Origin of the sequence: Actinacidiphila glaucinigra (genome assembly GCF_900188405.1) — a bacterium.
GTDB classification, from domain to species: Bacteria; Actinomycetota; Actinomycetes; order Streptomycetales; family Streptomycetaceae; genus Actinacidiphila; species Actinacidiphila glaucinigra.
The window spans coordinates 1-57,671 of the sequence record NZ_FZOF01000005.1 but is presented as its reverse complement, the minus strand read 5'-3'; the positions used below and the strand labels follow the sequence as shown (position 1 = coordinate 57,671).

29 protein-coding genes and 1 pseudogene (1 of these 30 running past the window's edge) are annotated in these 57,671 nt (G+C 73.6%); 10 read left to right on the top strand and 20 right to left on the bottom strand.

All coding sequences use genetic code 11. The annotated features are described in order from the left end of the window. The 3 genes in view from CHF15_RS11475 to CHF15_RS11465 are tightly spaced (at most 4 nt apart) and all read right to left on the bottom strand, a layout consistent with a single transcriptional unit that may run on beyond the window. Positions 1-639, bottom strand: the 5' portion of a protein-coding gene (locus tag CHF15_RS11475; protein WP_089223622.1) for an ABC transporter ATP-binding protein. It extends 219 nt beyond the left edge of the window; only the first 639 of its 858 coding nucleotides appear in the window; its start codon is at positions 637-639; its stop codon lies beyond the left edge, outside the window. A 4-nt stretch (positions 640-643) separates the two neighbouring features. Beyond that, positions 644-1,705, bottom strand: a complete 1,062-nt coding sequence (locus CHF15_RS11470) for a FecCD family ABC transporter permease (RefSeq protein ID WP_089223621.1) — start codon at positions 1,703-1,705, stop codon at positions 644-646. A gap of 2 nt (positions 1,706-1,707) precedes the next feature. Then, positions 1,708-2,673, bottom strand: a complete 966-nt coding sequence (locus CHF15_RS11465) for a FecCD family ABC transporter permease (RefSeq protein ID WP_179279772.1) — start codon at positions 2,671-2,673, stop codon at positions 1,708-1,710. 237 nt (positions 2,674-2,910) lie between these two features. Between CHF15_RS11465 and CHF15_RS11460 the strand changes: the two genes are divergently transcribed. From CHF15_RS11460 to CHF15_RS11450, 3 genes are all read left to right on the top strand, one after another. Then, entirely contained in the window at positions 2,911-24,780 is a 21,870-nt protein-coding gene (locus CHF15_RS11460) for a non-ribosomal peptide synthase/polyketide synthase (protein WP_410169632.1), read from the top strand. Continuing rightward, complete coding sequence (locus CHF15_RS11455) at positions 24,777-24,983, top strand: MbtH family protein (RefSeq protein WP_089223619.1); 207 nt, start codon at positions 24,777-24,779, stop codon at positions 24,981-24,983. Before CHF15_RS11460 ends, CHF15_RS11455 begins: the two co-directional genes overlap by 4 nt. A 159-nt stretch (positions 24,984-25,142) precedes the next feature. Further along, positions 25,143-26,966, top strand: a complete 1,824-nt coding sequence (locus tag CHF15_RS11450) for a hypothetical protein (protein ID WP_089223618.1) — start codon at positions 25,143-25,145, stop codon at positions 26,964-26,966. A 70-nt stretch (positions 26,967-27,036) separates the two neighbouring features. Here CHF15_RS11450 and CHF15_RS11445 read toward each other — a convergent pair whose 3' ends face one another. Genes CHF15_RS11445 through CHF15_RS11435 form a run of 3 tightly spaced genes read right to left on the bottom strand, consistent with a single transcriptional unit; the run spans position 27,037 to position 31,553 of the window. Further along, a complete protein-coding gene (locus CHF15_RS11445) occupies positions 27,037-28,110 on the bottom strand; it encodes an iron-siderophore ABC transporter substrate-binding protein (protein ID WP_089223617.1) in 1,074 nt (357 codons plus the stop codon). A gap of 57 nt (positions 28,111-28,167) precedes the next feature. Next, a complete protein-coding gene (locus CHF15_RS11440) occupies positions 28,168-29,946 on the bottom strand; it encodes an ABC transporter ATP-binding protein (protein ID WP_089223616.1) in 1,779 nt (592 codons plus the stop codon). Then, positions 29,943-31,553 carry an ABC transporter ATP-binding protein gene (locus CHF15_RS11435; protein ID WP_410169631.1) on the bottom strand — a complete coding sequence of 537 codons (1,611 nt, stop codon included), beginning with the start codon at positions 31,551-31,553 and terminating at the stop codon, positions 29,943-29,945. The genes CHF15_RS11440 and CHF15_RS11435 overlap by 4 nt, the downstream gene beginning before the upstream one ends. A 290-nt stretch (positions 31,554-31,843) precedes the next feature. On the opposite strand from CHF15_RS11435, the gene CHF15_RS11430 reads away from it, so the two are divergent. Both CHF15_RS11430 and CHF15_RS11425 read left to right on the top strand, forming a co-directional pair. Then, a complete protein-coding gene (locus tag CHF15_RS11430) occupies positions 31,844-32,290 on the top strand; it encodes a MerR family transcriptional regulator (RefSeq protein ID WP_089223614.1) in 447 nt (148 codons plus the stop codon). Positions 32,291-32,303: 13 nt separating this feature from the next. Then, entirely contained in the window at positions 32,304-33,353 is a 1,050-nt protein-coding gene (locus CHF15_RS11425; RefSeq protein ID WP_089223613.1) for an NAD-dependent epimerase/dehydratase family protein, read from the top strand. A gap of 14 nt (positions 33,354-33,367) precedes the next feature. Here CHF15_RS11425 and CHF15_RS11420 read toward each other — a convergent pair whose 3' ends face one another. The 6 genes from CHF15_RS11420 to CHF15_RS11395 form a co-directional block, all read right to left on the bottom strand. Continuing rightward, on the bottom strand, positions 33,368-33,952 hold the full coding sequence (locus tag CHF15_RS11420) for a hypothetical protein (RefSeq protein ID WP_220093281.1): 585 nt from the start codon (positions 33,950-33,952) through the stop codon (positions 33,368-33,370). A 116-nt stretch (positions 33,953-34,068) separates the two neighbouring features. Then, a complete protein-coding gene (locus CHF15_RS11415) occupies positions 34,069-35,103 on the bottom strand; it encodes a LacI family DNA-binding transcriptional regulator (RefSeq protein ID WP_089223612.1) in 1,035 nt (344 codons plus the stop codon). A 154-nt stretch (positions 35,104-35,257) separates the two neighbouring features. After that, the gene (locus CHF15_RS11410) at positions 35,258-36,958 is read right to left on the bottom strand and encodes a glycoside hydrolase family 43 protein (RefSeq protein ID WP_089223611.1); all 1,701 of its coding nucleotides are present in this window, start codon (positions 36,956-36,958) and stop codon (positions 35,258-35,260) included. A gap of 84 nt (positions 36,959-37,042) precedes the next feature. After that, entirely contained in the window at positions 37,043-37,981 is a 939-nt protein-coding gene (locus CHF15_RS11405; protein WP_089223610.1) for a carbohydrate ABC transporter permease, read from the bottom strand. A gap of 28 nt (positions 37,982-38,009) precedes the next feature. Then, positions 38,010-38,984, bottom strand: a complete 975-nt coding sequence (locus CHF15_RS11400) for a carbohydrate ABC transporter permease (RefSeq protein ID WP_089223609.1) — start codon at positions 38,982-38,984, stop codon at positions 38,010-38,012. 57 nt (positions 38,985-39,041) lie between these two features. Next, positions 39,042-40,325, bottom strand: a complete 1,284-nt coding sequence (locus CHF15_RS11395; RefSeq protein ID WP_089223608.1) for an extracellular solute-binding protein — start codon at positions 40,323-40,325, stop codon at positions 39,042-39,044. Positions 40,326-40,683: 358 nt separating this feature from the next. On the opposite strand from CHF15_RS11395, the gene CHF15_RS11390 reads away from it, so the two are divergent. Then, complete coding sequence (locus CHF15_RS11390; protein WP_089223607.1) at positions 40,684-42,252, top strand: glycoside hydrolase family 26 protein; 1,569 nt, start codon at positions 40,684-40,686, stop codon at positions 42,250-42,252. A 209-nt stretch (positions 42,253-42,461) separates the two neighbouring features. Beyond that, positions 42,462-43,304 carry an aminoglycoside phosphotransferase family protein gene (locus CHF15_RS11385; protein ID WP_089223606.1) on the top strand — a complete coding sequence of 281 codons (843 nt, stop codon included), beginning with the start codon at positions 42,462-42,464 and terminating at the stop codon, positions 43,302-43,304. 18 nt (positions 43,305-43,322) lie between these two features. Here CHF15_RS11385 and CHF15_RS11380 read toward each other — a convergent pair whose 3' ends face one another. From CHF15_RS11380 to CHF15_RS11345, 8 genes are all read right to left on the bottom strand, one after another. Continuing rightward, on the bottom strand, positions 43,323-43,718 hold the full coding sequence (locus CHF15_RS11380) for a YciI family protein (protein ID WP_089223605.1): 396 nt from the start codon (positions 43,716-43,718) through the stop codon (positions 43,323-43,325). Between the two features lie 50 nt (positions 43,719-43,768). Beyond that, positions 43,769-46,774 (bottom strand): glycoside hydrolase family 2 TIM barrel-domain containing protein, encoded by a 3,006-nt coding sequence (locus CHF15_RS11375; protein WP_089223604.1) that lies wholly within the window; start codon positions 46,772-46,774, stop codon positions 43,769-43,771. A 68-nt stretch (positions 46,775-46,842) separates the two neighbouring features. Beyond that, a complete protein-coding gene (locus CHF15_RS11370) occupies positions 46,843-49,572 on the bottom strand; it encodes a glycoside hydrolase family 38 N-terminal domain-containing protein (RefSeq protein WP_089223603.1) in 2,730 nt (909 codons plus the stop codon). Positions 49,573-49,640: 68 nt separating this feature from the next. After that, positions 49,641-50,447, bottom strand: a complete 807-nt coding sequence (locus tag CHF15_RS11365; protein ID WP_089223976.1) for a carbohydrate ABC transporter permease — start codon at positions 50,445-50,447, stop codon at positions 49,641-49,643. A gap of 62 nt (positions 50,448-50,509) precedes the next feature. After that, complete coding sequence (locus CHF15_RS11360; RefSeq protein WP_089223602.1) at positions 50,510-51,460, bottom strand: carbohydrate ABC transporter permease; 951 nt, start codon at positions 51,458-51,460, stop codon at positions 50,510-50,512. Positions 51,461-51,467: 7 nt separating this feature from the next. Beyond that, entirely contained in the window at positions 51,468-52,805 is a 1,338-nt protein-coding gene (locus tag CHF15_RS11355; protein ID WP_089223601.1) for an ABC transporter substrate-binding protein, read from the bottom strand. A 278-nt stretch (positions 52,806-53,083) separates the two neighbouring features. After that, the gene (locus CHF15_RS11350) at positions 53,084-54,088 is read right to left on the bottom strand and encodes a LacI family DNA-binding transcriptional regulator (RefSeq protein ID WP_089223600.1); all 1,005 of its coding nucleotides are present in this window, start codon (positions 54,086-54,088) and stop codon (positions 53,084-53,086) included. Positions 54,089-54,239: 151 nt separating this feature from the next. Next, the gene (locus CHF15_RS11345; protein ID WP_089223599.1) at positions 54,240-54,641 is read right to left on the bottom strand and encodes a MarR family winged helix-turn-helix transcriptional regulator; all 402 of its coding nucleotides are present in this window, start codon (positions 54,639-54,641) and stop codon (positions 54,240-54,242) included. A 208-nt stretch (positions 54,642-54,849) separates the two neighbouring features. Between CHF15_RS11345 and CHF15_RS11340 the strand changes: the two genes are divergently transcribed. From CHF15_RS11340 to CHF15_RS11330, 3 genes and pseudogenes are all read left to right on the top strand, one after another. Beyond that, positions 54,850-55,620, top strand: a complete 771-nt coding sequence (locus CHF15_RS11340) for a sigma factor-like helix-turn-helix DNA-binding protein (protein ID WP_179279744.1) — start codon at positions 54,850-54,852, stop codon at positions 55,618-55,620. 202 nt (positions 55,621-55,822) lie between these two features. Next, the gene (tal, locus tag CHF15_RS11335; protein WP_089223597.1) at positions 55,823-56,971 is read left to right on the top strand and encodes a transaldolase; all 1,149 of its coding nucleotides are present in this window, start codon (positions 55,823-55,825) and stop codon (positions 56,969-56,971) included. Beyond that, a pseudogene (locus tag CHF15_RS11330) lies at positions 56,968-57,671 on the top strand (glucose-6-phosphate dehydrogenase); the annotation flags it as partial. The gene tal and the pseudogene CHF15_RS11330, both read left to right, overlap by 4 nt.

Sequence of the window (57,671 nt, the reverse complement as noted above, 5' to 3'; positions counted from 1 at the left end):
CAGGACCATCACCACCGTGCGGCGCTCACGGCGGTTGAGGTCGGTGACGAGGTCGAGGACGTCGATCTGGTGGGCCAGGTCGAGATAGGTGGTCGGCTCGTCCAGCAGGAGGACGGGGGTGCCCTGGGCGACGGCCATGGCGATCCACGCCCGCTGGCGCTGGCCGCCGGACAGCTCGTCCACGGGCCGGTCGGCGAGGTCGGCCATGCCGGTCGCCGCCAGTGCCTCGTGGACGGCCAGCTCGTCGGCCTTGGACCACTGCCGCCACCACGTCTGGTGCGGCGAACGGCCGCGGCTGACCAGGTCGATCACCGTCAGGCCCTCCGGGGCCACCGGGGTCTGCGGCAGGATGCCCAGCTGCTGGGCGAGTTCCCGGGTCGGCACCGACCGCAGGGCGCGGCCGTCCAGCTCGACGACACCTTCGCGGGGCGCGAGCAGCCGGGCCAGGGCCCGCAGGAGGGTGGACTTGCCGCAGGCGTTGGCCCCGACGATGGCGGTGATGCGGCCGGTGGGTATGACGAGGTCGAGGTCCTCGACGACCAGCCGGTTGTCGTACGCCAGGTGGAGTCCGCGCGCCCGCAGGTCGGGGCCGGTGGCGGTGGGGGCCGCGGTGGTGGGGGCGGGGTCGGTGGTCGCCATGGGTTCAGCCTCCTGAGCCCGCGCGGTTGGCGCGGATGAGCAGCCAGAGCAGGACCGGCGCGCCGATGACGCCGGTGACGATCCCGACGGGCAGTTCCGTGCCGGGGATCGCTTCACGTGCGATGAGGTCGGACCCCAGGACGACCAAAGCGCCGGTCAGTCCCGAGGCGGCCAGGGGCGGCCACGCCGTGCCGGCCATCCGCTGGGCGATCTGCGGGGCGGCCAGCGCCACGAAGGCGACCGGGCCCGCCGCGGCCGTGCCGAAGGCGATCAGCCCGACGCCGAGGAGCAGCAGGGCCAGCCGCACCGGCTGCACGGGGGTGCCGAGACCGGCCGCCACGTCGTCGCCGAGCTGCAGGATCCGCAGCCGGCGGCCCATGCCGAGGGCGAGCGGCACGAGCACGGCCATGGCGACGGCGAGCTGCGTGACCTGGTCCCAGGTACGGCCGTTGAGGTTGCCGACCAGCCAGCCCAGGGCGGCCTGCGCCTCGAAGCGCTCGCCGCGTGCGACCAGGTAGTCCGTGGCACTGGTGCACATCCAGGACACGCCGATGCCGACCAGGATGATGCGGTAGCCGGTGGCGCCGCCCTTCCAGGCCAGCGCGTAGACGAGCAGCGCCGTGACCAGCGCCCCGAGCAGGCCGAGTCCCTGGGTGCCCAGGCCGCCGTCCCAGCCGAGCACGATGCCCGCGACGACGGCGGTCCCCGCGCCCTCGGTCAGCCCGATCATGTCGGGGCTGGCCAGCGGGTTGCGGGTCATCGTCTGGTAGAGGGCGCCGGAGATGCCGAAGGCGATGCCGACGAGGAGTCCCACGAGTGCGCGCGGCAGCCGCAACTCCCGTACGACGAGCACCGTTCCGGGGTCGCCGGCGCCGGTCAGGGCCTTGACCACGTCGGTGAAACCGATGGGGTAGTCGCCGAGGGTCACTCCCCAGCAGAAGAGCAGGAACACCGCGGCGACGAGGGCGGCGCACAGCGCGACCAGTCGCGGCCGGAGCACTCCGGAGACCGGCGGGGCCGCCAGCCGGAAGGGCCGGCGGCCGCGGAGGGGGGCGAGGGCGGTCACGGTCAGACCTCCGCGAGTTTGCGCCTGCGGACCAGGGCGATGAAGAACGGGCCGCCGATGAAGGCGACGAGCACCCCGGCCTGCACCTCGGTGGGCCGCGCGACCACCCGGCCGAGGATGTCGGCGGTGAGCAGCAGGCACGGTGCGAGCACCGCCGACAGCGGCAGCAGCCAGCGGTGGTCGGGGCCGATGCCCGCGTACTGGGCGAGCACCCGGGCGACGTGCGGCACCACCAGGCCGAGGAAGACCACCGGTCCGATCACGGCGACCGACGCGCCGGTCAGCAGCATCACGGCGACGACCCCCTGCAGGCGTACGAGGCCGAGCCGGCGGCCGAGCGAGGCGGCCACGTCGTCGCCCAGGGCCAGGCTGTTGAGCGCGGGGGCGGTGGCGAGCGCGAGCACCGCGCCGACCGCCAGGAACGGCAGGATGCTCCGGACCACGGCGGCGTCCTGGTCGGCGAGGGTGCCCGCGGACCAGAAGCGGTAGCGGTCCAGGGCGTCGGGATCGGTCAGGACGATCGCGTTGGTCAGCGAGAACAGCAGGAAGGTGACGGCGATTCCGGCCAGCGCGAGCTTCACCGGCGTCGCGCCCGAGCGGCCCGTCCGGCCGAGCAGGAAGACCAGCACGCTGGTGCCGAGGGCGCCGGCGAAGGCGAACCAGATCGTGCCGTACAGCGAGCCGATCCCGAACAGGGCGATGGCGAGGACGATCCCGAAGGACGCGCCCGCGCTGACCCCGAGGATGCCGGGGTCGGCGAGCGGGTTCCGGGTGAGGGCCTGCATGAGCGCGCCGGACAACCCCAGGGCCGCGCCCGCGGTGAGACCGAGGACGGTACGGGGTACGCGGACGGTCCAGACGATGTTGTCGACGAGATCGCTGGAGGGGTGGCCGAAAAGCGCCCGGACGACCTGGTCCGGGGGGATGTCGACGGCACCCAGCCCGATCGAGAGCACGCACAGCGCCATGAGGGCGGTGACGGGCAACACGACGAGCAGGGCTGGGCGCAGGCTTCTGCGCGCGGTCACCGGCCTGGCTCCACGGCCACCATCCTTAGGTTAGGCACACCTTAACCCTACCGCCGTGAGCTGTGCGGTCGCGCCCAGCGGGCAGGGCTATCAAGTTAGGTAATGCTTACCTTAATATGGCGAGCGGTCGCGGCTCGTCCGAGTCGGATCCGCACGTCTGGGGAGGCACGGGCACCTGTGTCGGGTAACGAAGAACTGGTGACGACGGCAAAGGACTTCTGGCGCGAGCGGCTGATTCCGCTCGCACAGGAGACCGTCCTCCCCATCGACCTCCCGTATCCGCAAGAACCCGCGGGACCCACCGCGGTCCGCTCCCGCGCGCTGCCCGGCACGCACGCGGGGGAGGAAGCGCACCTGGCGGCGTACGTCGCCCTGCTCCACCACTACGGCGGCGGCGCCACCGACCTCGTCCTCGCCCACGACGGGCTGCCGCTGCGCGTCGCCCTCACCGCGGACACCACCTTCGCCGGGCTCACCGCGGGGGTCCGCGAGGCCGCGGAGCAGGCCCGAGCCCACCGCGTCCCCGCCGACGCACTCGCCGCCGAACTGGGCGCCGCGCAGACCCGCGGCGGCGGCCTCCTCTGCAACACCGGCTTCGCCGCGGGCGACTGGGCCGGCGGCCCGCTCGACCTCGCACTGCGGGTGACACCCGGCGAGGTCCACGCGTCGTACCGCCCCGGCCTCTTCGAGACGCCGACCGTCGACCGGATCCTCGGCCACTACGCCACCCTGCTCGCCGACGCCACCGCGCACCCGGGCCGCGCCGTCGGGGACCTCGTGCTGCTGGACGGACCGGAACGGCACCGCGTCCTCCACGAGTGGAACGACACCGGGCACGACGTCCCGCTCGCCACCTGGCCCGCCATGTTCGCCGAGCAGGTCCGCACCCGGCCCGACGAGACCGCCCTGGTCTTCGAGGACGTCCGCCTCACCTACGCCGAACTCGACGCCCGCGCCAACCGGCTGGCCCACGCCCTGGCCGCCCGGGGCGCCGGTCCCGAGACGGTGGTGGCGCTGGCCGTGCCGCGCTCGGCCGAACTCATCGTCGCCGAGGTCGCCGTGCTCAAGTCCGGCGCCGCCTACCTGCCGGTCGACACCGACTACCCCGCCGACCGCGTCGCCTACATGCTCACCGACGCCGCCCCCGTCTGCCTCCTCACCACCGCCGAGGTCGCCGCCGAGCTGCCCGGCGAGGTGCCCACGCTGATCGTCGACGCCCCGGACACCGTCGCCGAACTCGCCGGGCTGCCGGACCACGCCCCCGACCTCGACGGCCGGCTGACCGTCGCCAACGCCGCCTACGTCATCTACACCTCGGGCTCCACCGGCCGGCCCAAGGGCGTGGTCCTCTCCCACGCGGGTGTCGCCAAGCTCGTCGCCACCCAGAGCGAGCGCTTCGGCATCGGCCCGCACAGCAGGGTGCTCCAGTTCGCCTCCCCGAGCTTCGACGTCGCCTTCTGGGACCTGTGCCTCGGCCTGCTCTCCGGCGGACGACTCGTCGTCGTGCCCTCGGAGCGGCGCGTCCCGGGGCCGGCGCTCGCCGACTACGCGAACGCCAACGGCATCACCTTCATGATCCTGCCGCCCGCGCTGCTCGCCGCCATGCCCGACGACGTGCACCTGCCCGCGGAGGCGACGCTGCTCGCCGGCACCGAGCGGGTCTCGCCCGAACTCGTCGGCCGCTACGCGCGCGGCCGCATGATGTTCAACGCCTACGGCCCGACCGAGGCGACCACCAACTCCACCCTCGGCCTGTGCGACCCCGACACCCCGGCCGGCACCATTGTCCCCATCGGCGTGCCCGACCCCGGCACCCGCGCCTACGTGCTCGACGCCCGGCTGCGACCGGTCCCCGCGGGCGTCGCGGGAGAGCTCTACCTCGGCGGCGCCGGACTCGCCCGCGGCTACCTCGGGCGGCCCGACCTGACGGCCGAGCGCTTCGTCGCCGACCCCTTCGGCGAGCCGGGGGAGCGGCTGTACCGCACCGGCGACCTCGTGCGCTGGAAGGTCGACGGACGCCTGGAGTTCCTCGGCCGCGTCGACAGCCAGGTCAAGATCCGCGGCTTCCGCATCGAGCCCGGCGAGATCGAGTCCGTGCTGCGCGCCCACCCCGCCGTCGCCCAGGCCGCCGTCGTCGTCCGCGAGGACCGGCCCGGCGACCGGCGGCTGGCCGCGTACGTCGTGCCGTCGCTCGACGGCGAGGCCGAGGTCGCCGAGTGGAAGGACCTGCACGAACTCCTGTACTCCGCGGCGGGTTCCGAGGGTTTCCGGGAGAACTTCGCCGGCTGGAACAGCATGTACGACGGGCTGCCCATCCCGCTCGCCGACATGCGCGAGTGGCGCACGGCCACCGTCGAGCGCATCGCCGCGCTCGCGCCGCGCCGCGTCCTGGAGATCGGCGTCGGCAGCGGCCTGCTGCTGTCCCGCCTGGCCCCCGGCTGCGAGGCGTACTGGGGCACCGACGTCTCCGAGGAGGCCGTCGCCGCGCTGCGCGCCCAGATCCGCGACGTGCCGGAACTCGCCGGGCGCGTCGAGCTGTCGGCCCGCCCCGCGCACGACATGGCGGGCTTGCCCGAGGGGCACTTCGACGTCGTCGTCATCAACTCCGTCGCCCAGTACTTCCCCGGCGCGGACTACCTCGAGGACGTGCTGCGCAAGGCCGCCGCGCTGCTCGCGCCCGGCGGCGCCCTCTTCGTCGGCGACGTCCGCAACCTGCGGCTGCTGCGCACCCTGCGCGCCGCCGTGGAGGGCCGCCGCGGTGCGGGCGGCGGGGCCGACGCCGGCGCCGCCGGCGACAAGGAGGCGCTGCGCGCCGCCGTCGACCGCTCGGTGGCCTGGGAGGGCGAACTCCTCGTCGACCCGGACTGGTTCGCGGGCCTCGACGGCTTCGCCGCGCAGGTGCGCGTCAAGCGCGGCACCCACCACAACGAGCTGACCCGCTACCGCTACGACGTCGAACTGCGCCCGGCGACGGAAGCCGCCCCCGACACGGCCGAGGAGATCGCCTGGGCCGCCCTCGGCGGCCTGGACGCCCTGGACACCCGGCTCGCCGCGCGCCCGGAGCGGCTGCGCGTCACCGCCGTGCCCAACGCCCGCCTCGCCGAGGACCTCGACGCCCTCGCCGTCCTCGACGACAGCAGCCGCCCCGGCGCCGACGGCGCCGGCAGCGTCGATCCCGAAGCGCTGCACGAACTCGCCGCGCGCTACGGCCTGTCCGCCGCCCTCACCTGGACCGGCGACGCGGACGACGGCAGCGTCGACGCCGTCTTCGTCCCCGAGGGCGCCGACCCCGGACCGCTCTACCGGCCCGGCGGCGGCCGCCCCCTCGCCAACCGGCCCGCCCCCTTCCGGGACGTCACCGCGCTGATGCGGACGCTGCGCGCGCACGCCGCGGAATTCCTGCCGGAGTACATGGTTCCCGCGGCCCTCGTGCCCCTGGACCGCCTCCCGGTCACGCCCAGCGGCAAGCTCGACGGCGCCGCCCTGCCCGTCCCCGACTACGCCGCCCTCAGCTCGGGCCGCACCCCGCGCGACGCCCGCGAGGAACTGCTGTGCGCCCTGTACGCACGGGCCCTCGGCGTGCGGACCGTCACGATCGACGACGACTTCTTCGCCCTCGGCGGCGACAGCATCGTCGCGATCCAGCTGCTGGTGCTCGCCCGCCGCGCCGGGCTGCGCCTCACCCCGCGCGACGTGTTCCGCCACCGCACCGTCGCCGCGCTCGCCGAGGTCGCCCGGGAGGGCGGCCCGGACGACGACGCCGCCGGGGACGAGGACGCGCCCCTGGTGTCGCTGGCGGACGCCGAACTGGCCGCCGTACGCGGCGACCTGACGGTCGGCGTCGACGAGGTGCTGCCGCTCGGCCCGCTGCAGGAGGGCTTCTTCTTCCACGCCCTCGTCGACGGCGCCGAGCACGACACCTACGTCGTCCAGCAGGCCGTCGAGCTGTCCGGCCCCGTCGACGGCGCCGCGCTGCGCCGCGCCATGGAACGGCTCCTGGAGCGGCACGCGCCGCTGCGCGCCTGCTTCCGCCAGCTCCCCGACGGCCGGCCCGTCCAGCTCGTCACCGCCGGCGCCGTGCTGCCCTGGCGCGAGGTCGACCTGTCCGCGCAGGACGGCGACGTGCGCCGGGGCCTCGCGGACGCCGTCGCCGCCGACGAGCGGTCCCGCCCCTTCGACCTGGCCCGGCCGCCCCTGCTGCGCTGCGCGCTCGTCCGCCTGGGCGCGGACCGCAGCCGCCTGCTGCTGACGTTCCATCACATCGTCGCGGACGGCTGGTCGCTGCCCGTCCTGCACCGCGAGCTGATGGCCCTGTACGCCCCCGACCCGGCGCCCCTGCCCGAGGTGCCCGCCTACGCCGGCTACCTGCGCCGCGTCGCCGCCGCCGACCAGGACGCCGCCCGCGCCGCGTGGCGTACCGCGCTCGCCGGGCTGGAGGGCCCGACACGCCTTGTGGACGCGCCCGCCGACGGCGGCCCGGTGGAGCCCGCGCAGATCCGCGTCGAGCTCTCCGAGCGTGCCACGGCCCGCCTCGCGGCCCGCGCCCGGGAACTCGGCGTCACCCTCGGCACCGTCGTGCAGGGCGCCTGGGGCCTGCTGCTGGGCCGGCTGACCGGACAGCAGGACGTCGTCTTCGGCACCACCGTCTCCGGTCGCGACGTCGCCGTCGACGGCATCGACTCCATGGTCGGCCTGTTCATCAACACCCTGCCGACCCGGTTCGCCTGGGACCCGGCCACCGCTCTCGGCGCGCTGCTGCGCCGCCTGCAGGACGAGCAGAGCGCCCTGCTGGACCACCAGCACCTCGGCCTCGCCGAGATCCAGCGTGCCGCCGGGCACGCGGGTGGCGGCGAACTCTTCGACACGCTCGTCGTCTTCGAGAACTACCCCGCCGAGACCGGACTCGCCGACCCCTCGGGCACCGTGCGCGTCACCGGCCACGCCTTCCACGACACCGTGCACTACCCGCTCGCGCTCATCGTCAAGCCCGGCCGCCGCATGGACCTGCGGCTCAAGCACCACGCGCGCAGGATCGACGCCGACGCCGTCCGCGCCCTCGGCGCCCGGCTCACGCTGCTGCTGGAGGCGATCGCCGACGACCCCGGCCGCCCGGTGGCCGCCGTCGACCTGCTCACCCCGCGCGAGCACGACACCGCCCACCTGGAAGGCGCCGTCCGCGCCGTCCCCGGCACCACGCTGCCCGCCGCCATCGCCGAGCAGACCGCCCGTACACCCGGCGCGACCGCCGTCGTGTACGGCGACACCACCCTCACGTACGCCGAACTCGACGCGCGCGCAGAGGCACTGGCCGCGCGGCTGCGCGCCCGCGGCGCGGGCCCCGGGCGCTTCGTGGCCGTCGCGGTCCCGCGCTCGGCGGAGCTGATGGTGGCGCTGCTCGGCGTCCTCAAGTCCGGCGCGGCCTATCTGCCCGTCGACCTGGACTACCCGGCGGAGCGCGTCGCCTACATGCTCGCCGACTCCGGTGCGGCCACCGTCGTCACCACGGCGGCCGACATCCCGCGGCTGCCCGCCGTGGAGGGTCTGACGCCGCTGCTGGTCGACGCCCCTGCCGGGGACGACGCCGACACCGTCGCGGGCGACGCGGCCGGCCCCGACGACCCTGCGTACCTCATCTACACCTCCGGCTCCACCGGCCGTCCCAAGGGCGTCGTCGTCACCCACCGCGCCATCGTCAACCGCCTCGCGTGGACGCAGGCTGAGTACGGCCTGACGGCCGGCGACCGCGTCCTGCAGAAGACCCCCTCCAGCTTCGACGTCAGCGTGTGGGAGTTCTTCTGGCCGCTGTGCGAGGGCGCCGCCGTCGTCCTCGCCCGGCCGGACGGGCACCGCGACCCGGCCTACCTCGCCGGACTCGTCCGCGAACAGCGGATCACCACCATGCACTTCGTGCCCTCCATGCTGGAGGCTTTCCTCAGCACCCCGGAGGTGACCGCCGACGCGTCGTGGGCGGCGAGCCTGCGCCGCGTCCTGAGCAGCGGCGAGGCCCTGCCCGGCGGTGCCGCCGAGCGCTGGCGGGCGCTCACCGGAGTGCCGCTGCACAACCTCTACGGCCCCACCGAGGCCGCCGTCGACGTCACCCACCACCCCTTCGACGGCGCCCCGGACACCACCGTGCCCATCGGGCGCCCCGTGTGGAACACCGGACTGCGGGTGCTGGACGCCTGCCTGCACCCGGTGCCGGAGGGTGTGCCCGGCGAGCTCTACCTGACGGGTGTGCAGCTCGCCCGCGGCTACCACGGCCGCTCCGCGCTCACCGCCGAGCGATTCGTCGCCGACCCCTACGGCGCGCCGGGCGCCCGCATGTACCGCACCGGCGACCTCGTGCGTCGCCGTGCCGATGGAATCGTGGAGTACCTGGGCCGCACCGACCGCCAGGTCAAGCTGCGCGGCAACCGCATCGAGCCCGGCGAGACCGAGGCAGCGCTCGTACGGCTCCCGGAGGTCGCCCAGGCCGCGGTGACGGTGCGCGAGCAGCGCCTCGTCGCGTACGTCGTCCCGACGCGCGACTCCCGGCCGGACACCGCCGCCCTGCGCACCGCCGTGGCCGACGTGCTGCCCGCGCCGCTCGTCCCTGACGCCTTCGTGGTGCTGGACGCACTTCCGCTGACCCCCAGCGGCAAGCTCGATCGCGCCGCGCTCCCCGCGCCCGAGGCCGAACGCGCCGCCGCCCGCGCCCCGCGCACCGACCGCGAGCGGACGCTGACGGAGGTCTTCGCCGCCGTCCTCGGCCTGCCGGACGCAGGGCCCGACGACGACTTCTTCCTCCTCGGCGGCGACAGCATCAGCTCCATCGGTGTGGCCAGCCGCGCCCGCGCCGCCGGTCTCGAACTGACCCCGCGCGACGTCTTCGAGCACCGCACCCCCGCCGCCCTCGCCCTGGCCGCCCGCACCGGCGCCGCCGCCGCGGACCGCACCGGGCCCGTCCGCCCGGAGCTGACGCCGGAGGAGACCGGGCGCGTCCACCGCGCCGCCGGGGGAGCGGTCACCGAGGTCTGGCCGCTCGCGCCCCTCCAGGAAGGCCTGTTCTTCCACTCTGCCTACGACGACGGCGCCCTGGACGTCTACACCGTCCACGAGACCTTCGACTTCGCCGAGCGCCTGGACGAGGACCGGCTGCGCGCCGCCGCCCGCACCCTGCTCGCCCGCAACCCGGGCCTGCGCGCCGGGTTCACCAGCGACGGGCTGCGCCAGCCCGTGCAGTTCATCGTCGCCGAGCCCGAGGTGCCGCTGGAGACGGCCGACCTGTCGGCCCTGCCCGCCGCCGAGCAGGAGGCGCGGCTGCGCGCCCTGATGGACGAGGAGCGCACCCGCCGCTTCGACCTGTCGGCGCCGCCCCTGTTCCGCATGCTGCTCGTACGCCGCGGCGCGGAGCACGGCGACCGCCTCGTCATCGGCCGCCACCTGATCCTGTGGGACGGCTGGTCCGCCTGGCTCTTCCTCGACCAGCTCTTCGCCCTCTACGCGGCGGGCGGCGACGACGCGGGACTGCCGCGCCCCGGCTCCTACGGGGACTACCTGGCCTGGCTCGGCACCCAGGACGACGCCGCCGCGACCGCGGCCTGGCGCACCGCCCTGGCGGGCCTGGAGGAGCCCACCCTGCTCGTCCCGGCCGTCGCCGACGCGGGCCTGGAACCCGTCATCCCCGAGCAGCTGGACGCGCTGCTCCCCGCGGAACTCGGCGACTCGCTGCGCGAACGGGCCCGCGCCCACGGCCTCACCCTCAACACGGTGCTCAACGCCGCCTGGGGCCTGACCCTGGCCTCCGCGACCGGCCGCACCGACGTCGTCTTCGGCACGACCGTCGCGGGCCGGCCCACCGAAGTGCCGGACGTCGAGCACGTCATCGGCATGTTCCTCAACACCGTCCCCGCACGCGTCGCCCTCGACCCGGCGGAGACCGTCCTCGACCTGCTGCGGCGCATCCAGGGCGAACGGCTGGAACTCATGCCGTACGAGTACCTGGGCCTCGGCGTGCTGCAGGCCGAGACCGGCCACCGGCGGCTGTTCGACACCCTCTTCGTCCTGCGCAACAACGACACCGAGGACCGGCTGGAGCGGCTGCGCACCGAGCACGGCGCCACCGCCGTCGCCAACGTGGACGCCACGCACTACCCCGTCAACCTGATCGTGACGCCGGGACAGCGCGTCCTCGTCACCCTCGCGCACCGGCCCGACGTCGTCCCGCACGAGTCCGCCCGCGCGCTGCTGGACCGCTTCACGCTGCTGCTGGAACGCATGGCGGAGGACCTGACGGCCCCCGTCGGCCGTCTCGACCCGCTGCTGCCCGCCGAACACGCCGCCCTGGAGAGGGAGTGGGCCGGCAGCCGCGTTCCCGACCCCACCGAGACCGTCGCCGACCTGCTCGCCGCACAGGCCGCCCGGACCCCGGACGCCACGGCGCTCGTCTTCGGCGAGCGCACCCTGACCTACGCCGAGCTGGACGCCGCCGTGAACCGCACGGCCCGGCTGCTGCTCGCCCGCGGCGCGGGACCGGAGAAGGTCGTCGCGCTGGGCCTGCCGCGGTCCCTGGACATGGTCGTGGCCCTCTTCGCCGTACTGCGCACCGGCGCCGCCTACCTGCCACTGGAACTGGACCACCCCGCCGACCGGCTCTCCCTGATGCTGGAGGACGCCCGCCCGCTGCTGCTTCTGACGAACGCCGCCGTCTCCGCCACCCTGGACGCCGGCACCCCGCGCGTTCTCCTTGACGACCCGGCCGTCGCCGGCGAGCTGGCCAGGCTGTCCGACGCCCCGGTCCTCGCGGACTTCAGCCTGGAGCACCCCGCGTACGTCATCTACACCTCGGGCTCCACCGGCCGCCCCAAGGGCGTCGTCACCCCCTACCGGGGCCTGACGAACATGCAGCTCAACCACCAGAAGGAGATCTTCGAACCGGCCATCGCGTCCGCGGGCGGGCGGCGGCTGCGCGTCGCGCACACCGTCTCCTTCGCCTTCGACATGTCGTGGGAGGAACTGCTGTGGCTCGTCGAGGGCCACGAGGTGCACGTCTGCGACGAGGAGTTGCGCCGCGACGCCCACGCCCTGACCGCCTACTGCGAGCGGCACCGCATCGACGTCGTCAACGTCACCCCGACCTACGCCCGGCTGCTCATCGAGGAGGGGCTGCTCGAAGGGCACGTCCCGCCGCTGGTGCTGCTCGGCGGCGAGGCCGTCCCCGAGACGGTCTGGACACGGCTGCGCGACACCGAGGGCACTTACGGCTACAACCTGTACGGCCCGACCGAGTACACCATCAACACCCTCGGCGGCGGCACCCACGACAGCGCCACCCCGACCGTCGGCCGCCCGATCCGCGGCACCCGCGCCCACATCCTCGACGCCTGGCTGCGCCCGGTACCGGACGGTGTGCCCGGCGAGCTGTACATCGCGGGCATCGGCCTGGCCCGGGGCTACCTGGACCGGCCGGCGCTGACCTCCGAGCGGTTCGTCGCCGACCCCTTCGGCGAGCCCGGCGAGCGGATGTACCGCACCGGCGACCTGGTGCGGCGCGGCCCGGAAGGGAACCTGGACTTCCTCGGGCGCACCGACGACCAGGTGAAGATCCGCGGCTACCGCGTCGAGCCCGGCGAGATCGAGAGCGCCCTCAGCCGCCATCCGCGCGTCTCCCAGGCCGCCGTCGTCGTCCGCGACGACCGGCTGGTGGGCTACGTCGTCCCGGCCCCCGCCGACGCCGCCGAGCGCGAGTCCACCGAGCGCGCCCAGGTCGGCGAGTGGCAGGAGATCTACTCCGACGAGTACGAGGAAATCTCCACCGCCGTCTTCACCGAGGAGTACGCGGGCTGGGACAGCTCCTACGACGGGCAGCCCATCCCCTTCGACGACATGCACGAGTGGCGCGAGGCCACCCTCGCCCGCATCCGCGAACTGCGCCCGCGCCGCGTCCTGGAGATCGGCGTCGGCTCCGGCCTGCTGCTGTCCCGGCTGGCCCCGGAGGCCGAGGCGTACTGGGCCACCGACTTCGCCGCCCCCGTCATCCGCAAGATCGGCGAGGAGCTGCGGCGCGACCCGGAGCTGGCGGCGAAGGTCGAGCTGCGCTGCCGGCCCGCCGACGACCTGGAGGGGCTGCCCACCGGGTACTTCGACACGGTCGTCGTCAACTCCGTCATCCAGTACTTCCCGAGCGCGGCCTACCTGGAGTCGGTCGTGCGCGGCGCCATGGAGCTGCTCGCCCCCGGTGGCGCGCTCTTCGTCGGCGACGTCCGCAACCTTCGGCTCGCCCGCACCTTCCACTCCGAGATCCAGCGCGCCCGGGGCACCGGCGGCGCGGAGTTCGAGCGGGCCGTGGAGCGCGGCCTGCGCCTGGAGAAGGAACTCCTGGTCGACCCCGACTTCTTCGCGAACCTCGGGTACGGACTCGACCTGCGCACCAAGCGCGGACACCACCACAACGAGCTGACCCGGCACCGCTACGACGCCGTGCTCTACCGCGCGGAGCCCTCCCTCCGGCTCGGCGACGAGCCCGAGGCGGCCTGGTCGCCAGGGCTTCCCGAGCGGTTGCGCGAGGAGCGCCCCGAGCGGCTGCGCGTCACCGGCGTGCCGGACGGCCGCGTCCGGCCGGACGGCGTGGACCCGGAGGCCCTGCACGACCTGGGCGCCGGTCTCGGATACCGCGTGCTCACCACGTGGGGTGCCGAGACGGGCACCTACGAGGCCGTGTTCGTCCCCGCCGGCGTCACCGGCACGACCGCCGGGCTGTACCGGGCGGGCGGCGGCAGCGCACCGTACGCCAACGAACCCGCGGCGGCCCGCGACGCGAGCGCCCTCGTGCGCGTGCTGCGCGAGGACCTCAAGCGCGAACTGCCCGAGTACATGGTCCCGGCGGCCTTCGTCACCCTCGACCGGCTGCCGATGAACGCCAACGGCAAGCTCGACGTCCGGGCGCTCCCCGACGCGGAACCGGCCGTCGCCCTCGGCGGCGGACGAGGACCGCGCACCCCGCAGGAAGAGGTGCTGTGCCGCCTGTTCGCCGAGGTGCTGGGGCTGCCGTCGGTGGGCGCCGAGGACGGCTTCTTCGACCTGGGCGGCCACTCGCTGCTCGCCACCCGCCTGGTCAGCCGGGCCCGCACCGAACTCGGTGCCGAGCTCGCCATCCGCGACCTCTTCGAGGCCCCGACGCCCGCCCTGCTCGCGGTCCGCGCCGACGCCGGACGTCCCGCGCGCCCCGCGCTCACCGCGGCCGCCGAACGGCCCGGCCTCGTTCCGCTGTCCGCCGCGCAGCGCCGACTGTGGCTGGTGGAACGCCTCACCGGCGGCGGCGCGGCGTACAACTTCCCGCTGGTCTTCCGGCTGCGCGGTGCCCTCGACACCGACGCCCTGCGCCTGGCCCTGGGCGACGTCGCGGGCCGCCACGAGGCGCTGCGCACCCTCGTCGGCGAACAGGACGGCGAGCCGTACCAGCGGATCGTCCCCGCCGCCGAGGCCGTGCCGGAGTTCTCCGTCGCCGAGTGCGCCGAGGCCGACCTCCCCCGGCTCGTCGCAGGAGCCCAGCGCCGCCCCTTCGACCTGTCGGAGCAACTGCCGCTGCGCTGCGAGGTGTTCCGGGTCGGTGCGGACGACCACGTAGTGGCCGTCGTGCTGCACCACATCACCACCGACGAGTGGTCCGACCGCCCCTTCATGGCGGACTTGACGGCCGCCTACGCCGCCCGCGCCGCGGGCTCCGCCCCGGCCTGGCAGCCGCCGCCCGTCCAGTACGCGGACTACACCCTCTGGCAGGAGCGTCTCCTCGGCACGGTCGGCGGCACACAACTCGCCTACTGGACCGAGCGGCTGCGCGACCTGCCCGAGGAACTGAGGCTGCCGCTCGACCGGCCGCGTCCCGCCGCACCCACCGGCGCGGGGGCGATCGTGCGCGGCGAGGTCCCGGCGGACCTCGGCCGGGAGCTGCGGGAGCTGTCCACCGCGACCGGCACCAGCATGTTCATGCTCTTCCAGGCCGCGACCGCCGCTCTGCTGCACCGCCTCGGCGCGGGCGAGGACGTCCCTCTGGGCGCGCCCATCGCCGGCCGCACCGACAGCGGTCTGGACGACCTCGTCGGCTTCTTCGTCAACACCCTCGTGCTGCGCACCGACCTGTCCGGCGAGGCACTGACGTTCCGTCAGCTGCTGGGCCGTGTCCGGGAGTCCGCGCTGGCGGCCTTCGAGCACCAGGACATGCCCTTCGACCGGGTCGTGGAAGCGGTGAACCCGCCGCGTGCGGCGGGCCGCAACCCGCTGTTCCAGGTCATGCTCGGCTACCACCACCGCCCGGACGGCGACCCCGACGTCTTCGGGCTGCCCACCGAGTGGTTCGACATGGACACCGGCACGGCCAAGTTCGACCTCGACTTCACCTTCGTCGACCACGGCGAGGCGCACCCGCTGGCGCTGCTGCTGGAGTACGCCACCGACCTGGCCGACGAGGCCACCGCCGCGCTGCTCGTCGCCCGGCTGGTCCTGCTGCTGCGGCAGGCCGCGGCCCACCCCGACCTCCCGCTGGCCGGGTTCGACCTGCTCACGCCCGCCGAGCACGAGGCCGCCGCCGTCGCATGGAACGACACGGCACGGCACCCCGCCGAGACCCGCGCGGTGCCGGAGATCCTCGCCGACACCGTCCGGTCCCACCCGGAGCGGACGGCGCTGGTCACCGCCGAGGGCGCCCTGACCTTCGCCGAACTGGGCGCCCGCGTCGACGCCATCGCCGCGCTGCTGCGCGGACACGGCGCCGCCGAGGACGCCGTCGTCGGCCTCGCGCTGCCGCGGCACGCCATGGTCCCCGCGATCCTCGGCGTGCTCGCCTCGGGCGCCGGCTACCTGCCGCTGGATCCCGCACTGCCCACCGAGCGCCTGGAGTTCATGCTCCGCGACGCGGGCCCGGTCTGCCTGCTGACCACCGCCGAACTCGCCGAACGCCTCCCGGCCGTGCCGGGTGCCGTGCGTCTGCTGCACGACGGCCCGCCCGCCGAGGGCGAGTTCACGCGCCCGGCCGGGTACCCGGCGCTGAGCGCCGCGTACACGATCTACACCTCCGGCTCCACCGGCACCCCCAAGGGGGTCGTCGGTACCCACCGGGGCCTGTCCAACCTCTTCGGCGCGCACCTGCGCGACATGATCGAACCGGCCGTCCGCGCCACCGGCCGCGAGGTCCTGAAGGCCGCGCACACCGCCTCGTTCAGCTTCGACGCCTCCTGGGACCCGCTGCTGTGGCTGCTCGCGGGCCACGAGCTCCACGTCGTCGACGAGACGACGATGACGGAGCCCGCCGCGCTCCTGGCGCACCTGGAGGCACAGGCCGCCGACTACGTCGACCTCACCCCGACCTACCTGGGTGAGCTCATGCACCACGGCTTCCTCGCCCCCGGCGGCCACGCCCCCGCCGTCCTGACCGTCGGCGGCGAGGCCACCCCGCCCGCCCTGTGGCAGCGGCTGGCGGCGCTCCCCGGCACCGAGGTGCACGACCTGTACGGGCCCACCGAGTCGTCCGTCGACGCCTACGGACGCCACAGCGGTCCCCCCGAGTGGGCGGCGCCGCTGGACAACACACGCGCGTACGTCCTCGACGAGCGGCTGCGCCCGGCACCGCTCGGCGTGCCCGGCGAGCTCTACCTCGCCGGTGCGGGCCTGGCCCGCGGCTACCTCGGCCGGCCGGACCTGACGGCCGAGCGGTTCGTCGCCGACCCGTACGGCCTCCCCGGCGAGCGCATGTACCGCACGGGCGACCTGGCGCGCCGCAGGGCCGACGGTTTCCTGGAGTACCTTGGCCGCACCGACGACCAGGTCAAGATCCGCGGCTTCCGCGTGGAGCCCGGCGAGATCGATTCCGTGCTCACCGCCGGTCCCGGTGTGTCGGCGGCCGCCGTCCTCGTCCGCGAGGACACCCCCGGCGTGCCGCGCCTGGTCGCGTACGTCGTCCCCGCCCCCGGCCACGAGCCCGACCCGGCCGCGCTGCGCGCCCGCGTCGCCGCCGCGCTGCCCGAGCACATGGTCCCCGCGGCGTTCGTCGCCCTCGCGGCCCTGCCGCGCACCGTCAACGGCAAGCTGGACCGCGCGGCGCTGCCCGCGCCCGACCTCTCCTCGGCCGTCGGCGGCCGCCTGCCGCGTACCCCGCGCGAGGAGCTGCTGGCCGGGCAGTTCGCCGCCGTGCTGGGCCTGGAACGGGTCGGTATCGACGACGACTTCTTCGCCCTCGGCGGGCACTCGCTGCTCGCGATGCGCCTGATCAGCCGCGTCCGCACCGTGCTCGGCGCGGAGGTGACGCTGCGGGCCGTCTTCGACGCGCCCACGGTCGCCCGGCTCGCCGCCCTCCTGGAGGGCCCCGGCGCCGGGGAGCGCCCGGCCCTGACCACCGGCCGCGCCCTGCCCGAGCGGCTGCCGCTGTCCTCCGCCCAGCACCGGCTGTGGCTGCTGCACCAGGTCGACGGCGCCGACCCCTCCTACAACCTCCCCGCCGCCTGGCGTCTCACCGGGGCCCTCGACCGTGCCGCGCTCGAGGAGGCGCTGAACGACCTCGTCGCCCGCCACACCACCCTGCGCACGGTCTTCCCGGCCGTGGACGGTGTGCCCCACCAGCACGTCCTGGCCCCGGAGCGGGCGCGCGTGACGCTCGGCGGCGCATCGCCGGACGAACTGCCCGCGATCGCCGCCCGGCCGTTCGACCTGGAGCGCGAACTCCCGTTGCGCGCGGCCCTGTCCGCGACCGGGCAGGACGAGCACGTACTGCTGCTGGTGCTGCACCACATCGCCACCGACGAGTGGTCCGACCGGGCCCTGCTCGCCGGCCTCGGCACCGCCTACGCCGCGCGCGCCGCCGGCCGCGCCCCCGACTGGGCGCCGCTTCCGGTGAGTTACGCCGACTACACGCTCTGGCAGCGCGAACTGCTGGAGCACTCCGGCGACGACCTGCTCGCCTACTGGACCGAGACCCTGCGCGGCCTCCCCGAGGAACTGGCGCTGCCCACCGACCGGCCGCGCCGCCTGGAGTCCTCCCACACCGGCGGCACCGTGGGCTTCACGATCCGGCCCGAACAGGAACGCGCCCTGCGCGCGCTCGCCCGCCGCGAGGGCGCCAGCATGTTCATGGTGTCCCAGGCCGCCGTCGCCGCCCTGCTCCACCGGCTCGGCGCGGGCGACGACATCCCGCTCGGCGCGCCCGTCTCCGGACGCGCGGACGAGCGACTGGAGGACCTGGTCGGCTTCTTCGTCAACTCCCTCGTGCTGCGCACCGACCTGTCCGGCGACCCGGGCTTCGCCGAGCTGCTGCGTCGCGTCCGGGCGGCCGACCTGGCCGCGTACGAGCACCAGGAACTGCCCTTCGAGCGCCTGGTCGAGGCACTCAACCCGGGCCGCTCGCTGGCCCGCCACCCGCTGTTCCAGGTGATGGTCGTCCACCTCGCCGAGCGCGCCGGGGCGCCCGTGCTGCCGGGCCTCACGGCGCGGCCGGAGCCGCTCGCCCAGGACACCGCCAAGTTCGACCTCAGCTTCGACTTCGTCGAGCAGGGCGAGGGCAACGGCGTCCAGGGCTGGATCGAGTACAGCGCCGACCTCTTCGACCGGTCGACCGCCGAACTCCTCGCCCGCCGCATGGAACGGCTGCTGGAGCAGGCCGCCGCCGAACCGGAGCGGCCGATCGGGCACCTCGACGTACTGGACGACGGCGAACGCGCCCGCGTCCTGGAGGAGTGGAACGCCACCGGCCACCCCGTGTCCGCCCTCACCCTCCCCGAGCTGTTCCGCGCCCAGGCCGCGGCGAGCCCGTCCGCGCCCGCGCTGCTGGTGGAGGACACCGCCGTCGGGTACGCGGAGCTGGACGCCCGCGTCGAACGCCTCGCCCACGTCCTCGCGGGCGCCGGCGTCGGCCCGGAGACCACGGTGGCGGTCGCGCTGCCCCGCACCGCGGCCCTGGTCGTCACCCTGCTCGCCGTCCACCGCGCCGGCGGCGCCTACCTGCCGCTGGACACCGGCTACCCCGCGGAGCGGCTGGCGTTCATGCTCGCCGACGCCCGCCCGGCGTGCGTCGTCACCACCGACGGCGTGGCCCTGCCGGACACCGGCGCGCCGCGCCTGCTGGTCGACGCCGACGGCACACCGGCGGCGGACGCCCCCACCGGCCCGCTCCCGCAGGCCTACGACCCGCGCCGGCCCGCCTACGTCATCTACACCTCCGGCTCGACCGGCCGCCCCAAGGGCGTCGTCGTACCGCAGGAGGGCATCGTCAACCGCCTGCTGTGGATGCAGGACACCTACGGCCTGACCGCCGAGGACCGCGTGCTGCAGAAGACGCCGGCCGGCTTCGACGTGTCGGTCTGGGAGTTCTTCTGGCCGCTGATCACCGGTGCGACGCTCGTCGTCGCCCGCCCCGAGGGCCACAAGGACCCCGCCTACCTGGCGCGGCTGATCCAGCGGTCCGGCGTCACCACGGCGCACTTCGTGCCGTCGATGCTGCGCGCCTTCCTCGACGAGCCCGCCGCGGCCGGCTGCACGGGCCTGCGCCGCGTCATCTGCAGCGGCGAGGCGCTCCCCGCCCCGCTCGCCGCCCGTTTCCACGAGGTGCTGGGCGCAGCCGGGCTGCACAACCTGTACGGCCCCACGGAGGCGTCCGTCGACGTCACCGCCCACCAGGTCACGCCGGGGGCGGCCACCGTCCCGATCGGCCGCCCGGTGTGGAACACCCGCGCCCGTGTGCTGGACGCCTCGCTGCGCCCGGTTCCCCCGGGCGTACCGGGTGAGCTGTACCTCGCCGGCGTCCAGCTGGCGCGCGGCTACCTCGGGCGGTCCGCGCTGACCGCCGAGCGCTTCGTCGCCGACCCGTACGGGGAACCGGGGAGCCGCATGTACCGCACCGGCGACCTGGCCCGCTGGACCCGCGACGGCGAGCTGGAGTACCTGGGGCGCGCCGACGACCAGGTCAAGCTGCGCGGCTTCCGCGTGGAACCGGGCGAGATCGAGGCCGCGGTGACCCGGCGTCCCGAGGTCGCCTCGGCCACCGTCCTGCTCCGCGACGAGCGCCTGGTGGCCTACGTCGTCCCCGCCGCCGGGCAGGAGCCCGACCCGGCGGCCCTGCGCGCCGACGCCGCCGCCGCGCTCCCGGAGCACATGGTGCCCGCCGCCTTCGTCGTCCTGGACACCCTCCCGCTGACGCCGAACGGCAAGCTCGACCGCGCGGCACTGCCCGCGCCGGACTTCGCCGCCCAGGTCACCGCGACCGCGCCGCGCACCCCGCGCGAGGAGCGCATGTGCGAACTCGTCGCGGCCGTCCTCGGCCTCGAACGCGTCGGCGCGGACGACGACTTCTTCACCCTCGGCGGGGACAGCATCGTCGCCATGCAGCTCGTCGTCCGGGCCCGCGCCGCCGGGCTGACGATCACGCCGCGCGACGTCTTCCGCCACAAGACCCCCGCGGGCCTGGCGGCCGTCGCCGCCGACACCGTCCGCCGGGACGCGGCAGCCGGCACCGATCTGCTGCCCGGCCTCACCGACGCCGAACGCGCCGAACTCCCCGGCACCGGAACGGCCGAGCCGCTCCCGCTCTCCCCGCTCCAGGCCGGCCTGCTCTTCCACGCCTCCTTCGACTCCGGCGACCAGGGCCCCGACGTCTACACCGTCCAGGTGTCGTACGACATCGAGGGCGCGCTCGACCCCGAGCGGCTGCGCGCCGCCGGGCAGGCCCTGCTCGACCGGCACGAGAGCCTGCGCGCGGGGTTCCGCTACCTCTCCTCCGGCCGCCCCGTGGCCGTCGTGCCGCGCTCGGTGCCGCTGCCGTGGCGCCACGTCGACCTCACGGCCGTCCCGGACGCCGAGGCGGAGTGGGAACGCCTCCTCCTGCAGGAACGCCGCCGCTTCGACCCCGCGGAACCGCCGCTGCTGCGGCTGCTGCTGGCCCGGACCGGCGACGGCGGCCACCGCCTCGTCCTGTCCCACCAGCACCTGCTGCTCGACGGCTGGTCGGTGCCCCGCCTGATGGCGGAGCTGACCGCCCTCCACGACGGGACCACCCCGCCCGCCACCGCCCCCTACCGCGACTACCTGCGCTGGCTCGCCGAGCAGGACACGGCGGCCTCCGCGGCCGCCTGGGCCGCGGCCCTGGACGGACTGGAGGAGCCCACCCACCTGGTGCCCGCCGACGCCAACCGGGCGCCGGTCGTGCCGCGCACCCACACGGTGGAGGCGGACGAGGAGCTGACGCTTGCGCTCGGCGCGCTCGCCCGGCGCCGCGGCCTCACCGTCAACACCCTCGTACAGGCCGCCTGGGGGGTCGTGCTGTCCCGGCTGACCGGCCGTGACGACGTGGTGTTCGGCGCCACCGTGGCCGGACGCCCGCCGGAGCTGGACGGCGTCGAGTCCATGATCGGCCTGTTCATCAACACCGTGCCGGTCCGTGTCCGGCTGCGTCCGCAGGAACCGGTCGGCGCCCTGCTGGACCGCCTCCAGGACGAGCAGTCACGCCTGCTGCCGCACCAGCACCTGGGCCTCGCCGACATCCAGCGCGGCGCCGGGCTCGGCGACCTCTTCGACACGCTGATGGTCTTCGAGTCCTACCCGGTCGCGGAGGATCCGGAGGAGCCGGGGCTGCGCCTGTCCGTGCGCGAGCACGAGGACTCCACGCACTACCCGTTCGCCTGGGCCGTCGAGCCCGACGAACGCCTGGGCCTCACAGCCGAGTTCCGCCCCGACCTGTTCACCCCGGCCGCCGCCGGCCGCATCGCCTCGGCCATGCTCCGCGTCCTGACGGCCATGGCCGCCGACCCGGACACCGCCGTCGGCCGCATCGACATCCTCAGCGACGCCGACCGGCGCCTGCTGCTGGAGACCTGGAACGACACGGCCACGCTCCCGCGGGCCGCCGACGCCACCGTCCCCGCCCTGTTCGCCGCGCAGGCCGCGGCGTCCCCGGACGCGGTCGCCGTCACCGACGCCTCCGTGACCCGGACCTTCGCCGAACTCGCCGCGCACACCGGACGGCTCGCCCGCGTGCTGGCCGGCGCGGGCGCGGGCCCCGAGGGGATCGTGGCGCTGGCCCTGCCGCGCACCGCCGACCACATCACGGCGATCCTCGCCGTCATGACGGCCGGCGCCGCCTACCTGCCCATCGACCCCGACCTGCCCGCCGACCGCGTCCTCGACATGCTCGCCGACGCCAGGCCGAGGCTGATCCTGACCACCCGGGAACTCGCCGGTTCCCTCCCCGCGACCGACGTCCCGGTGCTGTACCTGGACGCCCTCGACGGGCTGCCCGAGGCGGACCCGCAGGCCCCGGCGCCCGACCACCCGGCGTACGTCATCTACACCTCCGGCTCGACGGGCCGCCCCAAGGGCGTCGTCGTGACCCAGCGCAGCCTCGCCAACCTCTTCCACAGCCACCGCCACGACCTCCACGACCGCGCCAGGGAACTGACCGGCCGCCGCCACCTGCGGGTCGGCCACGCATGGTCGTTCTCCTTCGACGCCTCCTGGCAGCCGCAGCTGTGGCTGCTGGACGGGCACGCGCTGCACATCGTGGACGACGAGACACGCCGCGACGCGGAGCGCCTCGCCGCCCTCATCCGCGCCGAGGGGCTGGACTTCATCGAGGTCACCCCGTCGCTGCTCGCACAGATGGCCGACGCGGGCCTGATCCAGGGCGGGCACTGCCCGCTGGCCGTGGTCGGGGTCGGCGGCGAGGCCGTACCCGACGCCCTCTGGTCGCGCCTGGCGGCGCTGGAGTCCACCGAGGCCTTCAACCTGTACGGGCCGACCGAGGCCACCGTCGACGCCCTCGTCGGACGGGTCGCCGACAGCGACAAGCCCGTCGTGGGCCGCCCGGTCCGGTGCACGCGGGCCCACGTCCTCGACGCCTCGCTGCGCCTGGTCCCGCCCGGCGTCACCGGCGAGCTGTACCTGTCCGGCGCCGGGCTCGCCCGCGGCTACCTGGGCCGCCCCGACCTGACGGCCGAACGCTTCGTCGCCGACCCGTACGGGCCGCCCGGCGCGCGCATGTACCGCACCGGCGACCTCGCCCGGTGGACCGAGGAGGGGCAGCTGGAGTACGCCGGCCGCTCCGACGACCAGGTCAAGATCCGCGGCTACCGGGTCGAGCTCGCCGAGGTCGAGACCGCCCTCGCCGCGCACGACACGGTGGCCCGGGTCGTCGTCGCCGCCCGCGAGGACCGGCCCCGCGTACGGCAGCTCGTCGGCTACGTCGTCCCCGCCGAGGGCCGCACCGCCGACCCCGCCGCCCTGCGCGCCCACGTCGCGGCGAGCCTGCCGGAGTACATGGTCCCGGCCGCCGTGGTCGTCCTGGAGCGGCTGCCGCTGCTGTCCAACGGCAAGCTGGACCGCAAGGCGCTGCCCGCCCCCGACTTCACCGCGGGCACCGGCGGGCGCAGGCCCGGCAACGACACCGAACGCACCCTGTGCGGCATCGTCGCCGAGGTGCTGGGCCTGCCCGCGGAGGCCGTCGGCACCGACGACGACTTCTTCGCCCTCGGCGGCGACAGCATCGTCGCCATGCAGTTCGTCAGCCGGGCCCGCGCGGCCGGACTGCGGATCACCCCCCGGCAGGTCTTCCAGCACCGCGACGTGGCCTCGCTCGCCGAGGCCGCCGTCCCGCTCGCCGGCGACGAACTGGTCCGCACCCACGACGACGGCACCGGCCTCGTCCCGCTCACCCCGATCATGCACGCTCTGCGCGAGCGCGGCGGTCCCGTCTGGGGCTACCACCAGGCCGCGCTCCTGCAGACCCCGGCCGGCATGGACGAGGACGGCCTGCTGGCGGTTTTGCGCGCCGTCGCCGACCGGCACGACATGCTCCGCGCCCGCCTGGAACGCACACGCACCCAGCCCTGCCACAAGGGCGACGGCGGCGAGCAGTGGGCGCTGCGCGTGCCCGCCCCGGGCACCGTCGACGTGGCGTCCTGGCTCGCCCGCGCCGACGTGACCGGTGCGGACGACACCGCGCTGCGCGAGGCGATCGCCGCCCACGCGGTCACCGCGCGGGCCGGACTCGACCCGGACACCGGCAACATGGTGCGCGCCGTGTGGTTCGACGCCGGCCCCGGGCGGCCGGGTCGGCTGCTGCTGCTCCTGCACCACCTCGTCGTCGACGGCGTGACTTGGCGCATCCTGCTGCCCGACCTGGAGGCCGCCTGGGCGGCCGTCGCGGCGGGCCGCGCCCCGGAACTGCCCCCGGTGGACGTCTCCTTCCGCCGCTGGTCCGAACTGCTCACCGCCCGCGCGCAGGACCCCTCCCGCGAGGACGAACTGCCCCGCTGGACCTCGGTCCTCGCGGACGGCGCCGGGCTGCCGCTGGCCCGCCCGCTGGACACGGAACGCGACACCGTGGAGAGCACCCGCTACCTGTCGCTGACCCTGCCCGCCGACGTCACCGGGCCGCTGCTCGGGCGGGTGCCCGCCGCGTACGGCGCGAGCGTCAACGACGTGCTGCTGACCGCCTTCGCGCGGGCCGTCGCCGACTGGCGGACCAGGGTGCTCGGCGCCGAGCCCGGCAGCGCCGTCCTCGTCGACCTCGAAGGCCACGGCCGCGAGGAGGAACTCGCGGGCAACGCCGACCTGTCCCGCACCATCGGCTGGTTCACCAGCGTCGTGCCGGTCCGTCTCGACCCGGGCCCCGCGGGCCTCGACCCCGACGAGGCCGTCGCCCGCGTCCGCGAGCACCTGACCGCCGCGCCCACCGGCGGCGTCGGACACGGCCTGCTGCGCCACCTCAACCCGGTCACCGGGTCCGAACTGGCCCGGCTCGCCGAACCGCAGATCGAGTTCAACTACATGGGCCGCTTCGACGTCCCAGAGGCCGCCGACTGGTCGTACGCGCCGGAGGGCGACGCCGCCGACCTCGACGCCGACCCCGGGATGCCCATGTCCCACGCCCTCACCCTCAACGCCCTCACCGAGGACCGCCCCGGCGGCCCCGAACTGAGCGCCCACTGGGCCTACGCCGGCGAACTCCTCACCGAGGAGGCCGTCCGGGATCTGGCGCAGACCTGGTTCCGGGCCCTTGCGGCCCTGGTCACACGGAAGGAAACCACCCGATGAGCAGCAACCCCTTCGAGAACCCCGACGGCGTCTACTCCGTCCTGGTCAACGCCGAGGGCCAGCACAGCCTGTGGCCGGACTTCGTCACCGTCCCCGCCGGCTGGACGGTCGCCCACGGCCCGGCCGGCCGCCAGGAGTGCCTGGAGTACGTGGAGACCCACTGGACGGACCTCCGCCCGAAGAGCCTCGCCGAGGGTCGGTAACCGCGACGCCGAAGGGGCCGCCCCGCACCGTGCGGGGCGGCCCCTTGCGTGCCCCGGCCGGCGGATCCGGCCGACCACGGCCGTAATTCCGTCGACGAAGTGTGAGCAGGCCTGGCAGGCTGCGCACATGACCTACCGAATCGAGTCCCACCCCGCCCGGTGAGCGCCCGGGAAGAGCGCGACGCGCTCACCCTTCCGCCCGCCCTGTACGACCGCGCCCTGCACCTGCTGCGCGAATCCCCGGACGGGCTGCCGCCCCGGCGTGGGCACTCCCTCCCGGGGAAGGCCGCGTCAGCCGGTCCGCACCTGACCCGGGACGAGGTCAGGGCCGCCGTCCGCGCGGCCCTCGACCCACTGCCGGACGACTCACTCACCCTCCACCACCGCTTCGCCCGGCTCGGCATCGGGGACCGCCACAGGCACCTGATCGGCTCCGCCGTCGAGGAGTTGCCGCTGCCGGAGGAGCAGCGGGATGCGGCCCGGGCACTGGCCCGGCAGCTGACCAGGACCGGTACCACCGCGCCCGCCGTCATGGCGGGCATTGCCCTCCTCATCCGCCTCGGCGAGCCCGAGGACGTTCCGCACCTCGCCGCACTCGGGGTGTTCCGGCAGCTCACCGGCTTGGCCGTGAACGCCCTCGACCGACTGGACCGCAGGTCCGCGGCCGTCGTCCACCTCGCCACCTTCGCGGCCGACGAGCTGCGGCCGCTCGTCCGCGCCCTCCGGACGGGAGACGAGCACGCGGTCCTCGCGGAGGTGACCGCCCTTCCCGACCCGCTCCACCGAGCCGGCGCCGGGGACGCTCGCCGGATCGCGGAGGCGGCCCGGCTGCCCGAGCTGCTCGATCGGCATCCCCGCGACACGGCACTTCTCGCCCGGGCGGTCAGCCTGCTCGTGCGGATGGGGTGCTCGTACGACGACCCGAGCCACCTCCTCGCCTACCGGGAGGCACTCGCCCTGTACGAGAGGGTCGTCACACGCGCCGGCCTCCTGCCGCCGACCCTCGACCACCACGCCACCCTGCTCTCGCTCGCCCTCGACATGAGCAGTGGCTCCGCGGCGCTCCTGGACTGGCCAGAGGACCGGCGTGCGGCGCTGCTCGACACACTCGGGCGGCTGCTGGCCGAACCACGATGGACCTCGCAGACGGAGATCCCCGAAGGCACCGCGGAGCAGCGGCGGCGGGCGGGCTGGATCCGGCGCACCGGGCGGGGGCTGTTCACCCTCCCGGCCACGGCCGGCCGGCTGCGCATCGAGGTGGTGGCGGGTGACCCGGTGGACCGGGACCGGGTCGAGACCCGCATCCTCGTCGACGGCCGCCCCGTCGTCCCGGCGCTCTTCTCCCGCGGTCCCGCAAACAGCCCCGAACTCCTCCTGGAGGAGGGGCGACTGCGCGCCGGTCCTGAGCCTCGCGAGGTGCAACTCGCGGAGGCGGGCTGTACGGAGGGCTGCTGCGGGGCGCTCCACGTCACGATCCGGCGCGACGGGGACCAGGTGGTGTGGTCGAACTGGCGCCGGGCGCTGCCCGGTTCCGAGGAGCCCGCGCCCCAGCAGGCGCCGTACCGCTTCGACGCCGCGGCCTACGACGCGGAGGTCGCCCGCGCGGAGACCGACCGCGGGTGGTCCTGGCGGGTTCGCACGGTGGCCCGCCTCATCAAAGCGGGTCTCGTGGCGGATCCCGATCTGCTGGGCAGGTGGGATGCGAGCCGGGGCTGGATCAGCAGCAGCTTCGACGACCGGGCGGACACCACCGTGGTGACCTTCTGGTACGTGCCCGGACTCGCCTCGGGGAACCCCGACCGGCCCGACAGCCCGCTCCAGTTCCGGTGGGACATCGCCGACGACGGCACACCGCCCGAGGCACAGGCCGCGGCCGCGTTGCTGCGCCTCGCCGGGGAGGACCCGAAGACCTACGCACGGGTGTGCGGCGGTACCCGGGAGCGCGCTCGGGAACTCGGGTACCCGTGGCCGGACACCTGGTGACCGGCACCGGGCCGACACGAAGCCGCCCGGTGGTGTGCGCACCCGCACACACCACCGGGCAGGCGGGCAATCAGGACGCGGGCTGCTCCACCTTCGTCGCCGGGTCGCCGTCCACCGCGGCGGCCAGCTGCGGGACGAGGCGGTCCAGGACGTAGGGGATGCTCAGCACGGTCGACAGGGAGACCGCGTTGCCGTAGTCGCCGCTCTCCTTGACGAAGACCTCGCGGCCCTCCTTCACGACCTTCAGGTCGGCGTACAGCTTGTCCTTGTGCAGCTTGGCGACGGCCCCGGTGGTGTCCGGCACGATCCACACGGCGACGCCCTGGTCGAGCAGGTCGGTGCGCTCCTTGCTGATGTTGGCGCCGAACTGGTCGCCGATCACCTTGTCCAGGTCCGCCGGGAGCTTCAGCCCGAGGTCGGACAGCAGCCGCGAACGCGCGTCCTGGCTGCCGTAGACGAAGGTGCCCTCGTACGGGGTGGCCATCACCGCGGTGGAGGCGGCGAAGTCGGGGTGCGCCTTCTTGGCCTCGGCGAACTTCGCCTCGACGCCCTCGACGAGTTTGGCGGCCTCCTCGGACCTGCCGAGCGCCTTGCCGATCGTCTCCGTCTGCTGCTGCCACGGGATGCCGTAGTCGTTGAACTCCTCGGGCTGCGCCACGACCGGGGCGAACTTCGACAGCGTGTCGTACTGCGCCTTGGTCAGGCCCGAGTACAGGGCGAGGATCAGATCGGGCTTGAGCGCGGCTATCTTCTCAACCTGCGGCCCGGTGCCGGTGTCCTTCAGGACGGTCGGCGCGGCGGCGGAGCCCAGCTTGTCCTGGGCCCAGGGGCCGACGGCGCCCTTGTAGCCGCCGATCCACTCCGTCGTGCCGACCGGGACGGTGCCGAGCGCGAGGACGGCGTCCTGGTCGGTGAGGCCCACGGTGACCACGCGCTTGGGCTCGGACTCGATCGTGGTGCTGCCGTACTTGTTGGCGATCGTGACGGGGAAGGCGCTGCTCGCCGGCGCCTTGGTAGAGCCGGAGCCCGGCTTGGCCTCGTCGGAGGGGGAGTCGGAGGAGCCGCAGGCGGCTACCGCGCCGACAAGCATCAGTACGGAGGCGAGCAGTCCGGTGATCCGGGTGGCTCTGTTGGCGCGGGGCATCGCGTGATCCTTCTGTTCGTTTCGGTTGTGGACGGGTTCGTAGGGGGCGGCGGCCGGTTACGGCCTGGGGGTGCTGCGGTGCTCCGCCCACGCCTGCCACAGGGCGGCGTACGGCCCCCCTGCGGCGCGCAGTTCGTCGTGGGTGCCGCTCTCGGCGATGCGGCCCTCCTCCATCACCACCACCCGGTCGGCGGCGGCGGCCTGGCTGAGCCGGTGCGCGACGACCAGCGCGGTACGGCCCTCCAGCGCGCGTTCGGCGGCCTCCTCCAGGCGCCCGGCGCCGGAACTGCCGGCCTCCGCGGTCGCCTCGTCGAGGACGGCGACCGGCGGGTCGGCCAGCACCAGGCGGGCGAGGGCGAGTTGCTGCGAGCGGTCCGCGGTCAGCCGGTGACCGCCGTCGCCGACGACGGTGTCCAGGCCCTCGGGCAGCGCCTGCGCCCAGCCGAGCGCGCCCACCCGTTCCAGGGCCTCGCGCAGTTCCTCGTCGGTGGCGTCCGGGCGGGCCAGGCGCAGGTCGTCGGCGAGCGGGCCGGAGAAGACGTGCACCTCCTGGGTGACCAGCGCGACCGTGCGCCCGGTCTCGGCGGGCCGGCCGCCGCCGACCTCGACCCGGCCCGACGACGGCCGGTGGATGCCGACGACGATCTTGGCGAGCGTGGTCTTGCCGGCGCCGCTGGCACCGACGAGGGCGACCTTCTCCTTGGGCCGGAGCACCAGGTCCACGTCGCTGAGCACCGGCCGCCCCGGCACGTAGGCGTGGCCGACGCCCTCCACGGTGACGGCCGGAACTCCGGGGACGTCCTGCGGCCGTGCGTCGTCCGCGGCGGCGGGCGCCGGCTCGTCGACGACCCCGACCAGCCGGGCCAGGGCGGCCGTCGCGGACTGGGCGTCGTCCAGCAGCACCAGCGCGGTGTTCACCGGGCCGAACAGACTGTGGAAGTACAGGGCCGCCGCCGTCGCCGTGCCGATCGACGCGGAACCGCCGCGCACCAGCAGGAAGCCGGTCACCAGCACGGCGGCCAGCCCGGTGTACTCGGCCACGTGGAGCCGGCTGTAGAAGCGCAGCACCAGCTGCACCCCGCGCAGCGTCAGGTCGACGGCCGCACGCGAGCGTTCGGTGACCCGTTCGGTGTGCCCGGCCTCGGCCCGGTAGGCCCGCACCGTCGCCGCGCCGCCGATCGTGTCGAGCAGCTGCTGCTGCTGGGCGCCGGTGGCGATGCGCTCCTTCGCGTACAGCGGGGTGGCGTTGCGGACGTACCAGCGCGCGGTGTGCGCCTGCAGCGGCAGCGCGAGCAGCGCCGCCAGCAGGAACCGCCAGTCCAGCACCGCGAGGGCGGCCAGCGTCAGCACGATGGACAGCCCCGACCGCACCAGTTCCGGCAGCGCGGTGCGCACCGCCTCCGCCACCCGTGACACGTCGCGCGTCACCCGGGAGTTGAGGTCGCCGGACCCGGCCCGCTCCAGCCGCTCCAGCGGCAGGGACAGCGCCCGCTCGACGAAGCGCTCGCGCAGTTCGGCGAGCACGGTCTCGCCCAGCCGCGACACCAGCGACATGCCGAAGGCCGTGGCCACGCCCTGCGCCACCGCGACCAGCACCAGCAGCACCACGGGCAGCGTGAGCGCCCCCGCCGGGCGCCGCTCGGTGACCAGGTCGACGATGTGCCCCAGCAGCGGCTGCGTCAGCAGCCCCACCGTGGTCGCCGCCACCATCACCACGGCCCCGCCCGCGGCCAGTGCCCGGTGCGGGCGCAGCAGTTCGCGCACCGCGGCGCGGGTCCGCGCGGGCGTCGCCGTGGGCAGCAGTTCGCGCGCCGGGGATCCCGATGCCGTCGTCATGCCAGTACCGCCGTCCGGTAGGTCGGGTCGCCGTGCACGAGGTCGCCGTGCGCGCCGTCGGCGGCCACCCGGCCGCCGTCGAGGAGGACGACGCGGTCGGCGACGGACAGCAGGGCCGGGCTGTTGGTGACCAGCAGCGTCGTGCGGCCGAGGCGGTGCTCACGCAGGCCGCCGGCGATGCGGGCCTCGGTGACCGCGTCGACCGCCGTGGTGGGGTCGTGGACGACGAGCACCGGGCGGTCGGCGACGAGGGCGCGGGCGAGCGCGACGCGCTGGCGCTGGCCGCCGGAGAGCGAGCGGCCGCCCTCGGTGACCTCGGTGGCGGTGCCCTGCGGCAGGGCCCGGGCGACCTCGTCGGCGCAGGCGGCGGCCAGGGCGCGGTCGGTGTCACCGGCGCCGCCCAGGTTGTCGGCGAGGGTGCCCTCGAACAGGTCGGCGTCGTGCGCCGCGACGAGGACAGCGGTGCGCAGCCGCGCGGGGTCGAGCTCCGGCAGGGGTACGCCGTCCAGTTCGACGACGCCGGCCTCCGGGTCCGCGGTGCGGCCGAGGCAGGCGAGCAGTGCCTGCGCGGCGGCCGGGTCGGTGCTGGCCACGCCGAGCAGTTCGCCGGGCCGTACGTCGAGGTCGGCCTCGCGCAGCGCGCCGAGGGTGACGCCGCGCAGCCGCAGGCCGCCCAGCACCGGTTCCGGCAGGGCGCGTTCACCGGGCAGCACGTCGGGTTCCGCGGCGAGCACGGCCGCGATGCGCCCCGCTGAGGCCCGCCCCTGGGCGAACTCGGCGTTGACCCAGGCGAAGACCTCCAGCGGGCCCAGGAGGAACAGGGCCAGGCCGACCGCCGACACGAGCTGACCCAGCGTGATGTCGCCGGCCGCGGCGAGCCGTCCGCCGATCAGCGCGACCAGGGCGATGAAGACGCCGGTGAGGGTGAGCACCACCCCGCTCTGCCAGGCCTCGGCGCGCGCCGCCCGCACCGTCGCGGCGAGCGAGGCGCGGCTGGTGCGCCGGTACCGTTCGACGGCGGCGGCCTGCGCGCCGATGCCCTTGAGCACCCGCAGTCCGGCCACCAGGTCGGCGGCGATCCCGGAGGCGTACGCGGCCCCCTCCTGCTCGGCCTCGCTGCGCCGCTCCAGGGGCTTGCTCAGCAGGTGCCCGAGCCAGAGCAGCACCGGTGTGCCGAGGAGGACGACCAGGCCGAGCGGTACGGAGATGCGCAGCAGGGCCACTGCGCTGACCAGGAGTCCGGTCAGGGCGGAGATCCCCGTCATGACCGCCATGTTGACGGCGCCGACCCGTTTGGCGTCCTCGGTGGCGATGTTCGCCAACTCGCCCGGCAGGTGGCCGCGTTCGGCGCCGCCGCCGGGGTCGAGGACCCGTCGTACGAGGGTGATCCGCAGGTCGTGCGCGGCCTGTTCGGCGGCGCGTTCGCCGGCGCGGGCGCCGAAGCGGAAGCTGAGGGAGAGCCCCACGTACACCACGGCCAGCACCGCGAGCCAGCCGAACAGCGCCCGTCCGTCGCCGTCGGAGACGGCCCGGTCGATGACGATGCCGATGATGACGGGGACGAGAGCCTCCCCGAACTGATGGCCGGCGCCGAGCACGGCGCCCACGGCGACGTCCCTCCGCCGGCCCCTGACCGTCCGCAGCAGTACATCCCGCCCTGACGGCGCCTTCGTTCCCACCCCGCGAACCCTCCGGTACCCAGCCGACGCGACCAGCACCCCATGTCTGGAGTTTAGGTAAGGCTACACTAAGTCCTTCTCGGGAGTGGGGTCCCCCGGAGGCATCCGGAGCACCGCGGCGGACGACGCGCCGGTGCCGGAGCGAAGTGACCTCGGCCACGTGCGCACCCCACGCTTGACCTCAAGCGCTTGAGGTTCCGAAGACTGAGGACGTGGCAATGACAGACGCCCCGCCGGTGTCGATCCAGGAGGTGTCGCGACGCAGCGGCCTCTCCGAGCCGACACTGCGCTACTACGAGAAGATCGGCCTCATCGGCCCGGTCCCCCGCGACGCGAGCAGCGGGCACCGCCGCTACGGCGCTGCCGCGGTGGAGAGGATCGAGGCCCTGAGCTGCCTGAAGGCGACCGGGACGAGCGTGCACGACATGCGCGCCTACCTGCGGCACCTCGACGCGGCGGCGGACGACGACCGGGCCGCGCAGTTGCGCGGGCTGTTCCGGCGCAACGCCGACCGGGTGGCGGAGGAGCTCCGCAGGACGCGGGTCCGCCTGCGCTACCTGCGGCTCAAGACCGACCTGTGGGACGCGCGGGAGCGGGGCGACGAAGAAGCGGAGCGGCGTGCCGTGGAGGAACTCACGCGCACGGTGCCCGAACTGATGGGATAGGGAGAAGAAGACCATGCACGACCACGATCCGACCCCCGGCTCCGGACCCGTCCTCGTGACCGGTGGCAGCGGCTACCTCGGCTCGCACGTCGTCGACGCGCTGCTGCGGGCCGGCCACCGGGTGCGCACCACCGTCCGGTCGCTCGACCGCGCGGACGGCGTCCGTGCGACGGCGGCCCGTGCGGGCGCCGGCCCCGGCGAACGGCTGGACGTCGTCCAGGCCGACCTGGCCTCGGACGAGGGCTGGGCGGAGGCGGTGAAGGGCAGCAAGTACGTCCTGCACGTGGCGTCGCCCTTCCCCGCCCGGCAGCCCCGCACCGAGGACGAGGTCGTCGTCCCGGCCCGGGACGGCGCGCTGCGCGTGCTGCGGGCGGCCCGTGACCACGGCGTCCGGCGCGTGGTGCTGACCTCGTCCTTCGCCGCCGTCGGCTACAGCCGCACGGGCGGCGGCGCGTACGACGAGAGCGACTGGACGGACCCCGCGGACGACCTGACCCCCTACATCAAGTCCAAGGCGGTCGCCGAGCGCGCGGCATGGGACTTCATGGCCGCCGAGGGAGGGGAACTCGAACTGGCCGTGATCAATCCGCCCGGGATCTTCGGCCCCGTGCTGGACCGGCACCTGTCCGCCTCGGTGCTCCTCGTCAAGGCGATGCTGGAAGGGGCCCTGCCGGTGGTTCCGCCGCTGTACTTCGACGTGGCCGACGTCCGTGACGTGGCGGGCGCGCAGCTGCGGGCGATGACGGAACCGGGCGCCGCGGGCGAGCGCTTCCTCATCGGCAGCGGCACGGCGACGAGTCTGCACGGGATGGCGCGCGTCCTGTCCGAGGGGCTGGGCGAGCGCGCCGCGAAGGTGCCGGCCAGGGAACTGACCCCGGAGGAGGTGCGGGAGGGCGCGCGCACCGACCCGGCGCTGCGGGAGGCGGCGAGTCAGCTGGGCAGGGTGCCCGTGCTCCGCACCGACAAGGCGCGCGCGGTGCTGGGCTGGGAGCCGCGCCCGGTGCGGACGACCGTCCTCGAGACCGCCGAGAGCCTGTTCCGGCTGGGGCTGGTCGAGGCCTGAAGGCCCCGTACGGGTCACGTCTCCCAGTGGTACCCGAGGGTGAAGTTGACCACCACGGCGAAGGTCAGGTACAGCAGCCAGGCGGCGGTCAGGAGGCGGAACAGCCCCATCACGCGTTCGGCGACGGGGACGCCGACCGACATGACGAACTTGCTCAGGTACACGGCGAAGAGCCCGACGAAGACCAGTCCGACGGGCCAGTCGTTGGCGGCGAAGAACACCGTCGCGCCGAGGGCCGACAGGACCATGTAGGCCACGCCGACACCGGCGTTGACGCGTGCGTCGTTGCCGCGGTAGCGGTCCCAGCCGAGCGCGAACCAGTGGATGCCGTACGCCGTGAAGGCCAGGGCGGCCATGTAGAGCGGCGGCTCCTTGAAGACCTCGAACCAGGTGAGGCCCACGAAGAGGATGATGCCGGCCAGGAGCTGGCAGAGGCCCGGCAGCCAGATGCCCCAGACGCCCATCGCCCGGTCGACCTTCTCGTCCCTCTTGGGCCAGCCGAACAGTTCCTGGGAGCCCCAGATCAGATAGCCGGTCGCCAGACCGAAGAAGCCGAGTGCGAGCGGTGGGTACACCGAAGGTTCAAACATCACGTCCATTAGTCCAGTATTCACCCAAATGGGTCATATTGCACATTGCACCCATAGGGCCTGACCTGCGGATTCCGCAGGCGCAAGGATGCGGTGACGGTCCGGACCCGCCACGCTACCGGCCGTCACCCTCCGTCGCGCGGCGCCGCGGTGCTGTCCCGGACGACCAGCTGCGTCGCGAGCTCCACCCTCGGCAGGTCGACCTCCTCGCCGTCGACCAGCCGCAGCAGCGTGCGTGCCGCCATCGCGGCCATCGCCTGCAGCGGCTGGCGGACGGTGGTGAGGGCGGGGGCCGTCCAGCGGGTGACGGGCACGTCGTCGAAGCCGACGACGCTGACGTCGCCGGGGACGTCCAGCCCGCGCTCGCGCAGCGCGGTGTAGGCGCCGAAGGCCTGCAGGTCGCTGGCGGCGAAGAGCGCCGTCGGCAGCGGGCGGCCGCAGCGGGCGGCCTCCTCCAGCAGGGCCGTCGTCTCGGCGTACCCCGAGGAGTCGTTGAACTCCCCGTACCGTACGGCCTCCTGCGGCACGTCGAGGCCGGCCGCCTCCATGGCGGCGCGGAACCCGTCGGCGCGGGCGCGGCTGCACAGCAGCTGCCGAGGTCCCGCGAGATGGGCGATGCGGCGATGACCGAGTCCGATGAGGTGCTCGGTCGCGGAGACGGCCCCGGCCCAGTTGGTGGCGCCGATCGTCGGGACACCGGCCTCGACGGTGCCCACCGGGTCGACGAGGACGAAGGGGACGCCGAGCGAGGTCAGTTTGGTGCGCTGCCGGAGGTTGAGGTCGGAGACGACCAGGATGGCCCCGTCGGAGCGGCGCGCCGTCAGCTGGTCGAGCCAGGCGCTGGTCGCCGCGCCGCTGCCGTGGGCCGCGGAGAGCACCATGCTGACGCCCGCGGTGCGGAGCGTCTCCTCGGCGCCGCGGATGATCTCTATGGACCACAGGCTGTCGAGCTCGTTGAGGACGAGGTCGACGATGCCGCCCCGGCGGCGGGCCCCGCGCCGCTGGTAGTGGCGCCGCGCCATGATCTGCTGGATGCGTTCGCGGGTGGCCGCGGAGACGTCGCTGCGGCCGTTGAGGACCTTGGAGACGGTGGCGGTGGAGACCCCGGCCTCGGCGGCGATGGCACCGATCGTCACCTTGGATCCCGGCTGTGTGCTCATGCGCCGTCCGTTTCCCTCGTCCTGTCCGTCGCCGCGGTGCCGCGGGCGGCGGCCGCCCGGCCCGCCCCGCCCGCCCCGGTGTTCCCGGGTAGCCTACGGCCGGACTCCCGCGGGGCGGCCCGGCGTCCACCGCCCCGCCGCCCGCCGCGTGCGGTCACGGCGCTCCGCCGTCCGTATCCGGCTGGGGATCGCCCTCGTACTCCAGGCCCGTGAAGTCCGCGCCCAGGCGGCCGCCGGTCAGGTCCTGCGCGCACACGCCCACGAAGGCGCCGGTGAAGCCCCAGCTGCTGAAGTGCCCGTCGGCGTCGCCGACCGTGGCGTACTCGTCGGAGAGCCGGCCGGCGTCGAGGGCCGGCCCGAGCGGCCGCCAGCCCCGCGCGGACTCGTCCCACCAGGCGAAGGACGCCTCGGCGCCCCGGCCGGACAGCCGCAGCCGCAACGGCCCCTCGCCGGGCACCGGAACGGGCCCGGCCGGTTCGGAGTAGCGGCCGCGGTCGCACACCGCCAGGCGCAGTACCCGTCCGTGGCCGGCGTCGGAGGTGAGGTGCGCGTAGTGCCACAGCCGGGTGTTGTAGAGGTGGACTACGCCGGCCATCTGCCGCGGTGAGTCCGGCGCGAAGGACACGGTGGCCTCGAAGCGGAACCGGGTGTGCTGCTGGCGCCGGGCGACGAGGCTCTGCCGGTGCCGGGAGGATAGCGACTCGCCGCCGCGAAGCCGCAGTCCGCCGGAGCCGTCCGCGGGGGACAGCCACGTGGGGTCGGGGTGGCGGCGCAGGGTCATCCACTCCGCTCCCGGGAAGCCGCCGTACGGTGCGGAGCGGGGCGCGGCGGTGACCTCCGCCGGGGCGGGGGGAGCGGGTACGCGCCGGGCGGGGCGGCCCGGTCCGGCGTCGCCGGTGACGCGCGGCCAGCCGTCCGCCGTCCAGCGCACGCGCTGCAGGGCGGTCTCGCGGCCGAGGACGCAGGCGCCGCGCGGGGTCAGCGGGCGGGCCGTCAGATGGGCCAGGTACCAGTCGCCGTCCGGGGTCTCGACGAGGCTGCCGTGGCCCGCCTTCTGGAGCGCGAGCCCGTCGTCGCCGTGCGAGGTGAGCATGGGGCCCGCGGGGTCGGGTGCGTAGGGGCCGGTGACCTCGCGGGAGCGGGCGACGGTGACGGCGTGCTCCCAGGAGGTGCCGCCCTCGGCGGTGACCAGGTAGTGCCAGCCGTCGCGCCGGTAGAGGTGCGGGCCCTCCGTCCGGCCGAGCGCGGTGCCGGTGAAGATCCGGTGGACCGGCCCGCGCAGGCGGCGCCCGGCCCGGTCCCACTCCTGCAGCAGGATGCCGGCGAACGGGTCGTTGCCGGGCCGGTGGTCCCATTCCAGCCAGAGCAGCCAGCTGCGGCCGCTGCCGCCGGGGCCGGTGTCGTGGAAGAGGGACGGGTCGAAGCCGTGCCCCGCCACCGGCACCGGATCCGACCACGGGCCGGTCGGCGCGGGCGCGGTGACGACGTGGTTGTGGACGTCCTTGTACGCGCCGGCCAGGCTCTTCACGTCGGAGTAGACGAGGTGGAACAGCCCGTCGGCGTACGAGAGGCAGGGCGCCCACACACCTCCGGAGTCGGGGACGCCGGTCAGGTCCAGCAGTCGTTCCTCCGTCAGGGCGCCGCCCAGCGGCTCCCAGTGCACGAGGTCGCGGGAGTGGTGGAGGGTCACTCCCGGGAGCCATTCGAAGGTGGAGGTGGCGAGGTAGTAGTCCGGGCCGACCCGCAGCAGGGAGGGGTCGGGATGGAAGCCGGTGAGCACGGGGTTGCGGATCACCGCGCGGCGGTCGTCGGGGGCCGGGACGGGATTCCCGGTCGCGGGTACGGCGGCAGTCATGCGGTTCCTCGGGACTCGGTCGGGCGGTACGGGAGCGGGGGCACGGGCGACGGGGTACGGGCGGCGGGGGCACGGGCGGCGGGCTCAGCCCTTGACGGCGCCGTCCATGACGCCCGAGACGATGCGGCGGGCCAGCACGGCGAAGAGCGCCAGCACCGGCAGGACGGAGACCACGACCCCGGCGAGCATGAGGGTGTAGTCGGTGTAGTAGCCGGCGGCCAGCTGGTTGAGGGCGATCTGCACGGTGCCGTTCTCCGGCGGCAGGGCGATCAGCGGCCAGAAGTAGTCGTTCCAGGCGAACATGAAGGTGAACATGCCGAGCACGGCGGCCGTGGAGCGCACGCCGGGCCACGCGACGTGCAGGAAGGTGCGCAGGTGCCCGGCCCCGTCGACGCGGGCGCTCTCGATGAGCTCGTCGGGGATGTTCTCCTCCATCGCCTGCCGCATCCAGAACACGCCGACGGCAGAGACCAGCGCGGGCACGATCAGCGAGCTCAGCGTGCCGTACAGGCCCATGTCGGTGACGAGCAGGTACAGCGGGATGATGCCGAGCTGGGTCGGCACCATCACCGTGGCGATCACCACGACGAGCAGGGCGTCGCGGCCCGGGAAGCGCAGCTTGGCGAAGGCGTAGCCGGCCAGGGAGGACAGCAGCACGTTGCTGGCGGCCGTGGTCCCGGCGACGGCGAAGGAGTTCCCGAGGGCCTTCCAGAAGTCGACCGTGTCGAAGACCCGTCGGATGTTGGCGACCAGGTGCCCGCCGGGCACGAGGGACGGGGTGGAGCCGCCCAGCACGGAGTTGTCTCCGTGCGAGGCGACGACGAACGTCCAGTAGAGCGGGAAGACGGAGGCGAGGACGACCGCGGCGAGCAGCGCGTAGGCCAGGGGACCGGCGCTGTCGAAGTGCCGCGGACCGGAGCCGCGCCGGCGGCGCGGACGCGGGTGACCGGGTGGTCCCCCCGCGCCGGGGAGGGCGGTAGGGGCGTCCGGGCGGGACGCGGGGGTGGTGAGGGACGGGGCCATGGACGGAGCTCCTCTCGGGGTCCGGCGGTCAGCGGCCGGAGCCGCCGCCCAGGCGGCGGGTGACGAGGAAGTTGAGGGCGGCGACGGCGGCGATGACGAGGAACAGCACACACGAGATCGCGGAGGCGTAGCCCGCGTCGTTGTTGATGAAGCCGTACTTGTAGAGCATCAGCGTGAGCGTCTGGAACTGGTGCTCGGTGCCGCCCTCGGCGTTGGCCTGCGGGTCGAACAGGAAGGGTTCGGCGAACAGCTGGAGGCCGCCGATGGTGGAGATCACCACGGTGAACAGCACCGTCGGCCGGATCGCCGGCAGGGTGATCCGGCGGAAGGTGAGCATGCGTCCGGCGCCGTCGACCAGGGCCGACTCGTACAGTTCACGCGGTACGGCCTGCATGGCGGCCAGGTAGATCAGGGCGTTGTAGCCGGTCCATCGCCACATCACCATGAAGGCGATCGCCAGGTGCGAACTCCAGGTCTCGGCGGTCCAGTCGACTGGCTCCGAGATCAGACCGAGGTGCTGCAGCGCCCAGTTGACGACGCCGAAGTCACGGCCGAAGAGCTGCGAGAAGACCAGCGCCACCGCCACCACCGACACGTACTGCGGGACGAGGACCAGTGCCCGCCAGGTGGTGCGGGCCCGCAGCCGGCGGTCCAGCAGCCAGGCCACCGCGAGGGCGAGGAGCAGCTGCGGGACCGTCGACAGCAGGAAGATGCTGAAGGTGTTGAAGGTGGCGGTGTAGAAGTCGGGATCGGCGAACAGGTCTTGGAAGTTGTCCAGTCCGGCGAAGCCGCCGTCGCCGGTCAGCCGGTCCCAGTGGTGCAGCGACACCCAGAAGGTGTACAGCAGCGGGTACAGGCCGAAGATCCCGAAAACGAGGAAGAACGGGGAGACGAAGCCGTACGGGACGAGGCGGCCGCCGCGGCGCGGCCGGGTCGTGCGGCGAGGGGGAGCGCCCGGTGTGCGGGCGGGCGCACGCCCGGCACCGGCGGCGTCGACCGCCATGGTGACCTCCTGGCTGGGTGAGTGGGCGGGTGAGTGGGGCGGGTGAGTGCGTACGAGTCAGTGCGCGAGGTTCTTCGCGGCGTCGGCGAGGGCCCTGCGCCAGGCCTCGTCCGGCGACGCCTTGCGCTGCTCGACCAGTTGCAGGGCGTTGGCGAAGGGCACGCGCACCTGCTGGTCCTTGGAGCCGCGGAAACTGGGCCGCAGGTCCTTCGCCGAGGCGGCGAAGATCTTCCCGGTGGGCGCGTCGTTGAAGTAGGCCTTGCGGGTGTCCTGGACGGCGGGGTCCGCGAGGGCGTCCGTGAGCGAGGGCAGCGAACCGGTGGGCCCCTGGAAGATCTTCTTCTCCGAGTCGGCGGAGGTGAGGAAGGCGGCCAGCTCGGCGGCCTCCTTCACGTGTTTGCCCTGCTTGGGCACGGTGAGGAAGGAGCCGCCCCAGTTGCCGCCGCCCCCGGGCACGGAGGCGATGTCCCACTTGCCCTCGGCCTCCTCGCCGGCCGCGGTCTGGATCAGCCCGGTCATCCAGGCGGGGCAGGTGATGGTGGCCATCTTCCCCTGCTTGATACCGGCGTTCCACTGCTGGCTGAACGGCACCAGGTTCGCCGACTGGCCGGCGGCGGCCGCCTTGGAGGTGTCGGAGAAGAACTTCTCGACGTCCGGGTTGGTGTCGGCGACGTAGGAGTCGGAGGTGTCGAAGAACCCGACCTCGGTCTGGTTCATCATCGCGCTGAACACATTGCCCGCGGAGTCGAACCACGCGTGGTCCTTCACTTTCGCTGTGAAGGTGTCGCCGGTCTTGAAGTAGTCCTGCCAGGTGGGCCACAGCTTGCCCACCTCGTCCCGGTCGGTGGGCAGCCCGGCCTGCGCGAACAGGTCGCGGCGGTAGCAGATCGCCAGGCCGCCGACGTCGGTGCCGTAGCCCATCACGAAGCGGCCGTCGTCGGCGGTGGCCTGCGCCCACTTGTACGGCAGGTACTCCTCCTCGCGCCGCAGCGCCCCGTACTCGGCGAGGTTGACGAACTTGTCCTTCACCTGCCGGAACTTGGGCATGTAACCCTCCTCGACGGCGACCACGTCGGCCGCGCCGCTGCCCGAGGAGAGCTGCGTGGACAGGCTGTTGTGGTGCTGGTCGAGCTGGGAGACCCGCTCCTGGACCCTGATGCCGGGGTGGGTCTTCTCGTACTGCGCGATCAGCGGCTTGTAGCCGAAGTCGCTGAAGGTGGCGACGGTGAGGGTGATCTCGCCGGAGGTGCCGGTGGAACCGGAGGAGCAGCCGGCGAGCGTGAGGAGCGTGGTCAGGCCGGCGGTTGCGGCGAGCGATCTGCGGATGAGCGAGGTGCCCATGCGGACCTCCAGGGGGCATGCGGAAGGGACGGGTGACGGCGTGGGGGAGAGGCCGACGTGGCATCCGGAGAATGACGACCGGTGGACGGTGCGGTTCGCACAACCTGCCGCCGCACGAAACTTGCTGTCAATAGTTACGTAGAAGTTTCGAGAATCCGCGATGGCGCCGTGACCTGCAACTTGCCCTGGGAGGGACGCCTGTATGAGACCACCGATCGGGTCTTGCGACCGTGGTGAAGTTTCGCTTCCGGCGTTCCGACCTGCGCACTCCTTCGAAACTTACGCGAATGATTGACGGGGAAGTTGCGGCTCTCCACCATGCCGTGCGACACATCCGCCCGGCACCGAGGAGAGTTGTATGCACGCGCTGCGAAGACGAGCCGGGGCACTGCTCGCCGGCCTCGCCGCGGTCGCCGCCCTGACCGCGTCCGGACTGGCCTCGGGCACGGCGCAGGCCGCCGTCGCCGCCCGCAACCTGCCGCCCGACGGCAAGGTCCTGGCCCTGATGGGCCAGGACAGCGACACCCTCGCCGACTACAAGCGCGACGTGCTCGACCGGACGTCGCTGGACGCCCCCGCACCCGGCGGGGTCACCCTGTACACCAACCTGGTCCTCGGCGGCAGCCCGGCGCCCCTCGCCGGCATGAACGGGCCCGTCAACTGGGGCTCGGGAACGGTCGACTTCGCCGCGACCCTGGCCCAGTACCCCCGTTCCGCCCTCGCCGTCGGCCTCTACCTCTCCGACGCCACGACCGGCTGCGGCAACCAGCCGCTGCGCGCGATCACCGGCACCGGCGACAGCGACGTCGCCTCCGGCAACCCCAGCCTGACCAGCCAGTACCGGGCCAAGGTCGACGAGATGGTCAACCGGCTCAAGGGCTACGACCGGCAGGTCTTCCTGCGCATCGGCTACGAGTTCGACGGCCCCTGGAACTGCTACAACGCGGACTTCTACAAGCGGGCCTTCGTCTACATCAAGGGCCGCATCGACGCCCTCGGCGCCACGAAGGTCGCCACCGTCTGGCAGACCGCGGCCTGGCCCCTCAACACCAGTCCCGACCACCCCGAGTGGAACTACGTGGTCACCGACCCCGCCCACTACGACGCCTGGTACCCCGGGGACCAGTACGTCGACTGGGTCGGCGTCTCCGCCTTCTACGGCACGGGCTCGGTCGGCACGCAGTGGGGCTGCAGCAGCTATGACACCTCGCCCACCGGCCTGCAGAACCGCGTCCTGGACTTCGCCCGCGGGCACGGCAAACCGGTGATGATCGCCGAGTCCTCACCGCAGGGCTACGACAACGGCGCGCACACCAAGAGCTGCATCATGCGCAAGAACCCCGTGGCCACCGGCGCGGACACCATCTGGAACGAGTGGTACCGCCCCTGGTTCGCCTGGATCACCGCCAACCGCGACGTCATCCGGGCTGCCGCCTACATCAACACCGACTGGGACGGCCAGACCCAGTGGCAGTGCGCGGACGGCGCCGCGGCCGGAGGCCCCGGCTGCTCCAACGGCTACTGGGGCGATGCCCGCATCCAGGCGGACGCGACGATCCGCGACCGTTTCCTCGCCGAGCTGCGCGGCGGGCAATGGGTGAACGGCACGGGGACGTCCGGACCGCCCCCCACGGACCCCACCGACCCGCCCCCGCAGTCCGGCTTCACCCAGGGCGTCAGCCAGGGCGCCGACCCGGTCGTCTGGTTCAAGCCCGGTGGTTTCACCGCGACCTTCGTCACCGTCCACTACCGCGTGAACGGCGGCACGCAGGCGAACCACTTCCTGACCTGGAACGCCTCGGCCGGCCGCTGGGAGCAGCCCGTCCCGCTGCGCTCCGGGGACACCCTCACCTACACCTTCGACTACCTGCCCGCCGGCCAGACCGCGCAGACCACCAGCGCCGCCTTCACCTACACCGCCTCCTGACCACCGCCCCGGCGGAAGGCGCTGTTCGCCGCCTTCCGCCGGGGCAGCTCCGGGGCAGCTCCGGGCCGGTCAAAAGACGTTGCCGAGGCTCGCCGGGTTGGAGAAGGATCTCCTGCCGGGACGCGAGAGAGCGTGACACCCGCCTGCCTCCGGACCGCTCGACCGGCCCGGGCGTAAATGTGGTGTGCCCGACAACGAGGGAGGACGTCATGGAGCCGTCGCAACTCCGCCGCGCGGTCGAGGCGGCACGGTCGACCGCTTCGGAGCTGGGCCTGAAGGCCGACGACGTGGTCGTCGTCCACGACTCGGACCGCGTCGCGCTGCACCTCGTCCCCTGCGGTGTACTGGCCAGGGTCGCCCCCGCGGGGCATCTGGCCGATTCCGAGTTCGAAGTGGAGGTCGCCCGCCTCCTCGCCGGCGTCGACGCTCCCGTGGCCGAGCTCGACCCCAGGGTCGACCCCCGCGTCCATGTGCGTGACGCCTTCGCCGTCTCGCTCTGGACGTACTACGAACCCGTGGGATCGCCGATCGCGCCGGCCGACTACGCGGACGCGTTCCTGCGGCACCATGCCGCCCTGCGCCGGATCGACCTGGACGCACCGCATGTCACGGATCGAGTCGCCGTGGCGCTGGGAGAAGTCGGCGACGGGGAGCGGTCCCCCGAGCTGTCCGACGCCGACCGGGAGTTCCTCCGCGGCACACTGGCCCATCTGGGCGCGGCGGTCGGCATCGACAGGGCCGGCGAGCAGCTGCTGCACGGCGAGCCGCATCCGGGCAATCTCCTCAACACAAGGAGGGGCCCGCTGTTCGTGGACCTCGCCACGTGCTGCCGCGGTCCCGTCGAGTTCGATCTCGCCCACGCGCCCGAGGAAGTGGCAGAACACTACACGGGGGCCGACCACGAACTGATCCACCGGTGCCGCGCCCTGAACTGGGCGATGTTCTCGGCCTGGCGCTGGCGCCGGGACGACGGGATGCCCGACCGGGACCACTGGAGAGCGGAGGGGCTCCGCAGGGTTCGTGCCGCGCTCGACCGCTGCGGACCGGACTGAACCCGGGACGGGGGGCCTTCACGCCTGCCGCGCCGGGGTGCCGTCCGGTCGGCCCCCCTCCATGCCGAACGAGTCGTGGACGGGGCGCACCTCGACCGCCACGACGTGGAAGTCGACGACGCGTCCGGCGATCTCCAGCGCGCGCTCCGGGCTCGCGCAGTCGACCACGTAGTAGGCGGTCAGCTGCTCCGTCGCCCCCGCGAGCGGTCCGTCCTCCGTCGTCGTCCCGTCCCGGCGCAGCCGGATCGTCGTGGTGTCCCTGGGGAGGGCGAGTCCGGCGCCGTTCAGCAGCTCGCCGGTGCCCGCGAGATCCTTGTGCAGCTCGTCGTGCCGGCGGAACACCTCGGCGCGCTCCTCGGCGGTCATCGCCTCGGTCGCCGCGGGGTCGGCGTACATCAACACCATGTACTTCATGCCACCACCCTGGCAGAGGGCCGCTCACCGCGGCCCCCTGCCGGGGCACGTCAGCCCGCCGTGATCCGGAGCCTGATCGTCCGGGCCTGCGGGCGGAGGGCGAACTCCGGCCACACGTCGGGTCCGCACGCCCGGGAGCCGAGGCCGTGCTGGGCCGCGTCGACGAAGAGGTGGCTGGTCGCCGACCGGGGGAGCTCGAACGGGTGCGCCGCACGGGCGACCTGCTGCGGCGTGTGACGGCTGAGCGTGAAGCCGGGCAGGCGGCCCTGCACGTCCGGGACGGCCGCGAGGCGCAGCACTCCGGCGCCGCCACTGGTCAGCTCCAGCTCCCGCCACCGGGAGCGGTGCCCGGTCTCCTGGGGGCGCGCGTAGTCGACGCGGAGGTCGTCGACGCCGGCGGAGAACCGGCCGGTGCGCGCCGCGCGAAGGCTGTCGGGGTAGGACTCGTGCGGTCCGAGGCCGAACCACTCGGCCCCGTCGACCGCAGCGGCGCCGTCGGGGAGGTCGAAACGGACGCCGATGCGAGGCCACACCGTCGTCCAGCCGCCCGACGGCTCGATCTCCACGCGCAGTTCGAGCTGGTCCCCCTCCAGGGACCAGACCGTCTCCACGGTCACCGACGACGCGGAGTCGGCCGCGGAGACCCTGGCGACGGTCCGCAGGGCGTTCGCGGCGGTCTCCACCGACAACAGCCGCGAGGTCAGCCGGTCCAGGCCGTCGCGCCGCCACAGCTCGGCGTTGGAGACCCCGGGGACGTGGGCGTCGCTCTCCTCGGCCACCCCCGAGGTGCCCTCGTCGTTGTCGGTCGGGGCACGGAACAGCTCCAGGCGCGGGCCCGCCACGGCGCGCCCGGCGAGCCGTACGAGGGCCCCCTCGGTGAATTCGGCGATGCCGAGCGTCAGCGTCCCGTCGCTCCGCCGCCAGTCGGCCGGAAGCCGGACGGCGGGCACGGCGCGTCGGGTGGAGCGGTCCAGCTGGGCGGTCGCGACCACATGCCCCTCGGCCGCCCACGCGGTGCCGGTGGCCAGGACCGCGTCCACGGTGAGCCATGTCTCCGACTCCCCGGACACCGCGATCCGCGGCAGCGGCACCCGCGCCGACCCGCCGGCCGCGAGGACGGGCACCTCCAGCTCCCCGGCGTCCACGGGCCTCCCGTCGTGCTCGACGCGCCAGCGGAAGCGCAGGTCGGAGGTGTCCGCCGAGTGCCGCAGATTGGCGACCGTGACCGCGCCGCCGCTGTCGCCGGCGCCGTCGCCGTCTCCGTCGAAGGTGAAGCGGAGGGGCTGCACGACGGCCTTGAACTCGTGGAGACCGGGGGTCGGGACCCCGTCGCTGAGCACCATCCCGTCCATCACGAAGTTGCCGTCGTGCACGACCTCCCCGAAGTCGCCGCCGTACGCGTAGTAGGGCCTGCCGTCCGGTGCCGTCGCCCGGATGCCGTGGTCGCGCCACTCCCAGACGAACCCGCCGTGCAGGCGCGGGTGCCGGTGCACCAACTCCTCGTACTGGTCGAGGGCACCGGGCCCGTTGCCCATCGCGTGGGCGTACTCGCACAGCAGGAACGGCTTGGTGCGCTGCCGCGCGCCCTGCGAGGGGGTGCAGCCCTGCAGGGGAGCGCGCGAGCCGTCCGTCCCGATCTGCTCGGTCTCCGCCACGGACGCGTACATGCGCGAGTAGACGTCCGTGTACTCGCCGGTGTGGTCGCCCTCGTAGTGCACGGGGCGTCCCGCGTCGCGGGCGTGGACCCACGCCGACATCGCGGCGAGGTTGCCGCCCGTCCCCGCCTCGTTGCCGAGCGACCACATCACGACGCTGGGGTGGTTCTTGTCCCGTTCCACGGTGCGCCGGACGCGGTCCAGGTAGGCCTCGCGCCACGCCGGGTCGTCGCTGGGGTTGCCGGTCCAGGCGCCGTCCTTGTCGAAGCCGTGCGTCTCCAGGTCGCACTCGAGGACGACCCAGAACCCGAGTTCGTCGGCGAGGTCGAGCAGCCGCGGGTGCGGCGGGTAGTGGCTGGTGCGGATCGCGTTGACGTTGAACCGCTTCATCAGGGCCAGGTCCTCGCGCGCGTGCGCCTCGTCGAAGACACGGCCGCGCTCGGGGTGGGTCTCGTGGCGGTTCATCCCGTGGAAGACGACGCGGCGGCCGTTGACCAGGAAGCGGTCGCCGCGGATCTCGACGGTGCGGAAGCCCGTCCGCACGGTGACGGTCTCCGCGGCCGAGGCCACCGTGACCTCGTACAGTCGCGGGACCTCGGCCGACCAGGGCCGCACGCCCTCGACCTCGAACGGGGCCACCTGGGCGGGGGAGTCCCAGACCCGCTCGACGCCGAGCTCGGGGATGCGGAGGGTGACCGGGAAGGCCGCCGGCTCCGCGGTGACCTCCGGGTCGATCCGCCCGCGCCCGTCCTCGAACCCGGTGCGTAGCCAGACGTCCTCGATGCCTCCGGCCGGCCGCGCGATCAGGGTGACGTCGCGGAAGATGCCCGGCAGCCACCACTGGTCCTGGTCCTCGAGGTAGCTTGCCGCCGACCACTGGTGCACCCGCACCGCGACAAGGTTGTCGCCCGGCCGCAGGGACGAGGTGACGTCGAACTCGTGGGCGAGCCGGCTGCCGGAGGCGCTGCCGATCTCGTCGCCGTTCACCCAGACCTTGAACAGCGACTCGACCCCGTCGAACCGCAGCACGACCCGCTCGGCCCGCGTCCATTCGGCGGGCAGGTCGAAGTGGCGGCGGTAGTCGCCGGTGGGGTTCTCGTCCGGTACGTGGGGCGGGTCGATGGGGAACGGGTACCGGATGTTGGTGTAGATCGGCCGGCCGTGGGCCCCGTCGCCCTGGAGCACCCAGTGGGACGGCACCGGGATGGCGTCCCAGCCGTCGTCGTCGAATCCTTCGGCCGCGAAGTCCTCCGCCGCCGGCGCCGTGGGTGACAGCCGGAACCGCCAGTCCCCGTTGAGGGAGCGGGAGGGGGCGTCGGAGTGCAGCCACGAGCGCGCGGGGCGCAGCGCGCCACGCCCTGGGGTGGGGTCCGAAACATACGCGGAGAGCTGGGAGGGCAAGGGGTCACAACTCTTTCTTGGTAGCGGAGGGGGGATCCGGGGTGCGGTGGCGGTCGGGTCCGCGACCGCTACCGGAGCACGATCGTCCGGATCTCCCACGGGCCGAGGGCGAGCTCGAGGCCGCCCTCCGCGGGTTCGGTGGCCAGCGGCCGGCCGAGCAGGTCGACGGTGGACACCCGGGTGAAGGCGCCGGTGACGCGGGCCGTGGCGCCCGTGCCGCTCATCGCGACCAGCCGCACCTCGGTGCCTGCGCCGAGGTCGTCACCGGTGACGCGGCGGACGGCCGAGACGAACACGTCAGTGCCGTCGACCCGCACGCCGGCCGTGTCGGCGGGCAGCCGCCCCCCGGCGGGCGCGGTACCGCGGGTGACCAGCACGTCGTTGCGGAACTCCTCGGCCAGGGCGACCGCGTCCGCGTCCTGCCAGCCGGTCGCCGAGGGCACGATCGCGAAACGGTTCTCGATGCGCACCCCGAGGTCCTGCGCCCCCGGCGCGGGGATCTCGCTCGCCGCCGGCTCGTCGCGCAGCGGATGGATGTTGACGCTGATCGAGCCGATCGCGCGCAGCAGGGTGACGGCGAGTTCGGCGCCTTCGTCGGTGAGTTCGTACTCGGTGGCGTGGTCGAGCAGCACGGTGGCCGCCCCGGCCGAGACGAAGGTGCTCGCGGGGAAGGTCGGGATCGGGTACTCGCCCCAGCCGCCCTCGGCGGTGAGCCCGCGCTCGGTGACGGCGAGCTGCCCGGCCGACGCCGAGATGGCCGCCGGCCGGGGGAGCGGGACGTGGAAGCGCAGCCGGTGATCGGCGGCCTGGTTCAGGAACGAGGTCGCGACGCGCACGAACGGCTCGCCCGCGCGCAGTTCCACCAGGGTCTCGACCGGCGTCGGCACGGTCCGGGCGTCGCGTACGTCGCGGTCGGGGGAGAGCGCGGCGGGCCACGCGTACACACGGGTGATGCGCACCCTCGACCGCAGCGGGCCGTTCTCGACGAGCTCGACGGCGACCTCCGCCGGTTCCGATACGAGCAGATCGTGCGCCGGCGGGCCGTAGTTGTAGCTGTCGCCGCGATCCCCGCCGTCGACGAGACGGCCGACCCCGCGCAGCACGGTGCCGTCCGCCCCGGTGACCTCCAGGGTGCCGTCGGGGGCGATCACGACTTCGACCAGCCCGTTCGACAGCGCCCCGGCCGTCGCCGTCGCCGGCGCGAACGCCATGCCCGGCGCGGCCGCCCGCGCGGCCGGTGCCACCGTGAAGCTCGCGAGCCCGGAGGCGGGGACGGCGACCGGCACCAGCGCCGTCGCCCGTGCCTCCTCCAGCGTCAGCACCCGCCACTCGCCCGGGTGCGCGGCGGCCGCGGCGGCGACCTCGCGGCGCAGGATCAGCAGGTCGAACGGCCCGCTCGACGGCACCTCGGCGAGGTGGAAGACGAGCGACCTCGCGGTGAGTTCGTAGTGGTCGATCTGCCGGCCGAACAACTCCCGGCGGTGGATGCGGCGCAGGACGCGTTCGAGCTGCGTGGCGTCCATGCGCTCGTCGCTGAGCACGGTCGGCGCCTGCGCGACCAGCTGCACGGGGTGCTCCGAGCCGTCGGCCGCCGTCGCGACCAGCACGGACCCCTCGGGCGGGGCCATGACGTCGACCTCGACCAGCGTCGTGCGGGGGGTGGCCAGCGGGTTGGCGACGAGATGGCCGTCGGCCGGCACGCGGGCGGCCGGTCCGGCCAGCGCCGCGTCGCGGACGGCGCGCGCGGCGTGCGCGGCCTCGGCGAGCCGCGCCTCGACCTGGTCGGCGGTCTCGTCCGTGCCGGAGCCGACCACCGAGTCATGGGCGCTCGACTCGATGATCTTGTGCCAGGCGAGTGAGAGGAACGGCGAGTCGTCACGCGTGGACCACAGCGCGTTCATCCGCTCGGCATGGTCGACGGTGCGCTCGGCGACGGCCATCCGGCGCTTGAGCCCGCGCCGCACCGAGAGCACGCCCGGCAGGATGTTGCCGCGCACATGGCTGCGCAGTTCGCCGGTGACGACCGCCGGGACCTCGTCGCGCACGTGCTTGCGAATGTACTCGTCGAGCGTGGCGATGGTGATGGCGCGTTCCCCGCCCGAGGCCTGCCGCAGCCATTCGGCCAGCCGCGGGTCCGGTGCGTTGTGGTCGGTGCCCGCCATCGCGAGAACCGGGTCGCCGCCCCAGCGCCCGGCCGTCATCTCGGCGTACTCGCCCAGCGCGCGCCCGATCTGGTCGGGCACCAGCAGCACGTCGAGGCCGTTGTCGTAGCCGTCGAAGAGGAACTCGGTGCGCACCTCCGAGCCGTCGGGGGCACGCCAGCGGAATGCGTGGCCGTCGACGGAGCCGGGCACCCCGCGCCACAGCGCCGCGTGCTCGATGCCCGCGCGCGCCAGGATCTGCGGCATCTGGGCGACGTGGCCGAACATGTCCGGCAGGTAGCCGATGGGCATGGAGCCGCCCAGCTCGGCTGCGGCCGCCCACCCCATCTGCAGGTTGCGGACGATGGTCTCGCCCGAACAGAGGAACTCGTCGAGCAGGATCAGCCACGGCCCGATCGCGAGCCGGCCCTCGGTGACCAGGGCCGTGACGCGCTCGCGGTTCTCCGGCCGCATCTCCAGGTAGTCCTCGAGCGCGGCCATCTGCCCGTCGACGGTGAAGCGGAAGTCCGGGTTCGCCTCGGCCGTCTCCAGCACGGTGTCGAGGGCGGTGACGAGCCGGTGCCGGAAGACCTGGAAGGGCTCGTACCATTCCCGGTCCCAGTGGAAGTGGGGCACGAAGACGGCGGAATTGGGCATGGGAACGGGACCTTCTGTGCTGGTGGGGCGGCGGGGAAGGGGTGAACGGGAGAAGGGGGAGTGCGGGGCTAGCGGAGCGAGCCGGCGGCCAGTCCGGTGCGCCAGAACCGCTGGAGGAGGATGAACACCACGATCACGGGCAGGATCGAGACCAGCGAACCGGTGATCACCGACTCCTGCAGCAGCGGGGCACGGGCCGTCTGGCCGTTCCACTGGTAGAGGCCGAGCGTGATCGGGAAGAGCGACTCCTTCTGCAGCATCACCATCGGCAGGAAGAAGTTGTTCCAGATGGCGACGAACTGGAACAGGAAGATGGTCACCAGCGAGGGCGTCATCAGCTTGAACGCCACCGAGAAGAACGTCCGGAACTCCCCGGCACCGTCCAGCCGCGCCGACTCCAGGATCTCCTGCGGGACGGCGGACGCGGCGAAGATCCGGGCCAGGTAGACGCCGAACGGGCTGACGATGCTGGGCAGGAACACCGCGAGGTAGGTGTTGACGAGCCCGGTCGCCGAGAACAGCAGGAACAGCGGCAGCGCGAGCGCGGTGGTGGGAACGAGGATCCCGCCGAGGATGACGGAGAAGAGGAACTCCCGGCCCCGGAACCTGAACTTGGCGAGCGCGTAGCCGCACAGCGCCGAGATCAGGGTCCCGACGGCCGCGCCCAGTACCGCGTACAGCACGCTGTTCAGCGCCCAGCGCCCGAAGATGCCGTCGCTGCGGGTGAAGAGGGTGTCGAGGTTGCCGAACAGGTCGAAGTGCGAGAACGCCAGGCCGTTGGTGGAGGCGAGATCGCCCTGCGGCTTGGTCGCCGCGACGACCAGGAAGTACACCGGCAGCAGGAAGTAGACCGCCAGCAGGAGCATCAGCGCCATGGCGGCCGTGCGGCTGATCCGGTTCTCGCGGACGGGGGTCCGGGTGCTCGTGGTCCGGTCGCTCACAGTCCCGCCTTCTTCGAGGTCAGTCGCATGAACCCGAAGCTCAAGACGAAGGTGATGACGGCGATGACCACGGAGATCGCCGCCGCCTGCTGGTAGTTGTTCCCGGAGGCCACCGTGTACGCGAGCATGTTCGGGGTGAAGGTGCTCGAGATGTTCGAGGAGATCTGCCGCAGAACGGCCGGCTCGGCGTACAGCTGCAGCGTGCCGATGATGGAGAACACCGTGGTCAGGACGACCGACGGGGCGATGATCGGCACCTTGATCCGCCAGGCGATGGCCCAGTTGCTCGCGCCGTCGAGCTTGGCCGCCTCGTAGAGCTCCTGCGGGATCGACTGCAGGGCCGAGAACATGATCAGCATGTTGTAGCCGGTCCAGAGCCAGGTCGACACGTTCGCCGCCGACCACAGCACGGCGCCCGGACCGAGGAAGTCGGGCTGGAGGCCGAGGCCCTTGAGCGCGTCGACGACCGGGCTGAGCTGCGGCGAGTAGAGGTACGACCACATGATCGCGGCGATGACGCCGGGCACGGCGTACGGCATGAAGGCCGCGATGCGGAAGAACGACTTGAGCTTCAGCAGGGGGGTGTCGAGCAGCAGCGCCATCACCAGCGCGACGAAGAGCATCACCGGCACCTGTACGACGCCGAAGAGCCCGATACGCCCGATGCTGCCCCAGAACTCGGTGTTCTGGAAGACCTGCGTGTACTGCTCGAAGCCTCCGAAGGTGGTGTACGAGGTGCCGTACTGGCCGCCGGTGCGGCGCACGACGAGCAGGCTCTGCCAGAGCGCGTAGCCGATCGGCACCAGGTAGAAGAGGACGAACGGCAGGAAGAACGGGGTCACGAAGGCGGCGATGGTGCCCGCCCGGGGGCCGCCGCCGTTGTGACGGCGGCGGCGGCCCTCGGTGGTCGCCACCACGCGCGTCGCGCGGGTTGCGAGGTCGGTCATGCCGCGGTCACTCGCCCGCCGCGGCCGGGATCGCCTGGTCCTTCATGGACTTCAGCGCGGCGTCCTGGGCGGCCGTCAGCGCGTCGCCGACGGTGCCTTCACCGGCGGTCGCCTTGGCCATCGCGTCCTGCAGCGCCAGGTTCACCGTCTTCTGGGTCGGGCCCCAGGTGAAACCGGTGTCGATCTTCGTGGACGAGTCGGCGAAGACGTCGAAGATCTTCTCGTTGTTGTAGTACGGCACGCCCTGGGAGAGCGCGGGGAGCGCCAGACCGGCGGTGGCCGCCGGGTAGAGGCCGCCCAGCTTGTTCTCCAGCGCCAGGGCCTCCGGGTCGGTGTTCAGCCAGGTGTTGAACTTGACCGACTCGAAGGGGTGCTTGCCGCCCTTCATGAAGGCGACGGTGGAACCGCCCCAGTCACCGGACGCGGCGTTGGTACCCCAGGTCGGCATCGGCACGATGGACCATTTGCCGGCCTGCTTGGGCAGGTTGTCGCGGAACATGCTGTAGCCCCAGGCGGCGCCGACGTAGGTGGCGATCTGGTCCTTCTGGTACGCCGTGTACATCTGCGTCGAGCCGTGGGCGAGGTCGGTCCGCACCAGCTTGGCGTCGATCAGCTTCTGCCAGTAGTCGGCGACCTGCTTGCTCTGCTCGGACTCGACGGTGACGTGCCACTTGTCACCGGAGTAGGAGTACATCTCGGCGCTGTTCTGCCAGAGGAGGCCGTTGAACCACTCGGCGTTGTTCGGGTCGAAGAACGTCATGCTGAGGTTCGGGTCGGCCTTGTGCAGCTTCTGCGCCTCGGTCGCGTACTCGTCCCAGGTCTTGGGGATCTCCAGGCCGTGCTGCTTGAATATGTCGCTGCGCACGTACAGGGCCATCGGGCCGGTGTCCTGCGGCATGGCGAACACCCCGGTGCCGCCGAAGCTGGCCTGCGACCAGGTCCAGGGCACGAACGCGGACTTGGCGCCGGTGGCCGCCTTGCAGGCGGAGACGTCCGTGAAGGCGTCCTGGCTGCGCAGGTTGGGCAGTTCGTCGTAGCCGACCTGCGCGAGGTCCGGCGCCTTGCCCGCCTTGAGGGCGTTGCCGATGGTGCCGTACTGGTCGTTGGAGATGTTCTTCGTCTCGACCTGGATGTTCGGGTTCTTCTTGTTCCACAGCGCGACGACTTCGTCCATGCCGGGAACGGTGTTCCAGTACTGGAGGGTGACTTTGCCCTTCGCGGGCGCGCAGGAGTCTGCCGCTGCGCTGTTACCCGAAGGAGCCGGCGATGAGCATCCGGCGAGTACGGCGATGCTGGCTGCCGCGGCGACGGCGGCGAGGCGGATGCGCGTGACTGTGCTGCTCATGGTTTCCGTTCCGGAGGACGACTAGCGAGGTCGCTAGACGGGTCGACGTTGACACCTCAGGCGGGACGTGCTGCTGAGAAGGGACACAAGCGCAACGGGTTTCCGGCGCAAGCACCGAACGCCCGTCGCAAGTAGGGGCAAAACCGGTTGTTCTGGTCCCGTGAGCGTTCACGTGAGCGTTCACGTGAACGCTCACGGGGTGATTGAGAATTGTTCGGAAGTGTGCGCTCCGGTGCCTTCAAGTGTCAAGGGTTTGCGGCGCACACGAGTCCGGGAGGTTAAGCGGAACCGCCCAGCCGCAGTTGCGCCCGCACGACGAGGTCGTCGGCACCGAGCGGTTCCAGCCCGGTCAGCAGGCGTGCCACCTGGTCGATGGCGAGTGCGCCGAGGCGGCGTGTGTCGAGCGCGACGCTGGAGAGCGGGGGTTCGACGAGCGTGCCGAGCTGCAGGCCGTCGAAGCCGACCACGGCGAGGTCCTCGGGGACGCTCCTGCCCAGCCGGCGTGCCTCGCGCAGCGCGCCGATCGCGATGATGTCGTTGAAGGTGAAGACCGCGGTGACCTCGGGGTGCGTGCCGAGCAGCTTCCTGAGTGCCGTCCCCCCGCCGTCGGCCGACTGCGGGGCCCCGACCACCCTGTCCGCGGCGATCCCGTGGGCCGCCGCGGCCGTCGCGAACCACTCGCGCCGCACACTCGGCTCGGCGCGGCCGTCGTGGTCGAGCATGCCGATATGCCGGTGACCCGCGGCGACCAGGTGCGCGACCGCGGTGTGCACGCCCTCCTCGCCGTCGATGCGGATCGAACTGAACCGCCCGGTGTGGTGCTCACGGCCGATGAGCACCACCGGCAGTCCGCGGGTGAAGCGTTCGAGGTCCTGCTCGGAGCAGCTGAAGTAGCCGACCACCGCGTCCACTTGCGAGGCGATCACCTGAAGGGTGCCGAACTCCTCCTCGGCGCGGTCCGCGGTGTCGTAGACGACGACGTGCCAGCCGCGCGCCCGGGCCGCCTCCAGGGCGGCCGCGGCGACCTCGGTGAAGAAGGGGTTGAGCAGGTCGGGGATGACCAGCCCGATCGTGGTGGTGTCCTGCCGGACCAGGCCGCGCGCGAAGCGGCTCGGCCGGTAGCCGAGTTCACGGGCGGCGTCGAGGACACGCTGCTTGGTCGCGCCGTCGATCTCGTCCTTGTCGTTGAGCGCCCGCGACACGGTCTGCCGGGACACCCCGGCGGACCGGGCGACGTCATGGATCGTGACCCTCCGGGATTCCGTTCCCGACGACGACACCATCGCGCACCTCCCGATCGTCGCGGGTGCCGGCGCGCCCGCAGGGCCTGAGTATGCACGTCCGGGACACGGCGGCGCGAGATCAGGCCTCCGCGCGACGGTGCGGGCCGGTGCCCGTCGGCGCCTCCCTGACCTCGGGAAAGACGGCCGCGGGTCAGGTGGCCACGGCGCGCAGCGCCGCGCCGAGCGCGCGGAGGTCGAGACCCGCGAGGTGGTCCAGGAAGTGGCGGCGCATGGAGGCCAGGTGGGACGGCCAGGCCTCCTCCAGGCGGGTCAGTCCGGTGTCGGTGAGGACGGCGTTCCAGCCCCTGCCGTCCCGCACGCACTTGACCCGCCGGATGTACCCCTGGCCCTCCAGCCGGTGCACCACGCCCGTCATGCCGCTGAGCGACATCTCGCAGGCGGTGGCGAGGTCGCTCATCCGCAGCTGCCGGCGCGGAGCCTCCGAGAGGTTCATCAGCGCCTGGTACTCGATCAGGGGCAGCCGCTGCTCACGGGACAAGTCGGCGTCCAGCGCGCGGGGCAGGGCGTAGATGACGCGGCTGAGGGACCGCATCAGGTCTTCTTCGTCTGCATTGAGTGGATATGTGGGTTCCGGGGTGGATTCCGGGCGGTGTGCGGCGTCGGGCATGCCCCTCACTTTACTTGCTTCGCGAAGGATATATATTTGCTGCGCGAAGCAAGTAGCGCCGAACCGCGTGGTGCGGCGACCCCTGCCCGCATCGCCGGACCGACTCCGCAAGCCATCCCGGAAAGAGACGCACATGCCTCAGTCGCTGACGAACGCCCAGCCCACCGCCGCAATCCGGTACGCGGGACCAGGCCCGGGCGGTGGCCGGCACCGGGGTCGGCGCGCCGACGGCGAGCCGTACGGGCGGGGGAGCGGTACGGACCCCGGCAGCGGCCGGCACCGCAGGACCGTCCGCACCCCGCAGGCCCGGCAGGCCCTCGACGGACCGCTGACGTCCGGTGGTGACGACTCCCTCGGGTGCGCGGCCCGCTTCGAGCGTGATGTGCTCACCCACCTGGACCCCCTGTACCGGGCCGCGTCGGGCGTCACGGGCGACCCGGCCGAGGCGGAGGAACTCGTGCTGGAGGTCTTCACCCGGGCCCACGCCGCGTTCCCGCGGCTCCTCGACGGCGTCGACCACAGGGCCTGGCTCTACGACCTGCTGGCCACCGCGTTCATCGGCCCCCACCCCGACGTGTGCGTGCTGCCGCCGGAGTCCGGGGTCCCGCACGGGGTGCGCGCCCTGGCGCTGGACGACTTCGTGCTGCTGCCCGAGGCGGACGTCCGGGCCGCGCTCCTCGCGCTGCCGAAGGAGCAGCGGTTCGCCGTGTACCTCGCGTCGGTCGAAGGTTTCGAATACGAGGACATAGCCGACATCATGGACGTCCCTCCCTCGATCGCGGCGTACTGGCTGTACGACGCGCGACTGCGGCTGTGGGCGGCCGAAGGTCCGCGTACGGGGGTGTCCGAGGAGGAGCACCTCTCCGGCGGCCTCGTCGGTGCCGGGCAGGCCGGCCGCGGATGACGAGCCGCCGTGCGGGGCGGTGTTGCCAAGCGCGGGCGGGCCCGCCCGCCACCCGCGCGATGTGTGATCTTCGCCGCTTCGTCACGATCCCGTGGCTCGGACGGTCATCCCTGCCGGGACACCCCGCGACCTGCGGAAATCGGGTTCCGGCGGCCGGGAATCGTTTGGGGCCCGTCGCGGTTGATGCGAGCGCAGAAGGAAGATGATCACAGTGAACGAAGAAGCAACCGCAACCGCGGAACCGTTGCAGCGACTTGCCGCCGAGGGAGTCTCGGTCTGGCTCGACGACCTGTCACGCAGACGCATCGCCTCCGGCGACCTGGCCCGGCTTGTCACGTCGGGACGTGTGGTGGGCGTCACCACGAACCCGTCCATCTTCCGGGCCGCCATCGGCTCGGGGGAGGACTACCGGGAGGAACTCGCCGGCCTGGCCGCGCGCGGCGTCACCCCGGACGAAGCCGTCCGCACGATGACCGCCGCCGACGTCCGTGCCGCGGCCGACGTCCTGCGACCGGTGTACGAGGCGACCGGCGGACGCGACGGCCGGGTCTCGATCGAGGTCGACCCGCGCCTCGCCCACCGCACGGAGGCGACCGTCGCCGAGGCCGTGCGGCTCGCCCGGCTCGTCGACCGCCCCAACGCGATGATCAAGATCCCGGCGACCACGGAGGGCCTGCCGGCCATCACGGAGGTCACCGCTCTCGGCATCAGCGTGAACGTGACGCTGATCTTCTCCCTGGACCGCCACCGCGAGGTCATGGAGGCCTACCTGGCCGGCCTGGAGAAGGCCCGCGCGGCCGGGATCGACCTGTCCACCGTGCACTCCGTCGCCTCCTTCTTCGTCTCCCGCGTCGACACGGAGGTCGACCGGCGGCTGACGGAACTGGGCACGGACGAGGCCGCGGCGCTGAAGGGCAGGGCCGCGCTCGCCAACGCCCGGCTGGCGTACCGGGCGCAGCGGGAGTTCTTCACCGGCGGCCGCTGGGCCGCGCTCGCCGCGGCCGGCGCCCACGAGCAGCGTCCGCTGTGGGCCTCCACCGGAGTGAAGGACCCCGCGTACCGCGACACGCTGTACGTCGAGGAACTCGTCGCGCCGGGAACGGTCAACACCGTGCCCGAGGCGACCCTCGACGCCGTCGCCGACCACGGCCGCGTCGACGGCGACACCGTCACCGGCCACTACGACCGGGCCGGCGCCGACCTGGCGGCCCTGGAACGGCTGGGAATCCCCTACGACGCGGTCGTCCGGCAACTGGAGGACGAGGGCGTGGCGAAGTTCGAGGCGGCCTGGGCCGAACTGCTGCAGGCCGTCGCAACCGCACTGAACGGCAAGGGAGCCGAAGCGCGATGAGCAAGGACACGACCGGACCCGGCACCCCGTGGTCCAACCCCCTGCGCGACCCGTCCGACCGGCGGCTCCCGCGCATCGCGGGGCCGTCCGGACTGGTGATCTTCGGTGTGACGGGCGACCTGTCCCGCAAGAAGCTGATGCCGGCCGTCTACGACCTGGCCAACCGCGGCCTGCTGCCGCCGGGCTTCTCACTCGTCGGCTTCGCCCGCCGCGACTGGGCCGACCAGGACTTCGCGCAGGTCGTGCACGACTCGGTGCGGGAGTACGCCCGTACGCCGTTCCGCGAGGAGGTCTGGCAGCAGCTCGCCGAGGGCATGCGCTTCATCCCCGGCGACTTCGACGACGACGTGGCGTTCAAGCAACTGGCCGTCACCGTGGACGAGCTGGACGCGGCCCGGGGGACCAGCGGCAACTACGCCTTCTACCTCTCCGTGCCGCCGAAGTTCTTCCCCAAGGTCGTCCGGCAGCTGAAGAAGCACGGCCTCGCCGACGCCCCCGAGGGCTCCTGGCGACGGGCCGTCATCGAGAAGCCCTTCGGCCACGACCTGGCCAGCGCCCGTGAACTGAACGCGCTCGTCCACGAGGTGTTCGCCCCGGAGCAGGTGTTCCGGATCGACCACTACCTGGGCAAGGAGACGGTCCAGAACATCCTGGCGCTGCGCTTCGCCAACACGATGTTCGAGCCGCTGTGGAACCGCTC

Bases quoted from the DNA above. Each gene is read 5' to 3' on its own strand.
- CHF15_RS11400 (WP_089223609.1), bottom strand. From the start codon at position 38,984: ATGGCGGTCGACGCCGCCGGTGCCGGGCGTGCGCCCGCCCGCACACCG.
- CHF15_RS11420 (WP_220093281.1), bottom strand. From the start codon at position 33,952: ATGGACGTGATGTTTGAACCTTCGGTGTACCCACCGCTCGCACTCGGC.
- CHF15_RS11355 (WP_089223601.1), bottom strand. From the start codon at position 52,805: ATGAGCAGCACAGTCACGCGCATCCGCCTCGCCGCCGTCGCCGCGGCA.
- CHF15_RS11405 (WP_089223610.1), bottom strand. From the start codon at position 37,981: ATGGCCCCGTCCCTCACCACCCCCGCGTCCCGCCCGGACGCCCCTACC.
- CHF15_RS11395 (WP_089223608.1), bottom strand. From the start codon at position 40,325: ATGGGCACCTCGCTCATCCGCAGATCGCTCGCCGCAACCGCCGGCCTG.
- CHF15_RS11425 (WP_089223613.1), top strand. From the start codon at position 32,304: ATGCACGACCACGATCCGACCCCCGGCTCCGGACCCGTCCTCGTGACC.
- CHF15_RS11365 (WP_089223976.1), bottom strand. From the start codon at position 50,447: ATGGCGCTGATGCTCCTGCTGGCGGTCTACTTCCTGCTGCCGGTGTAC.
- CHF15_RS11345 (WP_089223599.1), bottom strand. From the start codon at position 54,641: ATGCGGTCCCTCAGCCGCGTCATCTACGCCCTGCCCCGCGCGCTGGAC.
- tal (WP_089223597.1), top strand. From the start codon at position 55,823: ATGATCACAGTGAACGAAGAAGCAACCGCAACCGCGGAACCGTTGCAG.
- CHF15_RS11340 (WP_179279744.1), top strand. From the start codon at position 54,850: ATGCCTCAGTCGCTGACGAACGCCCAGCCCACCGCCGCAATCCGGTAC.
- CHF15_RS11415 (WP_089223612.1), bottom strand. From the start codon at position 35,103: ATGAGCACACAGCCGGGATCCAAGGTGACGATCGGTGCCATCGCCGCC.
- CHF15_RS11385 (WP_089223606.1), top strand. From the start codon at position 42,462: ATGGAGCCGTCGCAACTCCGCCGCGCGGTCGAGGCGGCACGGTCGACC.
- CHF15_RS11350 (WP_089223600.1), bottom strand. From the start codon at position 54,088: ATGGTGTCGTCGTCGGGAACGGAATCCCGGAGGGTCACGATCCATGAC.
- CHF15_RS11465 (WP_179279772.1), bottom strand. From the start codon at position 2,673: ATGGCGCTGTGCGTGCTCTCGATCGGGCTGGGTGCCGTCGACATCCCC.
- CHF15_RS11380 (WP_089223605.1), bottom strand. From the start codon at position 43,718: ATGAAGTACATGGTGTTGATGTACGCCGACCCCGCGGCGACCGAGGCG.
- CHF15_RS11455 (WP_089223619.1), top strand. From the start codon at position 24,777: ATGAGCAGCAACCCCTTCGAGAACCCCGACGGCGTCTACTCCGTCCTG.
- CHF15_RS11370 (WP_089223603.1), bottom strand. From the start codon at position 49,572: ATGCCCAATTCCGCCGTCTTCGTGCCCCACTTCCACTGGGACCGGGAA.
- CHF15_RS11410 (WP_089223611.1), bottom strand. From the start codon at position 36,958: ATGACTGCCGCCGTACCCGCGACCGGGAATCCCGTCCCGGCCCCCGAC.
- CHF15_RS11430 (WP_089223614.1), top strand. From the start codon at position 31,844: ATGACAGACGCCCCGCCGGTGTCGATCCAGGAGGTGTCGCGACGCAGC.
- CHF15_RS11360 (WP_089223602.1), bottom strand. From the start codon at position 51,460: ATGACCGACCTCGCAACCCGCGCGACGCGCGTGGTGGCGACCACCGAG.
- CHF15_RS11440 (WP_089223616.1), bottom strand. From the start codon at position 29,946: ATGACGACGGCATCGGGATCCCCGGCGCGCGAACTGCTGCCCACGGCG.
- CHF15_RS11445 (WP_089223617.1), bottom strand. From the start codon at position 28,110: ATGCCCCGCGCCAACAGAGCCACCCGGATCACCGGACTGCTCGCCTCC.
- CHF15_RS11390 (WP_089223607.1), top strand. From the start codon at position 40,684: ATGCACGCGCTGCGAAGACGAGCCGGGGCACTGCTCGCCGGCCTCGCC.